A 52,088-nucleotide genomic window follows, 5' to 3' on the forward strand; every position below is an offset into this window, starting at 1 on the left:
TTATTAAGATTCCCGGCCCGCCCCACGGCGTTCATACCGGATGAAACGGACGGATTCAGGCATGCAAAAAATGCAGAACCACTCTAATCCGTCCGTATCCGGATCAAACCCGGATCAGCCCGTGTTCTGCAGGCCGGCGGCGACTCCCGAAACGGTGCACAGGATCAAGTAGATGAACCCGGCCTGCTGGCTTTCGCTCAGCTCTTCCTTGTCCACCTTCTTGCGCAACGTCCGCAGCGCGAGCACCTGCGTGACCGAGAGGGCGTCCACGTACGGCGAACGGATGCGCACGGCGCGGCCAAGCACATGGCGGTGCTGCAGCGGCCATTCGTCGCCGACGATGAGCAGGATCCATTTGCGGGTCAGCTCCATTTCGGTGAGCACCTTGTCACGCAGATCGTCACGGTCGCCCAATGCCAGATACATCCGGGCGATACGCTCATCGGTCTTCGCGATCGACATTTCGATGTTGTCGATGAAGGTGCTGAACAGCGGCCATTCCTCGTATGCCGCACGCAGCGAAGCAAGGTCGCCGAACTGCTCGCAAGCCGTTCCCAGCCCGTACCATGCGGCGAGGTTGATGCGCGCCTGCGCCCAAGAGAACACCCAAGGAATCGTGCGCAGATCGTCCAGCGACTTTGCGCCAAGGCCCCGTTTGGCAGGGCGCGAGCCTATCGGCAACAGACCGACCTCGGTCAGCGGCGTCACGGTGGAGAACCACGGGGCGAAGTCGTCGGCCTTGATCAGGTCGAGGAAGCGCTTGTGCGAGATGTCGCTCAGCGTATCTGCCATATCCGCGTACTTCTCGGTGGTCTCGGTGTTGGTCTTCTCCACGCTCGGCGCGGACTGCAGCATCGTGGCGGCCGCCACGGATTCGACGTGACGCACGGCGAGCACAGGGTTGCCGTAGCGCGCGAAGATGATTTCGCCCTGCTCGGTGAGTTTGAAGCGGCAGTTGACCGAACCGACCGGCTGAGCGAGCACGGCGCGGTTCGCGGGGCCGCCGCCTCGTCCGACAGCGCCCCCGCGGCCATGGAACAGCGTTAGGTCAATGTCGTGGCCCACCGCCCATTTGGCGATCCGATCCTGCGCGGCGTGCAGAGCCAGCGTGGCAGTGGTCGGGCCGGCGTCCTTGGAGGAATCCGAATAGCCGAGCATGACCTCGAGCTTGTTGCCGGTGGCTTTGAGCCGGGCCTGCACCTCGGGGATCTTGATCATTTCCTCGAGCACGTCGACCGAATTCTCAAGATCCTGCAGCTGCTCGAACAGCGGTATGACGTCGATGGTCGGCACATCTTCGGGGTGCGCGAACGCCATGCGGTTGAGTTCGTACACGTCGCGGATGTTCTGCGCCGACTTGGTGAAGGAGATGATGTAGCGCCGGGCGGCCTTCATGCCGTTGCGCTTCTGGATCGAGCCGAGAGCGCGGAACGTGTCGAGCACCTCGTGCGTCATGGGCTTGAGTTCCCCGCGCTCGCCATGCAGGCCGTGTTCGCGGATATCCTCCAGCGCGCGCGAATGCACCAGTGAATGCTGGCGGAATTCCATCTCGACCAAGTGGAAGCCGAAGGTCTCGGCCTTCCAGATCAGGTCCTGAACCGGTCCATAGGCGGCGCGCGGATCGCCGGCTGCGGCGAGCGAACGCTGCACGATCTTGAGATCGGCGATGAAATCATCGCAGCTGTGATACATGAGATCGGCGTCGCGCTCGATTGTGTAGTGCAGCTTATCGGCCATCACGAGCATGGCGGCGCGATGCGGCTCCTGCGTGGAAATCAGTGAGGCCTTGTCGGTCAGCCGTTCGCTCATCTCCTTGAGATGGCTCCACAGCTGAAGCATCTCGGCGCTGGGCGGCGTCGTGCCCGATTCCATCGTCAGATTGCGGCCTACAGTGCGCGTCGCATTCTCAAGGGCGGCCACGGCGTGGTCGGTGAACTTGCGGGCCACCTTGCGGCTGACCTTGGCGGTGACGTTCGGGTTGCCGTCGCGGTCGGAGCCGATCCAGCTGCCAGGGTGGAAGAAGGCGGGGCACACCGGCTCGACGAGCCCGGCCCTGTCGCCCAGCACCCAGTCGTCGAAGCGGCGGTAGACCTTGGGAATCGTGTCGAACAGCGTGTCGTCGAAGATATCGAGGATGGTGTTGGCCTCTTCGACCGGCGTGGGTTTCTTCAATGCGATCGGAGAAGTGCGGAACAGGGCGTCGATCTCGTTGTAGAGCCGGCGGCGGTTCTCCTTCTTATTGGAGCCGCCCAGCGTCGAGTCGTTGCTGAGCAGGGTCGCGATGCGACGGATCTTGCCGGCCACGGCCTTGCGGCGCGCCTCGGTAGGATGCGCGGTGAACACCGGGTGGAACTCCAGCTTGTCGAGCAGCGCCTTGGCCTTCGCCGGGCCCATCTCGCCGATGAGCTGATGGTAAGTGCGGGTCAATTCGTTCACCGGGTCGACCGCTTGATCGTCGCCCACTTTGGCCTCGCGCTGATGCAGCGAGCTGACGCGGTAATTCTCCTCGCACAGGTTCGCCAAGTGGAAGTAGGTGGTGAATGCCCGGGACAGCAGCTGAGCGTCGTGCAAATTCATCGAGTCGATGATCTCGCGGGCCTTATCGAGCCCGTTCTCGCCGGATTGCAGATGCTGCGCGCCATGCTCGCTGTATTGCTCGTCGCTGGCCGCGACCACGTAGCCGCGAACGGTGTCGAACACACTGAGCAGATCGGGATTGAATTCCCCGACCACATCGCGCAGAATCTCCAGACAGAGATCCATGTCGCGTTGCAGAGACGCGGGGAGCTCATGCTCCTCGGGCGGTCGGATGGCCGGTGCAGCGGGCGTTTGCCCGCTGTCCACAGCCGTTGGTTGTGCATTGCCTTGTGTCATTGATGACCTCCTTTGCCGAACTCCGGTTGTTCGATCTGCCGGTCGTTCGCGGCTCCTCCGCGATTGTAGTGACCAGCTGTTGCGAACCCAAAGCCATCATTCGGTGGTATGTGCGGCTCCATTGTAGAACCACCAAACCGACATTCGTGTTACCTTCGCCTGCTCCTGGTCACATAGCGGCCCTTTTCAAGGCAATTGCGTGTCTTGCGCCTTGCTGCGGCAGAGAGCTGCGGCAGGGCCGGACCGGGGCGGGATGGCGGCTGGGCTACGTCACGGGCGTCGGCCGGATGCGGCAAGGCCGCTCATACGTGGCGTGCGCTAATACTTGTAGTGTGACTTCCAACGAACAACGCGAGCAGACGCCGGTTGACAGTGGTGACATGACGGGCAATGGCATGGCTGGCGGCAGTGCGCTTGGCGGCGGCGCGGCCGGGGCGCCCGCTGCCGAAGAACCGGAGGACACGGCCACTGCGGTCCAGCATTTTCATACCCATTCCATTCCGCTTGACATGGAGGATATCGAACGGGATTGGAACACGCCTGTGGCCAAAGCGGGCATCGCAGCCAAATCGAGCGTTATCGTGCGCGTCGGCATGCTGGATCTGGGCGCGGGAACCGGGAGCTTCCGTGTGCGCGAGATGATGCACCGCATTGCCTACCCGCTTGGCGTGCATGTGCGGGCCGACGTGAATCTCACCGACATCGAGGCCTCCTGCACCGACGGCAGGGGCCGCATCACTGAGGTTGTGGATTTGCCCACGACGGGCGTGAACACCGAGCGCATTTGGTTGCTTGAGCATTTCGCCGATTGGTTCAACGTGCATTTAGGCGAGGAATCCATATACCATGCCAAGCCCACGGTGTCCGAGGAGCTCGTCGACCAGCTCGGCAGCCCGGCTTCGCGCAAATCCGCCATGCGCGCGGTCAAAGAGGCGCGCAGGGAGCGCAAGGCGGAACAGACCCAGGAATTGCTTGACGAAGCGGTGTCGGGAGCGCAATCGGCGGCGGCCCAAGGTCTCGCGGATAAGGGGCTTAAGGGGGTTGTCGGTGTCGCGGCCGTAGGAGTTGTTGGGCTTGCGGATGAGGATGAGCATGTTGAAAATGCGCAGAGCGGTAGTGCACGCAGCAGCGACGCGCACAGTACCTTCCATGGCATTCACAGCCATACGGCAGGCAATGCAGACTCAGCTCCTGCGGCTACGGCAGGCGCCACATCATCGCCTCGACGTCGCGTCCACAGGCCGCCGAAAGGGAGATACGCCCAGCATTTCGACCATGTCGGCGCAGATGTTTTTCCTGCTGGAGGATCCGGCATCACTGTGGGGCAGGTCCATGATCGGCTCGACCTGATCGAGCGTCGTCGACCGCTTTATTCCCCGCTGTTTTCGGGATTCGGAGCAGCGGTGGCATGCGCGGGATTCGTGTTCCTGCTCGGCGGCGGCCCCTATGACATGATCGGTGCGTTCGTTGGCGCTGGGATAGGCCAATTTCTGCGCCGACTGTTGTTTGCACGGCGGCTGAATCAATTCTTCGTCACTTTTATCTGCGTGGCTGCTGCGGCGCTTGCATGCGTAGGAACCTTGCGCCTGATCGGCCTGCTCGACCCGGTCGCGTTGCAGCATGACACGGCGTACATCGGGGCAATGTTGTTCGTGATTCCCGGCTTCCCGCTGATCACCGGAGGGTTGGATATCGCGAAGATAGATTTCCCCTCGGGCATCCAACGCGTGGCCTACACGTTGTCGATTATCCTGATGGCCACGCTCGCAGGATGGATGGTGGCTACTATCGTGCATTTGAACCCCCAAGGTTTCGAGCCCTTGGGCTTGAGCCTTTGGTCGGACGACCTGCTGCGGCTTGCTGCCGCTTTTGCAGGAGTGTGGGGGTTCTCGGTGCTGTTCAACTCGCCCCAGCGCATGTGCTTCACCGCTGCGTCCATCGGCGCGATCACTGACACCCTGCGGCTGACGATCACCGATTTCGGTGTACCTCCCGAAGCTGCTGCGTTCATCGGCGCGTTGCTGTCTGGCTTGCTCGCCTCGGCCTGGCGTTCCTCGGTCCGCCGCGGCTTGCTGCCGCCGCATCTGGGCTATCCACGCATCTGCTTGACCGTGCCGTCGATTGTGATCATGGTGCCTGGCCTTTACATGTATCAGGCCATGTTCCATCTCGGCCAGTTCGACACCCAGTCCGCGCTGAACTGGGGATTCCGCGCGTTCATGGTCATTCTGTGCCTGCCTGTCGGTCTGGCCATGGCCCGTGTCCTCACCGACAAAAGCTGGCGCTACGACATTTGACGGCACGACACTTGAGCCGTGCGCTCATCGCCGATATGCGATATGTAATTTCGGTTGCGAACATTCGATGCGTCGCTGCGTTTAATACTTGTGCCTTGGCGGGGTTCCAGAGCGCAGCTTCGCCAATCGGCGTATGCCACAACTAAGCCAGCCGAGCCTTGGTGGCTCGCTGAATCAGCTACAGCCGCGGCAGATATTATGCATATGGCGTGCATAACGTTCAGCGGATCTGATTGGAGCGCGCCCGGCTGGAGCGTCCCAATCAGTATTTCATGCCCATGGCGGCGCGAACCTCGCCGAGGGTCTGCTCGGCGATCGCGTTGGCGCGCCTGTTGCCATCGTGCAGGATGTCGCGGATCGAATCCATGTCTTTGGCCAGTTCGGCGCGGCGCTCGCGGTGGGGTGCGAGGAACTCGTTCACCGAGTCGATGACATACTGTTTGAGTGCTCCGGCGCCCGCATTGCCGATTTCCTCGGCGATGTCCTTCGGATCGCGATGGGTTACCAGCCCTGCGGTGGTCAGCAGGGCAGAGACCTGGGGGCGGGCGATGGGGTCGAAGGTGATGCGGCGTTCGGAGTCGGTCGGGCTCTTTTTGATGAGTTTCGCTGTTTCCTGGGCGGTGGCGCCGAGCATGATCGAGTTGCCGTAGGACTTGCTCATTTTGCGTCCGTCCAACCCTGGAATCTCTGGCGCATCGGACAGGATCGCGGCGGGTTCGGGAAACACGGGATGCTTGGGTGCATAACGCTCGTTGAACCGCCGCGCGATGGTGCGCGTGATCTCCACGTGCGGGAGGTTGTCCTTGCCGATCGGCACGACGTTGGCTTTGCAAAAGAGTATGTCGCACGCCTGATGCACTGGGTACGTCAGCAGCAGCCCGGTCAGCGCGTGCCCGGAGGCTTCCATCTCGGACTTGACGGTTGGATTGCGGTGCAGTTCGGATTCGGTGACCAGCGACAGGAAAGGCAGCATCAGCTGATTTTCAGCAGGAACCGCCGAATGCGTATAAATCATGGTCTTAGCCGGGTCAATGCCCGCTGCGAGATAGTCGAGCACGAGGTTGATGACATTGTCTCCGATGTGCTCGGTCGTGTCGCGATCGGTGATCACCTGGTAGTCGGCGATGATGATATTGGAGTGCACGCCCTTGTCCTGCATGGCGACGCGCTCTTTGATCGAGCCGAAATAATGGCCCAGATGCAGGCGACCTGTCGGGCGATCGCCGGTGAGCATGGTGAAATTACCCGGATTCGCGTCGAGCTCGGTCAAAGTCTGATCAGAAAGTCGTTGAGCCGCCAAGAAGCTCGCGCTCACCTCATTGCCCGCCGCAGTGATCTGCTCGTCGTCGCCCATGCCTTGTCCTTTGCCGTGCTCTTTGCAGAGTGTGTGAAAACTGTTCGAAAATATCGCTTTTATCGTAAAAGTCCGAGCCGACAAGCACGGTTGGGGCAACAGGTGGTACTCTCTTATGTGATGAATAGAACGCTAGAGTAATTTCAGGGGGTCAGATGGGCCGCGGACGTCAGAAAGCCAAGCAACAAAAGATAGCCCGTAAGCTCAAGTACTTGACAACTGATACTGATTACGATGAGCTCGCCAAAGAGCTGCGGGTGCAAGAATCCGGGTCCGATTCGGCTGGTCATTTCGTCAAAGACGGGCCGACGTATGCCGACGACTTGCAGCGGGGCACGGGTGAGGCGCCCGAGGCGAAGGTTGAACCGGGGGCTCCTGCGGACGATGATCTTGACGAGTATGCCAAGTGGGCCGCCGAAGCCGCCGCGAAGGTCACGAGCGGCGAGATGCCGGTGACCCGGGCCAAATCGCCGATCAGGCCGCGGGTGAAGCCGCGTCGCATACCTATGCCAGTGCCGAAGATCTTGGGCAAGAACGGTGCGGCGTCGAAAACTGCCGCTGAAGGCGCCAACTAAGGCGCAAGAGCGGGGCGCGGGCATAGGGCGGCTATCATCCGGTAGGGCATTTCGCAATCGCCCCGATGCGCGGCTTGATCGCCAATCCTTGGCGGCCGGCTCTGGCGGCGACGAAAGGTTCCTGCAGTATGAAGAACGATCTGCTCTATCAGTCCACTGATTACACCTGCGCGCCGACCACGATGGTCAATGCGCTGCGCTATCTCTATGACCGCGATGAAATTCGCCCCGACGTGCTCTGGGAGATTTTCCGCGGCACGCTGGATATGTACGGTTCGGACGGGCGCTTCGGCGGCGAGGGCACTTCGCCCGACGCCATGCTGGGTCTGGCCGCGACGCTGAACATGTATGGCAACTCGGGCCGTTTCCCGATCCACGTTAGACTGCTGCGCGGCGAGGATGCGCTGGCCGGGTCGACCAATGGGATGCTGCGGCGGGAAATGGACGATGCTGCGGCAGACGTTCCGGGTCAGGCATCAACGCAGTCATCAATCTCATTGTCAAGAGCGGGCAATGCCGTGGGCCATGGCGACGCGGCACAGGCCACGCCCCACGCAGTCGGGGTCGCACGCATCTGGTCGAACCGGATGAACGGCCATTATGCGCTCGTCACCGGCTTTGGCGAGCTGCCCGACGGCCGTGCCGCTGTCTGCGTCTTCGACCCGTTCAAGGATTCGGCGGTCGACGGCGATCATGTGCGCCGCATCGATGGCAAACCTGCCCGGGCCAATCGAATCATCGATGCCGAGACCTTCGACAGCGGCGAACGCGTGCCATACGCCTTGGTGAATGATCGATACGGGCGCCGCGTCATCATTATCGCTCGCGGCGAATCCGCGTGACCGCATCGGGCGCCTCATGGCCGTGCGCTGCGCATGTCCCGATGCGCGTGGCGCGTAGGCGTAGGCGCGTACTGATGACCCGTCATAATGAACGCCGATAGCGCAATGTGCGTGAGGGGCTGTTGATGGCGGCCAGGTGACTTTATACTTGCTTGAGCCGGTGCCTCGTCCGAAACATCATTGCCGGGCGCATCGAAAGAGCTTAACCGCCGGATGCCCGATACGGTCATCCGGCAGCGTTGGCAGGTGCAAATACATGCACGCAACAGACAGACAGGGAAGAGAGAACAATGAACACTTTTAGCAAACGCCACACGCTACGTAGCCGCAAACTGGCAGCGTGCGCAGCCTCCGCAATCGTAGCGCTGGGGCTCGTGCTGGCCGGATGCGGCTCGCAGGGTTCCGGCTCGCCGTCGAACGGCGTGGCTGGATCGAACAGCGCGACGGGCAAGCCGTTGGACGCCGCCGCATACGATGCGCTCATCAGCGCAGGCTCCGTGGCCGACAGCGCCACGGTTGACGCCAATACGTGGGCTTCTGCGGTCAAGAAGGCCGGGGTGCTCAAGGTGGGGGGCACCAAGACCTCCGCGCTGTTCTCGTTGCAGAGCACGGATGACAACAAGCTGCGTGGCTTCGACGCCGGCCTGTCGCAGCTGCTGGCACGCTACATCATCGGCGACGCGAAAACCGACGTCAGCGTGGTTGATTCCTCCACGCGCGAGGCCGTGCTGCAGAACGGCACGGTGAACGCCGTGTTCGCCACTTATTCGATCACGGACGAGCGCAAGCAGAAGATCGATTTTGCCGGTCCCTATTATGTTTCGAGGCAGGGCATTCTGGTCAAGTCGACGAATGACGATATCAAGTCCGTCAAGGATCTCGATGGCAAAAAGGTCGGCGTGCAGGCTGGCTCGACTGGTCCGCAGATTGTCAAGGACGCCGCTCCGAACGCCACCGTGCAGGAATTCCAGGACGATTCGCAGCTGGTGCAGGCCATCAAGCAGGGCCGCATCGACGCCTATGTGGTCGACCAGTCGCTTGTGCTGGGCGATGTAGCCAAGGAGCCCAAGGCCCTCAAGGTCGTCGGCGATGGCTTCGGCAGCGAGGATCCATACGGCATCGGCCTGCCGAAGGGCTCCGACGCCACGGCGTTCGTGAACGCTTGGCTCAAGAAGATCGAGGATGACGGCACATGGGCAAAGCTGTGGAAGCTCACCATCGGCGATCGCACAGGTGTCACTGAGGTTCCGACTCCGCCGGCTGTCGGCAAGTAAAGAGGCCGCTGGGCACGAATCTCGGCGGGCGCGCTTGCTGTGCGCAGGGCGCAGCTGGGCAGTCGGCAACGCATCCGCCAGGCACATAGTCGAGCAGGGCCGTCCGGCAGTCGCATGGCTGTCGCATGAGCCCTGCATAGTTATATGGGACATAGGTACTGAGAAAACGCCGGCGTAATGAGTCTCAAGAAGCCATATGGGCGGATGCGCAAATATCAACCGGTTCTCAATCCAAGGTAGTGGCGTATGACATCAACGGATTCGGTATGGGGAAGCCTGACTTATTTGGCCGGGCGTTTCGGCCATGACTATCTGACGAGTTACGGAGTGACGCTGCGCATCGGCATCGTCTCGTTCCTCGGCGGGCTGCTGCTCGCCATCGTGTTGACGATAGCGCGGATCAGCCCGATTCCTCCGTTGCGAACGGCGGTTTCCGGCTACGTCGAGATTTTCCGTAATATTCCGGTATTGTGTCTGCTGCTCTTCATCGTATATGGCCTGCCTGAGGTCGGTTTCACGTTGGATTACGAGCCGTGTGTCATCGCCACGTTGATTCTGGTGTCCTCGGCGTTCGGCTGCGATAACCTGCGGTCGGGCATCAATGCCGTAGACGCGGGGCAGATCGAGGCCGCGCGTTCCCTAGGTTTGTCGTTCGGTGCCATTACGCGTTCCATTGTGCTGCCGCAGGCGCTGAGCACCGTCGTGCAGCCGATGGTCACATTGTTTATTTCTGTGATCATCAGCTCCTCGACCGGCGCGCTCGTACCGATCGCCCACGACGAGCTGACTGGGCTGGTCTCGAAGATCAATACCAAGGAGGCGTTGGGCATCCCGACCTTCCTGGTCGCCGCGCTGTTCTATGTAGCCACGGGGCTGGTCATCGGCGCGATCGGCCGCATCATTGAAAAGAGGGCTGTGGCATGGCGATGACACCCACCGAATCCGCCCTGTTCGAGGCGGCAGGCCCACACGCTCGTCGGCGCATTCTCGCCGGCACTGTCATCACCTCGTTGCTGTTCGCGGCATTCGTCGTCTGGCTGATCATGCGTCTGGATGCCAACGGCCAGTTCGATCCAGTGTATTGGGACTTGTTCGCCAACATCAACATTTGGAAGTTCCTGGGAGCCGGCTTCATCGGCACCGTCCGGGCTTCCCTGAGTTCCGGCGCCATCGCGCTCGTGGGCGGCCTGGTCCTCATGTTCGGGCGCATCTCGGGGGTCGCGCCGGTCCGCTGGCTCGCCACGGCGGTCATCGAATTCGTGCGCGGCACGCCGACGCTGCTGTTCATCTATTTCTTCTTCCTCGTGCCTTCGCAATTCGGCATCCATATGAGCACTTACTGGATGGTGGTCATTCCGGTGGCGTTCTATGCTTCGGCCGTGCTGGCCGAAGTGTATCGCGCGGGTGTGCAGGCCGTGCCGGCCGGGCAGAGCGAGGCCGCGTTTTCGTTGGGTATGGGGCGCTGGCAGACGTATTATTCTGTGATCCTGCCGCAGATGTTCCGCATCATTGTGCCGACGATGGTCACGCAGCTGGTCGTCGTGGTCAAGGACACCACCTTCGGCTACGTCGTCACATATCCCGAGATGATGCAGAACGCGAAAGTCATCGTCGCCAACTCCACGAGCATGCTGCCGGTCTACCTCGTCGTCGCCGTCATCTACATTCTCGTCAACTACGCCATTTCCCGCTTTGCGCGCTGGCTCTCAGGCCGTTCCGCCGCCAAGATCCTCGCGGCCGTCTGACTGCGACACGCCGAGCGCACAATCATGGTGTCGCTACAAACGGCAGAATCGCTTACCCCTCAAAAATCGTAGTGATTCCAGTAGAGTAAGCGCTTGCGTAAATGTGCTGAACCACGTATTCTTTGTGTTGTCAGTAGAACCGGGTCCGAGGCATAGGAGCGTCGGATATGGTTCCCCAAGTGCTCTTCAACAAGGGAGAAGTGATAGCAATGAAGCTGTTCAGTGGGACTCGGAAAATCGCATGCGCGGCCGTTGCGGTATTGACCACGCTCGGGCTTGCCGCATGCGGCTCGGCCGGAAGCTCGGGGAAGGTCACGAAGATCACGTTCTTTGATTCCAAGGTCGAGATCGTTGATTCATTGAAAGCGTTGGCGAAGGAGTATCAGAAAGAAACCGGTGTGACCGTGGAGGTCTGGGGCACGACAGGCGACGACTATATCACGCAGCTCAAAACCAAGCTGGCCAATAAAACCACTGGCCCCAGCATCTACACGACTGGTGGCGGGCAGGAGGGGGACACCCTCAAGTCCTATATGGCTGATCTCTCCGGCGCGCCTTTCGTCAAGAATATCGCTGAAGGCAAGGCTTATGAACTCGATGGAAAGACGCTGGGCATGCCTGCGGCGGTCGAAGGATACGGGCTGATCGTCAACACCAGCCTCGTCGACCCAGCCACAGTGACCACTCAAGATGGCTTTATTTCCATGCTCAAGCAGGCCAAGGCCGATGGTAAGTACACCGGATTCGAGCTGTCGCAGGAATCCTACTTCCTTATCGGCCATATGCTGAATACTGCATTCGCTCTGCAGAGCGACCCCAAGCAGTTCGTGGCCGACGTTGTTTCCGGGAAGGCAAAACTGCAGGATACCAAAGAATTCCAAGACTTGGGACAGATCTACGAGGCGATTCGAGATAATACCAACAACCCGCTGCAGATCAATTACGACAAGCAGATAGGTGATTTGATGACCGGCAAGACCGCCTCCGTCAACCAGGGCATGTGGATCAACACCATGCTGTCATCCTACGAGGATTCGAGCGCGAAGCTGCAGATGCTGCCCTTCCCCTTGGCCGACAACTCCAAGCTGGCTGTTGACGTCCCGCTGTATTACCACGTGAACAGCTCGAAGAGCAGCGCCGAGCAGAAGGCCAGCATTGACTTCCTCAACTGGATGGTGACGAGCAAGACGGGCCAAGACTATATCGTGAACAAGTTCAAGTTCATTCCCGCCATGACGAATATCAAGGTCGATGAGTCCAAGATGGACGTGCTTGCTAAGGCCGTGTACGACGCTTCGCAGTCCGGCGACAACATTCCATGGGCATATCAGTACTGGCCTACCGGCATAGCCGACACGTACTTGGTGGGTACTGCCCAGGAGTTCTTCACGAACAAGTCAATGACGGGCACGCAGTTCATCACCAAGCTCAATGATGATTTCGTAGCCGCAGGAACCAAGAAGTAGCACCCGGCCAGCAGCCGACGCCGCGGCCCAAGTTCAGCGATGGGTCCGGACATATGCCTTGAACCTTGTATGCCCGGGCCCATATTCACCGCCATAGCTGCCTGGCGAATTCGATTATTCAAGTGATCCGACATGCGCCCGGTTCGGTTCAAGACGTTAGCCACGCGCGATGCGTCGTACGACGTCCGCATGCGACGGGAAAGCGAATAAAGGAGTTTTCCATGAAAAAAAGAGATTGGCGCTGGAACCTGCTGTTCGTAGGGCCTACGGTTGCCATTTTCGCCTTGGTGGTGCTCATCCCCTTTGTGACGGGAATCGCGTATTCCTTCGTCTCCTGGGATGGCATCGAAGCCAACGCGAAGACCTTCGTGGGCATAAGGAATTACATCACGGCGATGGGCGACGCGCGGTTCATCCGATCTGCGATCAAAACCTTCCTGTTCACGGCCATGGCTGTCGTCGCGACGAATGCGCTGGGGCTGGTCGTTGCATTCCTGGTGACGTCGAAAATGAAGCTGGCCGGCGCAGTGCGCACCTTCTACTTCATTCCCTACCTCATCGGCGGCCTGATCCTGGGCTATATCTGGAAGTTCATCTTCTCCGACGGCTTCGCCATCATCGGCAATGTCACCGGGTTCAAATCGGTCTTCTTCAATTGGCTTCTTGACCCCAATTTCGCGCTGTTCGCATTGGTGTTCGTCTCGACCTGGCAGACTGCCGGCTACGTGATGATCATTTACATCTCGGGGATCCAGACGATTCCGACCGAACTTATCGAGGCTGCGAAAGTCGACGGCGCGCACGGCTGGGGCCTGTTCTGGCGGATCAAATTGCCGCTGATGATGCCTGCCGTCACCATCTCCCTGTTCATGACGCTGTCGAACTCGTTCAAGATCTTCGACACCAATCTTTCGTTGACTGGCGGCGGCCCCAGCAATGCGACCGAACTGTTCGCCATGAATATCTATAACGAAATCTTCCTGAACGGCAATTACGGTTATGGGCAGGCAAAAGCGGTGATGTTCTTTATTATCGTGGCTATTTTCACGCTCGTCCAAGTGAATGCCACCAAGAAGAGGGAAGTGGGGCTGTGATGTCGAAACGAAGCGCACGGATTTGGCTGTGGGCCGGAAGCCTGCTGGTCTTTCTCGTCTCACTGGTTCATCTTTCGCCGTTCTACCTGCTGCTCACCAATTCCTTCAAGACTCGCGAGGAATTGTACAGCAATGTGCTGTCCCTCCCCAGCAACCTGAGCTTCCAGTATTACAAGGTCGCGATGGAGCGCATGAACATCCTGACGGCAGTGATGAACAGCTTGATCATCACCGTGGTCTCGACGCTGCTGATCGTCATTTTCTCGTCGATGACGGCGTGGGTGCTTGCCCGCAATGATGACAGGCTCTGGGCGAAGATCATCTTTCTGACTTTCGTGGCGACGATGCTCATTCCATTCCAGACCCTCATGATGCCGCTGATGCAGTTCTTCTCGCAGCTGCAGGAGCTGACGGGAATCCCGATCATCGATACTCGGCAGGGCTTGATCTTCATGTATATAGGGTTCGGCACCGCCATGTCCGTTTTCCTCTATCACGGATTCATCAAGTCGATTCCGATCAGCATGGAGGAGGCCGGATACATCGATGGTGCCTCGAAATGGCAGGTGTTCTGGCGCATCATCTTCCCCATGCTCAGGCCGATCACCAACACCGTCGTCATACTGAATGTGATTTGGATATGGAATGACTATCTGCTTCCCTCCTTGGTGCTGTCCAGCGACAACGTCAAGACGATACCGCTTTCCACATTCTCCTTCTTCGGGCAGTTCACGATTCAGTGGAATCTGGCCATGGCTGGACTGGTGATGACGATTATCCCGGTCATCGTCTTCTACGCCGTAGCACAACGCAATATCGTCCGCGGCATCGCCGACGGAGCGGTCAAGTAGGCGTCTGCGTCAAGCGTGGCCTGCCGTCGTTGAGCAACGACGAATAACGACAAGGAAAAGAGAACAATACGGCAATGCAAGCGGTGCTATTCGACCTTGACGGCGTGCTCGTACCCACGACCACACTGCATATGCGGGCTTGGAGCGATCTGTTCGAATCGTTTCTGCCCGATGGCGTCCCCACATATACAGATCAGGACTACTTCGATTATGTGGACGGAAAGCCCCGGTACGACGGTGTGACTTCGGTCTTAGAAAGCCGCGGCATCGCGATTCCGCAAGGCAGCCCCGAGGACGAGCCAAGTGCGCGGACGGTGTGCGGACTGGGCAACCTGAAGAACAGCATATTCGAACAGCTGCTCGTCCAGCAGGGCATACAGCCCTACGACGACACGGTCGACGTGCTTCGGCACTACATGGCTGCTGGTTTGCGGCTTGCCGTCGTCTCCAGTTCGAAAAACGCCAGGGAAGTGTTGCAGCGCGCTGGGATTATCCAGTATTTCGACGAGATCGTGGATGGCAACGTGCGAGTGAGGAACGGCCTGCGCGGCAAGCCTGCCCCTGACACTTTCCTGTATGGTGCCCAGCTGCTGCATGCTGACGTGGACGAGACGGCGGTGTTCGAAGATGCGGTTTCGGGAGTCGCGGCGGCGCGTGCTGGCAATTTTGGCAAAGTCGTCGGCGTTGACCGCGGCGCCGGACGCAAGGCCCTGCTCAAGGCGGGCGCCGATATTGTCATCGAAGATCTTGTCGAGATGATCGACGGGAACATGTCGTCAGTCAGAAATCACCTCAAAAATCGAGCCGACCCGCTTTCCGAAGAGAGCTATCCCATCGATCCCTGGCGTTTCACCGAGTGCAAGGCGCCCAGCGATGCCAGCGGCACTCTGTTTTCGGTCGCGAACGGGACCATCGGCATCAGAGGAGCCGGCGCGAGCGAACGATCCTTGGGCAACGGCACCTTCCTCAGTGGCTTCCATGAAAACCGGCTGATCACCTATCCTGAGGATTCGTATGGCTTGGCCAGAGTCGGCCAGAGCATTCAGGGCGTGCCTGATGCCTCGGATTTCCATATGGTGCTTGACGGCTTGCCTGTTGGCCTTCATCTGACGGCCTCGAAACAGAGCGTCGACTTTCGCGAAGGGGTGTCCAGCGCCACGGCGGAATATAGCTTCGGCGCCGGGCGGACGCTCACTGCAACGGTCAGCCGCATGGCTTGCCTGTTCGAGCCGCACTTGGCATTCATCCGGCTGACCGTTGCCAGCAAGGGGCTAGCGGGCTCTTCGCTCGAGATAGAGGGACGGCTCAATGCGCAACAGGATGCCGCCGTGATCGTCTCGAGCGATCCGAGAAAAAGCCATGTGACGCCGATCGGGATTGAGAAGGTTCTGCACGAGACGAAGGAAGCCAGGCTCCGACGCGCTCGCGCTGCAAACCGGCAAGGTTCGGCTTTGGCGCAGGCCGATATCGTCGACGTGTATCGCTGCCCGAATTCCCGTTTGATGATGGCAGTAGGCGTGCGGCAATTCGTGAACGGGCAGCGCACCAATGCAACGCGTTGGCGGCTTTTGCTCGGGCAGGACACGAGCGCCGAGGTCATCCGGTACGCTGCGTATTACAACTATGACATTGATCCGAGCGGCGTCTCCAACGGTCTTCGGGCCGCGACCACGCGCCCGCAGAACCCCGCTAAGCTTGCTGCCGCATGCCGCAAGACGCTCGAACGCTATGGGGCCGTCGATCCATCATGCGTGTTGAGAAAGCAGCGTGCATGGCTTAGGCGTTTCTGGAAGCATTCGGATGTCCAGATTCGTGCGAAGTCCAGCCGGCGCCTGCAGCAGGCTGTGCGATGGGAGCTGTTCGAGCTGGCCCAGGCGACGGCTTCGGTGCCCAACGGCATCTCCGCCAAAGGCCTGAGCGGCAGCGGGTACGAAGGTCACTACTTCTGGGACACGGAAATCTACATTCTGCCGTTCCTGATCTTCTCCGATCCCCAAAAGGCGAGAAAGGTGCTGGAGTACCGCTACCGCATGCTCCCAGCGGCTAGGCGCAGGTCGGCCGCCCTCAACGTTCAGGGCGCGTTGTTCCCTTGGCGCACGATCAACGGGGAAGAGGCCTCGTCGTATTTCCCGGCAGGGACCGCGCAGTACCACATCGACGCCGATGTCGCCTATGCGGTGGATCAGTATGTATCGGTCACTGGCGACGTCGATTTCCTCTATTCGCAGGGCATCGACATCCTCGTCGAAACCGCGCGGATGTGGGCGAGCATCGGATTCATCGATGTCGACAACCGTTACCATATCCACCGCGTGACTGGGCCCGATGAGTATTCGGCGTTGGTAAACGACAACTTCTATACCAATGCCATGGCCCGGTTCAACCTGCAGTGCGCATCCGAGCATGTCGCGCGGTTGCGGCGCCTCGATCCGACGCTCTTCCAGTCGATTCGTGAGCGGCTGAATATCAACGACGACGAAGTACAGATCTGGAAGGCCTACGCCGATATGATGGCGCTGCCGTACAACGACCGGCTGGGCATAGACGCCCAGGACACTGACTTCCTGCGTCAGGAGCGTTGGGATTTCAAACATTACCGTGCCCGTCCTCTGCTGCTGCACTACCATTCGCTGGACATTTACAAGAAGCAGGTCTTGAAGCAGCCGGATACCGTGCTGGCGCTGCTGCTCCTGGGCGAGGAGTTCTCCGCAAGCCAGAAGGCCGCGGATTACGAGTACTACGATGCGATCACCACCGGCGACTCGACTTTGTCGGCTGCGGTGCAAAGCATCGTCGGGGCAGAAGTCGGGCGCGGGGATCTTGCGCTGCAGTATTTCAACGAATCGTTGTTCGCCGATATCGCCAACGCCCACGACAACACTTCTGATGGCGTGCATCTGGCCTCGGCAGGCGGCGTCTGGCTTTCGCTGGTCGAAGGCTTCGCCGGACTGCGCATTATGAATGGCCAGATCGCCTTCACGCCGCATCTGCCGCAAGGGTGGGAGTCCGTTTCCTTCAACCTAAGGATTCACGGGGATTTGGTCAAGGTGACGGTCTTGCCGGATAAGGTCGCGACGCGCATCTTGAAAACCGCCGGAGCAGGATCGCGCTTCAGCGCAGGGTCGTCTTTCGCCGCTGCACAGCAGAGATCCTCCGCAGCGCAGGCGCGGCAAAGCGGCATGAGGGAACCTGCGCAGATTGCGGTCGCGTCATGAAATGGCGCCAGATCAGTTCAATGTCAATCAGTTCAATATAACGCTGGAGAGAGGGCATGACAGCAGTATCGAGGCTTCCACGGCTTCCGCTGAGCAGTGGTCTGCAAGACGGCAGACAGAGCGGCAAACGGCCCAGCTGGTGGCAGAACAAGATCGTATATGAGATCTATGTGCGCAGCTTCAGAGATTCGAACGACGATGGCATCGGCGATCTGAACGGGGTGCGGCAGGCGCTGCCCTACCTGCACGATCTGGGCGTTGATCTCATCTGGCTCACTCCCATATATCCTTCGCCCAATGTCGACAACGGATACGATGTGAGTGACTACGACGCCATTAACCCGGAATTTGGCACAATGGACGATTTTCTAGGCCTTGTCGAACAGGCGCATTCCCTAGGCATCGGCATCATGCTCGACCAGGTGCTCAACCACTCTTCTAGCAGGCACCCGTGGTTTCAGGATGCGCTCAAACGTGGCAGGGAAAGCCCCTATTACGACTACTATTACTGGGCCGATGCGCGTCAAGGCCTCGTCCGGGGGACGCCGCCGAATAATTGGGGATCGTTCGTCGGCGGGAGCGCGTGGACGTATGTCCCGCAGCTAGGCGCCTCGTATCTGCATCTTTTCGACCGAGAGCAGCCCGATCTCAACTGGACGAATCCGAGGCTCCGCGCAGAGCTGTTCGCCATGCTCCGGCGTTGGCTGGATCGCGGCGTCGACGGATTCCGCTTCGATGTGATCAATCTGATCGACAAAGGCTCGCTCGCCGACGCGCCCATGGTGAACCGCGAAGGCTATGGCGATGTCGAGCGTTGGGTGACCAATGGGTCGAAAGTCCCGGTGTACCTTGACGAGCTGCATGACCAAGTGCTCAAAGGCCATGACACAATAACCGTGGGAGAGACCGGCAATGTGACGCCGGAGCACGCCCTGCTGTATGCGCCGCTTCCCGACGGTCAGGCCGAAGGACCGCGGCTCGATATGGTCTTCCAATTCGAGCTTTCGCGCATCGACCATGATCCTGACCCCAGAAGCCTGTGCGTCCAGCCCTTCGACGTGGCGAAGTTCAAATCCATCATCACCAGGTGGCAGACCGGGCTGCAGTCCAAATCGTGGAACAGCCTGTACTGGTCGAATCACGATCAGCCCCGTGCAGTGTCCCGCTTTGGCGATACCAGTTCCGAGCATTCACGATATTATTCGGCGACGATGCTGGCCACGATCATGTATGGGTTGCAGGGCACGCCGTATGTGTATCAGGGCGAGGAAATCGGCATGACGAACTTTCCTTTTCAATCATTAGACGATTTCAGGGACGAAGATTCGATCGAACGCTACGACTATGTGTCGCGCAGCGGCCGCGGCGTGGATGAAGTGATGCGCTATCTGCGGTGGTTCTCGCGCGATAACGCGCGGACGCCGTTCCAATGGGACAGTGGCAAGAACGCGGGATTCTCGAACGGTGTGCCGTGGATCGCGGTGAATCCGAATTTCGAAAGCATCAACGCCGACAGGGATCGGTCGTCTCCTCGCTCGATTTTCCGCTATTATCAAGGCCTTATCCGATTGCGGCACGCCATTGCGCTGCTGACGACAGGGGTATACCGGGAGATTGCGGTGCGCGATCCGATCATCATGTATGCGCGCGAAAGCGGCGGAGGCAGGCTGCTGGTAGTGGCCAACATGAGTTCACAGACGCAGCCGTGCCCGCTTCCGCGCGGGGATAAAGTGTACGGAAACTACGCTGGCGAAGAGCGCGAGGCTGATGTCCTCAGGCCATACGAGGCGCTTTGGATTTTCCAACGCGCAGGCAGTGACGGGCGGGGCCGGGGCAATCCCTTGGCAGCGGCCGGCAATGTAGACGCCCCGTTGGCTCCGCTATCTCCGCTGGCCCCTCTTGCCCTTCTCGCCCCGTTAACGCCCCCGGGCTCCTCGGAGCGAGCCGGCGAACCTGGGGGACTGACGACGAATCCGCAGCCTGACGATGGTTGTGCACCGCAGCCAAAAACCTTGGCATAATGAGACCATGAATGTGCGCATCCAAGAAGTCGCCGCGGCGGCCAAAGTGTCCCAGGCCACGGTGTCGCGCGCACTTCGTCACCTTCCTGGCGTCGGTGAACGCATGCGTGCGCACGTGCTCAAGGTGGCTGACGAGCTTGGCTACACGCCTTCGCATAGTGCGGCATCGTTGGCAAGCGGGTCGACCCGTTCCTTCGGGCTGGTGCTCCCCGATGTCTCCCGCTGGTTCTTCGCCACGGCGGTCGAAGCCGTGGAGCAGACGCTGCGAGCCGAGAATTACGATGCGCTGATCTATTCGCTGCCTGACTACCGCAGCGAAAGCCGCCCTCAGTTCAATCCCAGCGTGCTCAGAAGCAAAGTCGACGCGGTCGCCGTGCTCTCCCTGTTCTTCGATCGTGAAGAGGCCGAGTTGCTCAAAGGGCTGGAGGTGCCAGCGGCGTTCCTTTCAGTCGTCGAGCCCGGCTTTTCGCATGTCGGCATCAATGATGAGGCGGCCATGGCCGCTGCCTGCGAGCATCTTATCGGGCTGGGCCACACGGTCATCGGTCACCTTTCCGGCATGACGAACGACAAGCAGCCTAATGCGCCCACTCAGCGCAGGCGCAACGGATGGGTGCAGACCTTGCGCAGCCATGGCTTGGAGCACACGATGGATCTGGATTCCCCGGCGCAGATCATGACCGCGCGCAACGGCTACATGGCGGCGAACGCGCTGCTGGACAGACGACCCGATGTCACCGGCATTGCCGCGTCCTCCGACGAGATGGCGATGGGCGCGATGCAAGCGCTTGTGGAGCGTGGACGCACGCCCGGCCGTGAGATCTCCGTCGTTGGCATCGACGGCAATGACATAGGGGAGGCCTTCGGCCTGACGACAGTGACGCAGCCGATCCATGAGCAGGGCGAGTGCATCGTGCACATGCTGCTTGACGCCGTCCATGGGGATGCTGCTGTTCGCACCCGCATTTTCCCCACGACCTTGGTGGTTCGGCGCTCGACGGGCCCGCGGGTATGATGCTGGCTCGTAAGCGATGCCGTTGCAAGGAGCCCGCAACGCCGTATCGGGCTTATTTGTGGCAGGTTTTCGGTGCCGCGGACATGCATCTGTTTTATTTGTAGCATCGTTTTTCCGAGACTGAGCATATCGCCACTGATGAATGGCGGATTCGGGCGGCATTTACTTGGCCTTGCAGTGAAGAACTGCTACAAATAAGGCAGATGGGTATCTGCTTGATGAAAAACCTGCCACAAATAAGCCCGATACGTGCACACCAAAGAATGCACAATAATGAAACATACAAAAATCATGAATCAAAGAGCCGATAAGTTGCGTGGCAACAGTACGAAGAGGGGGTGCGTGCGGCGCCAGCGGTCGCCGTGCTCGCAGCGTCAGCGGCTGACGCACTATACAGCGGCAAGCGGCAGCAGGGCGCTCAAATCGTCGCGTTCCCCGACCGCGCTGATGTGGCCGGCGGCTTTCTCCTCATTCCAAGTCGTGATGCCGCAGGCGAGGCGCAGCCATACCTCGGGGTCGAGCTCGATGACGTCTGGCGGTGTGAGATTGTGGGGATCCGAGGCCGGTCCGTCAAGGATTTTGACAGCGGCCCAAGGGGCCACACGCACCTCGACGCTCGGGCCGGGCGCCTTTCGTTCGAGCAGAAACAGCGAGAATCGCACCGCCATCGCCCACACAGGCCTTGGCAAATCAGGAGAAGTGACAAGCCGCGCTGCCGCATCCGCTGGAGCCCCGGAGCCGGCCGACGAGGCTAGGGACCGTGCCGCCTGTGCCCATTGCCGGAATGCGGCTTCGCCTGCTGCCAGATCCTGTTCGCGTATCGCTGCCATGGTTCCATTGTGCCGCCGAGTTGGACACTGCCCCAACGGGCTACTATGGTCTTTCCGTGCTCGTGCTAAGCTCGGCGCTGGCAACGTATGCAACACGGGTCGTGGCGGCGAATGGGCGATGATGGTATGCCGTCGCTTGGCTCGGGTATAACCGGGAAATAACGATATATGGAGAACCATCTACCAAAGGGAGTCAGGGAATGACCGAACATACCGCACCTGTATCATCGATCACGGCAGGCGAATTCGCCGATGAAATCCGCGAGGAGCTCAAGTATACGCAGGGCGTGACCCCCGAGCAGGCGACGGCGGCCGACGTGTATGTCGCTGCGGCGGGCGCGGTGCGTAGGCATCTCATGGACTCGTGGATGACCACTCAACGCGACATGGTCGCTGGCAGCACAAAGGCCGTGGGCTATTTCAGCGCTGAATTCCTCATGGGCAAACAGCTTCGCAACGCGCTGCTCAACGCCGGGCTCAACGGGCAGTTCGACAGTGCGGTCAAAGAGCTCGGTTTCGATCTTCAGGAAGTCATCGACGCGGAATACGAGCCGGGGCTGGGCAACGGCGGCTTGGGCCGGCTCGCCGCATGCTACATCGATTCGCTCGCCTCGAAGGGCGTGCCTGCCTTCGGATATGGCATCCAGTATCGCTACGGCATTTTCAAGCAGGAGTTCGATGAGCATGGCGCCCAAGTTGAGCGTCCGGACTACTGGCTGGCCAACGAGGAGCCGTGGGGCCATATCGATTACAACCGTTCGCAACGCGTCAACTACGGCGGCAGCGTCGTCGAGGAAGACGGCAAGAAGGTGTGGAGGTCGGCGTGGTCGGTGCGCGCCGTGCCGGTCGACTACATGGTGCCGGGCTACGCGTCGGGTCGTGTGAACACGCTGCGGCTGTGGAGCGCAAGGTCCTATGACGAGTTCGACCTGCTCACGTTCAACAAGTCGGATTATCTGGATGCCGTCAAGCCGAAAGTCGCCGCAGAGAACATCTCGAAGATCCTCTACCCAGAGGATTCCACCCCGCAGGGGAAGACGCTGCGCCTCGAACAGCAGTACTTCTTCACGGCTGCCTCGATTCATGATGCCATCCGCGTCTTCTATCCCGGCCAGGAGCATCCCGATCTCACCACCCTGCCCGAGAAGATCTGTTTCCAGCTCAATGACACGCACCCTGTCATCGGTATCCCCGAGCTCATGCGCGTGCTCATCGACGAATACGGTTATGACTGGGATACCGCATGGTCCATCACTACCAAGTCGTTCAACTACACGTGCCACACGTTGCTGCCCGAAGCGCTCGAGGTCTGGCCGGCGAAGCTGATCGGCGGGTTGCTGCCACGTCATCTCGAGATCATCAACGAGATCAACGAGCATTTCGTCGCTGAGTTAGGGGCGAAAACTGACGACAAGGCCAAGATCGAGCGTATGCGCATTGTCACCGACGGCGAGGATCCGCAGGTGCACATGGCTTACCTCGCCACGTACGGCGGCTCGCACGTCAACGGCGTGGCCGCCCTGCACTCGCAGCTGCTCAAGGATGTCACGCTGCGCGACTTCTCGGACATCTACGGCGCCAAGTTCACCAACGTGACCAACGGCGTGACGCCGAGGCGCTTCATCAAGCTCGCCAATCCGCGCCTGTCCGCGCTGATCACCGAGGGCTTGGGCACCGATCACTGGCTGAGCGATCTGGATATGTTCGAAGGGCTGGTTCCGCTGGCGAAGGACGACGAATTCGTGAAGAAGTTCGCCGCCGTCAAGCAGGCCAACAAGGTCGCGTTCTCCAACTATGCCAAGCGCGAGTACGGTTTCGACATCGACCCGAACACCATGGTCAACTCCATGATCAAGCGTCTGCACGAGTACAAGCGCCAGAGCCTGAAGATTCTGTCCGTCATTTCGCAGTACGCCGATATCAAGAGCGGCAAAGTAAGCGCTGACGACATCCTGCCACGCAGCGTCGTGTTCGGGGCCAAGGCCGCGCCTGGCTACCGCATGGCCAAGCTCACCATCCAGCTCATCAACAATGTGGCGCGTGTGGTGAACAACGATCCGGACGTCAAGGGCAAGCTGGCTGTGTTCTTCCCTTGGAACTACAACATCCGTCTCGCGCAGCACTTGATCCCTGCGACCGACCTCGACGAGCAGATCTCGCAGGCGGGCAAGGAGGCCTCGGGTACCGGCAACATGAAGTTCGCCTTGAACGGCGCGCTGACCGTCGGCACGCTCGATGGCGCGAATGTGGAGATTCGCGAGCGCGTCGGCGCCGAAAACTTCTTCCTCTTCGGCATGACAGTCGACGAGGTCGAGGCGCTCTACGCCAAGGGCTATGAGCCGAAGTCCTATTACGCGGCCGATCCGCGCCTCAAGAACGCCGTGGATCTGGTCGCCGACGGCACCTTCTCGGAGGGCGACAAGAGCGTGTACGAGCCGCTCGTCACCGACTGGCTGAATAAGGACTATTTCATGACCATGGCGGACTTCAGCGCCTACATGGACATCCAGGGCGAGATCGAGACGCTGTACCGCGATCCGCTCGAGTGGAGCCGCAAGGCCCTGCTTAACGTCGCCAACTCGGGCTTCTTCAGCTCCGACCGCGCCATCGACGACTATCTGCGTGACATCTGGCAGACTGGTCCGCTCGCAGAGTGAGCCAAAATCGAGGAGAGGCGGCCCGCGCGGATCGCCTAGACGCGCTGCCCCTGGTGCTCTCGGGCCGTCAGCTGCCGTATTGACTGGCCCTTGCGCAGATATCCGTGGACCACAAGCTGCGTAGGTGAGATGGCGACAGCGCTGCAGGCTGGTTTGCCAGGTTCGGGCGTGCCCAGCTCAAGGGTTCCGGAAAAGGGCTTGCCACTGAGAGTCAGGCGCACCGCGGTCGCGACCGCCTGAATGATGCCTTGCACGGGCTGCACCCAGGTCTGGATTGAAGCGGGCAGATAACCCGTGATAGACCAACCTCCGAAACTCACGACGGAGAGCTGGTCCGGTATGCGTATGCCCGCGTCGGACAGCGCCTTCGTGCAGGTGAATGCCAGAAAATCGTTGAGTATGACGAAGGCGGTAGGCCTGCTCGGCATGGACGACGACGTGAGCAGTGGAATGAGATGCCTGTTGATGGCGGTGGTCGAGGATTCGAGATACCTGCCGAAGTCGATGGGTAGCGCATACACCGACGCCGGGTCGAAGGGGATTCCGGCTCCAGCCAACGCACGTTTAAATCCTTCGATTCTCTGTTGATAGTAAGGCTGTCCGTCCGACCGGCGGTCGGTGAGCACCATGATGTTGCGGTGGCCCGCTTCAAGAAGCGAGTTGGTGATGGCCATGGCGCCCTCGGTGTCGTCGCTCTCGACGGAGGGCCGTTGGGCGGGCGCGTCGTCGGAGAGCACGAACATCATCGGCGTTTGAATCTGGGAGAACCGTGATTCATCCTCGACTCCGCAGGGACCGACGAGAAGGAACATCGCGGGGTGGCGTGCCCGTTCGAGTTCGATGAGTCCGTCGACGAGGTCACGCGAATAGGGAATGGGGTAGGTATCCACGTTCAATCCGCTGACGGCATGGAATTTCGCAAACCATTCGACGGGAATGCCAGAGGAATCGGTGTTCTCCACCCGGTTGATCAGATAGATGTGGGTGGATTGCCCCAATCGCATCGAACGTGCATTGCTGTCGGGCACGTAGCCGTGGGCGGAGGCATAGGCAATGATGGTCGCCTTGAGGCCATCGCTCACGCCTGGTTTGCCGTTTAAGGCCCTGGAGACGCTTGCCGTACTCGCGTGGCAGGCCGCTGCAATGTCCCTGATGGTGATTGTTGTAAGGGTTGCCATCGTGGCTCTCTTCCAGCCTTGAACCCTAATCGATGACGATGTCTTGGCGACGCCGTGATAGGGAAGCGTAATCGTTTACGGCTCAATAGTAAACGATTCTGCCGCCGATGGTTGTACATCGCCTTCGCTGGCGCCATACGTAAACGTTTACGTTGCACTAGTAATCGTTTACTTCGCGGTTTGTCCATCATGCCAGCATAAAATCGAGTAAATTTGAATTCTGATACTTCAGAATGCTTCTGTGATGAATATCTTTAATACATGTAGGAGACGGCCTAATGCCGTGCGAGGAGTGACAAGAACTAATGACGTTGTTCGCCAGAATATGCAATCGAATCATGCTCGCCCTGCGAATGGTCATGGCGGAGCTTGTTGCATTCGTGATTCCCGATGGGCACCGGGCACGCCATTTAGCTCAAGGTAAAGCCTTACTGGGCCGGTCAATGCTGATTCGAGTGTTCGCCGCTTCGCTGGTCTTGGCCATGGTGGTGCCGATGACTACGAATCATGATGCGTTGGCGGCGGACTCAGCTGATTCCTCTGGTACCTCGTTGGTCTCGGAGAGTTTCGGCGGCACGCAAGTCGCAAGTTCAAGGTTCATCCCGTTGGGAGATGCATGCCTCACCAATGCCTCCAGGAACCCGATCGTAGATCCAGCGAATGGCACACAAATCAAAGGATGTTCGAAGACGAATAAGACGCCTGGAATTACTCCTGATCCCACTTCGGGAGGGTGGTTGCAGCTCACCGACACCACCGGCAACACGTCGGGTGGTGTGGTCTACAATCAGGCGATTCCGGCGCAATACGGAGTAGACATAACATTCGATCAGGCTCAGTATGGAGGTAGCGGTGCCGATGGTATTGGATTCTTCCTTACTGATGGTTCATATAATCTGACGAAGACCGGCGCGACCGGTGGCTCAATGGGATATGCACCGAAGATCGGTACGGGTTCCACGGATGCCCTAGGCGCTGTTGGAGGGTTCATCGGTCTTGCTCTGGATCGTTACGGGAATTTTCAGAGGGCCGCTGAGGGCCGTGGGCAGGGGTGTGCTGCGGCGGGAGAGAACCCGGGCATTGCCGGTAATATTGTTCCTAATAGTGTTACATTGCGCGGACCAGGCGGTAAATTACTGGCTGACGGCACTCGAGACAAGGACTGGAGTTCCGGTTATTGCCTGTTGGACACCAAGAAACTGACAGACGTCAATCCGGGTGCGACATTGGCATCGGGAACTTCAAATCCGGTGAGCGTACATATCACCGTCACTGCGCCGGATGCCAATAACAGTGCGGTGGTAACTGTTCAGTTGAAGATGAGTGGTGAGAGTGATTACACCACGTATCTGACCACCACGGTTCCCAATGTTCCGTCAAGTTATAAGCTCGGTTTCTCTGGGGCAACGGGAGGTCTCAACGATGTCCATCTGATTCGTAACCTCGATATCAAGACAATACGCACGTTGCCCACTCTTTCGCTCGTAAAGCAGGTGGATTCCTCAAGCCCGAATGCGAAGTCAGTGTATGATTCGGGCGACACGGTGCCTTATTCCTTTGTTGTGACGAATGGAAGCATCGAGACGTTGAACAGCATCGCGGTGCACGATGACAAGGTATCAGACATTTCCTGTGTTGCAACCACGCTTGCTCCAAATGCGTCGACGACGTGTACCGGTTCGCATGTTCTCACTGCTGCAGAGGCGGCAAACGGCTCATTCCGCAACGAGGCCACGGCTACCGGCACCGATGTCGATGGCGCTACGATCACCAGTAACCCCTCGGAGGTCGTCGTACCTACCACCGTTAACAACAGCTTTCTGCAATGCACGGCTGGGGCAGTGTATTCGCTTAATGGTGACGGCAACGTGTACAAGGTCACGAGCAGCGGATATGGCAGTTCACTGTTTGACTTCGGCAGTGGAACGTGGAATGCGTTGGGTATTTCGGAGGGGGGGCAGTACGCGTATGCCGCTCAGCGCAACACAAATAATAATGCCACGATAGCGCGGCGCGATCTTTCCAACGGCGTCACAACGACTCTGGCAACTGTCGGTCTAGGATTTGGCAGTAGCTACCTTGTCGCTGGAGCGGTCGACTTGCAGACGGGACGCTACGTTTTCGGCGGCCCGGGGTCGAGCGGTCGCATGCAACTGCTCGCCTTCGATCCTTCGAACAATTCCACAAAAGCCATAGGCTACATCGCTATCTCCGGGCAAACCAACGGTGATCTTGCTTTCGATGCGCTTGGCAACTTGTACCTCGTGACCAGCAGTAGCGGCACTAATCACATGTATCGGGTTGATGCCTCGACGATGGGTGCCGCCTACGCTGGTGCTGCAAATGCCAATCGGCAACTGGCTACAGTCGAGGTTGCCCAGCCAACGACGAATTGGCCTACTAATACAGGTGCTGATGCCCTTGCCGTTAACGGTATTGCATTCCAGACAGACGGCAAGGTGTTCCTAGGCAATAACGCATCAATCTATGTTTCTGACCTCACTTCCTGGTCACGGGACACGCAGTGGTCTGTTGCTTCGGGAAGCAGCGATCTCGCCAGTTGTGCGTCGCCACCTACTATCAAGCTACAGAAGGACGTGAAGTCGAGGTACAACGATAGCGACCAGTTCTCGCTGAGTCTCACGCGAACTGATGTGAGCTCAAATACTGCCCTTGGCAGCGCGACAACTTCAGGTACTGATACCGGCATACAGAACACTGCAGGAGAATTTGTCGATCCCAAACTCACAGCAAGCGGACAGATGTTGAGCTTTGCCGAGACAGGTGCGGGCGGGGCCAATCTTACAAACTACGACACAAGCTGGAGCTGCAAAGATGATTCCGGGCAAACAGTGATCAATGCATCGGGAGACGGTGGTTCGGGTTCGCTCGCTGTCCCGAAACCAGCCAGCTGGGCCACCGGACTCGACTTGGTATGCACCATCACCAACACGGCAAAACCGCACCCTGCAACGGTGACGATAGAAAAAAGCATCCAAGACGTCAACGGCAACCAGATCGCTACTACCGATTTTGATGGCAATCAGGTGAAGCAGGGTTGGCCCATGGCTGTTGCGCTATCTGATAACGCGCCGGCCGGGGTGCAGATCAGCGGTGATACCGTGCAAAACACCGATCAGAATGGCAAGGTCTCTGGTTGGACCGTTACTTTCCCCAGTGGGGTGGCGCAGACGTCCGTGGACGTCACAGAGACCCAAGGCTCTTTGCAGGGATATGCTTTCGACAACCTCCAGTGCCAGGTGAACTCCGACAGTTTCGAATCAGTTTCGGCAACGCAAGGGACCGGGGCTAATACAAACAAGGTCACCGGGGCGGTTGATGTTGCCCCTGGCGATGCTGTGATCTGCATATTTACCAATAGGCAGCAGCCTGGTTCGGTCACTTGGTCCAAAGTCGCTGATGACTCCTCCCGGACGAAACTGGCTGGCTCTCAATGGCAATTGACGTACCCCGATGGCTCCGCAAAGACGATCAAAGATTATTCGGAGTCAGGCAGCAACAACATTGCTACGGCGGGTGACACCTACGGTTTCAAGGTCTCTGATTTGCCTTGGGGCACATATATTCTTGTCGAGACCAAGGCGCCCACCGGGTATGTTTTGCCTGACGAGAATCTTCCCGCGAATCAACACACCTTCACTGTTTCCGGCGCGAGCGGATTGGAGGAAAACTTCTCTGATCCGTTCATTAATAGGCAGCAAACAGTTCCAGATCTTCCTCTTACTGGTGGAACGAGTTCCGACTCGTTCCTCATAGGAGGCATCGCAGTACTAGCCCTCTCTGGCGTTGCCGGTTTTATAGCCGTGAAACGCAGGAAGGGGAAAGCCAAGGGATAGCGAGTGGCGCGGTGACTGGCGGTGCCAAGAGGAGCCCGCCGAATAGGTGATACAGTTTTACGGTTTAATTTTTACGTCGTTGATTCGGCGTGACAAGAAAGGTACAGAAATGAAGGAAACCAAGAAAAGGGGAGCCCTGAGAGCGGTGACTGCCATCTGCACGGCAGCGGCTGCTCTGTGCGTAGGCTCCTAGCGGCAGCCACGGCGAGTGCTGCCACAGCCCCGGTGTTCGGCAACATCACGGACACTCAGGGTTCGATCATCATCCACAAGCATGAGCACCAAACAACCACAAATGAGACCGCGAAGCCTGATGGATCATCCGATATTAGCACCGATACGATCGACGGCGTGACCTTCACCGTATACAAGGTGAACGATTTGGATCTCCTCAATACTGCGACGGATTGGAACGGCCTGGACGCCGTGAAGGTTCCCGCGGTCGTCACACCGAACACCACGATTTCCATCAACGGCACGGATCACACGCTCACCAAGGTCGCGGATGTAACCACCCAGAGCGGCGGCATCGCGAAGGCAGAGGGCTTGGACGTGGCAGCGTATGTTGTCGTGGAAACAAAACGTCCCTCCAATGTTGTTGATTCTGCTCAGCCGTTCTTGGTGACGATTCCGTTCCCGGACAATGCAAATACCAAGGGTTGGCTGTATGACGTCAACGTCTACCCGAAGAACGGTGTTGCGGGTATTACCAAGTCCGTGGACTCTCAAACTGATCTCGGTTTGGGCGCCACGGCGACCTATCCCGTGACGGGTGACGTTCCGGTTCTGGCTGATGGCTCGTATCTGAAGTACTACATCATCAAAGATAATTTCGATTCTCGCCTGACCAACCACAAGGTTGCATCTGTGCAAGTTGATGGTGTTGATGTGAATCCCGATTACTACGTCAAGTCACCGACACCTGGTACCGACGAAACTACGGTTGGCTTCACCAAGGCCGGTCTAGCTTGGCTCCAGACGCAGCAGGGCAAAAAGGTCGTCGTCACCTACACTGCCACCGTGAACGCGGTCGGCGACGGCACGATCAAGAACACTGCCACGCTCTATACCGACACTGATACGACCAGCGACCCGACGAATCCGAACACCCCGGAGCCTCCGACCACTCCTGGAGATATCCCCCCGGATCCTTCGAACCCAAATCCTCCGACTCCGCCGACCACACCTGATGTCGAGCAGAAGTGGGGCGATCTGATTATCAAGAAGGTTGACGACGGCAACGGCAGCGCCCCACTTACGGGAGCTGAGTTCAAGGTATACGAGTCTGCTGATCCCTATGCTGCTTCCTGCACCAGCAAGGCAACCACCGGCGACCCGATCAAGGTCCAGGGCGGAACCGGCGCCGATGGTGCCACGTTCACCACCGGAACCGACGGCAAGGTCACGATTCCCGGCCTGTTCGTTTCGGATTCAGTGAACGCCACAATTAACGCCGAACAGCGTTGCTATGTGGTCGTCGAGACCAAGGCGCCAACCGGTTATGTGTTGCCTTCCGGTGATGCGGCGAAGACGGCCGTGGCTGTGAAGTATGGACAGACTGCGACTTCGACTGTTGATACAACAGTCTCCAATACCAAGCAGGCCATCCCCGGTCTGCCGCTGACCGGCTCGCAAGCGATGATTGTGGTTGTCGCCGCGGGCGTGCTGCTCGTGGGCGGTTCCATCTCCTTGGTCATTGCCAACCGCAGGCGCAGGGCCTGAGCAAACTTCATCCATTCGTATGGCTTGGGCTGCCGGGGCTTATACCCGGCGGTCAAGGCCGTATGAATGCTTGATATAACGAGTGCGTCGTGGCTTCCTAAGGCTGCGGCGCACTCGTCATATAAGGGTGGCGCACAGTTTCCCGTCTCCGGGCATCTGGCCCAAGACGGCTTGAAGGATCTTTCCTGATGCCTGTGCAAAGCTTGAGCCTGAGATTTCGCACGCGGGATCACGAAATACGCCATATCGACCTTATTTATGGCACGTTTTCATGATTGCAGAGGTATATCTCGCTTATTTGTAGCATTGTTTCAACGTAAGCGCGGGCGTATGGGCTTAAAACCGCTATGCAGCAACGGCAATAGTCGTGGTGATGTGCGAAAGGTGCTACAAATAAGCCCGATAGACATCCGCAGCACCTGAAGTCTGCTACAAATAAGCATGATGCACGAACAACAGCACGGTTCCACATGGCAAAACGTGAAACTTCGGTCCAACTTGTTGCAGGCATCGCCAGCCTGATGTGGTTTGCCGCGGTTCGGGTCTCGTGCTAAGTATTCCGGCCATGCTTCCATGCATGGCGAGTGTCTCTCTTCGCATATGTCCGTATACGTCAGTCAATGATGGCAATAGCAATGATATAGCTGCTTGCAGCTCTGGCAACTCCAGGAAAGGATGTGCGCATGGTGCTTCGACGTCTCTTTGCCGCCGACAAGGCGGCGTCCCAGCGCCGCGACACGCGCAATGAAGCCAGTGGCAACGGCCAAGCTGTCAGCGGCGCTGATCCCAATGCCCGCAATGATCGGGGCGGCAGCGGGAACACCCGCAGCACAGACGCCCGCCGCGGCGGCATGATCACCATCCTCTCAGGGGCCCTCGCCTTTCTCGGCGTGTGTGCGCTCCTCTACCCAATGGCCGCCTCTTGGGTGAGCCAATATAACCAGTCCAAGGTCATCATCAGCAATCTACAGGGCGAGAATGCCGCAACTAAGGCCCAGGACAGCAGGGAAATCGCCCTCGCGCGTGCATACAACTCGAAGCTGAGCACCGGAGCCGCCACCTATAAGGCCGAGGACAACGCCCCGACCAGCAGTGCCGACAAATCCCTGCACAGCCTGTATGAATCCGCATTGAGCAGCGACAGCGGTGTCATGGCAAGAATACAGATACCCGCGATCGACCTCGACCTGCCCGTCTACCACGGCACTGACGACGCCACGCTGCTCAAGGGCATCGGTCATCTCGAGGGTACATCGATGCCCGTCGGCGGCGAGGGCACGCACGCGGTGCTCACCGGTCACAGAGGACTGGCCAACGCCACCATGTTCACATACCTCAATAAGGTCAAGGACGGCGACGAATTCACCATCAGCACATTCGGCGACGTGCTCACGTACCGGGTCATCCGCACCCAGGTTGTCGACCCGGATCAAACCAAATCGTTGCGGCCCGTGGCCGGCCAAGACCTCGTCACGCTCGTGACCTGCACGCCGCTGGGGATCAACACGCAGCGCATCTTCGTGACCGGGCAGCGCGTGTACCCGACCCCTGTCGCCGCCGTGAACGACGCCAGCAAACGACCGACCATCCCGAGGTTCCCGTGGTGGATGGTGATGCTGTTCGCCGCCATTGTGCTCGATGCCGCGTATCTTCGGATCAGCCTGTCTCCGTGGCGGCAGATACGGCACGCCGCGTGGCGGCCGAAGGGGTGAACCGCGGCGAGGCACAGCGTTGCGACGCATGTCGCGGGTGGTGCCTCTGCGCAATAGGCAAAAGAGACCTAAGGGCATTTCGGCACCTGCCTGGTCTCAAACCATGTGCTGACGCGCATGTAAAAACTGGGGATATGACAGTCTCACATGGCAGTGAACATACCTGAGAACCCGCGCAGACTCTTGTAAAAAACCCGTCTCGGACCTACGCTGGCAAACAATGTAAATATTTCGTGATGCTCTTGCCGGCTCATTATGGCCTGACAACGAGTTTTGCGGTTTCTGGTTGAAGGGTGAAGGAATCCCATGAGAACACGACGGTTTCATACCGGCAAGTTAGTAGTGTCTCTGCGAACTATAGAGAGGGCGACAGTGGCATTGGTCGCCACTGTGGCGATGGTTTTGGTGGGCATGCTGGTACGGCCTGGCGAGGCGCTCGCCGCTGAGGGCGGAGCTGCCGCGGAAGGCACTTATTCCATTGTCCTGTTGAATTCGAATGGGGATCCCATCACGGCAGGCGACAAGCTTGCCCAAGGCTCCCAAGTCACATTCAATCTGCATTATCCCGGTGCCGATGGGTCCACCATGGCGGATCTCGCAGGCAAAACCGTGACGCTGAAGGTCATTGACGGCGTTACGGTTCCCAACGGGAATCTTGATATCAGCGGGAATGCCGCTCTCGCGAGTGCGGTTGGCGACAAGGATGCCGGAACGGTCACGTTCACGTTCAAAAGCGACATGACCGGCGTCGACGGCGGAAGCTACGACCTGCATGCGATTGTGAACAACGTCGACGATACCAGTTATCAGGACGTGACATGGAGCGTGAATAACGGCACGCCCAGCACAGTCAACATCATCGTCGAGAATCCGTCGTCACCGGTCAATCCCGTTAACGACAATACAAACAAGAACCTTGCAGGCGGCAATCTCAGCCAGTATCTTGACATTACAAGGAATGCGAACGGGGACCCGACCGGCATTGCGTTCAAAGAGGTGAACGGCAAGTCGATCACCGATGAGACGATCACGTACCAGCTGTCTGTAGATTCGAAAAATGCGCGCAACGGGTTGACGATCACCGATACCGCTCCCTCGGGGTTGCAGGTCGATAAAGGCTCATTCCAACCCACGCTAACGCTGTACGACGAGAACGGCGTCACCAAGGGAACCGAAGATTTCACTACCCAGCCGTCTTTCCAGGGGCAGGATTTCACCTATGACAATGTCGATCTGCCGGCGAATTCCCGACTTCGCATCACGTACACGGAGAAGCTGACATCAAAAGGCGCACAAGATCTGCTCGACAAACTGAATGCCGATTTCGACAAGCTTGATCTTAACAATCAAGGCGGCATCCTTATCTCGGAAATCCTGACGAACAATGTTGTCTACGCATCGGGAGGCCAGAGCACGAACAAGAAGGCCGATATCAAGGCGGAGATCAAAGTCCCGGGCGGCTTCGATGGGAACGGTCCGGATGGAGGCCCGCTGTTTTCGAAGGAATCGAGCTTGGGGGGTAACTCGGTTAAGAATCAATATGGTGGTGGCTCATATGTCGTCAAATACGATGAAAACGGTAAAGTGATACCTCAGGATGTCACCTATACTCTGAACGCCGATCTCAGCTACTTTGATGGAACGAGCGCTTACCGCACGCTGGCTAAGGACGAGAACGGCGAAGTTCAAAATGTCATCGTCCAAGATGCGCTGCTGCCGCAGAACCAGAGTTCCGGTGCTGCTCATTGGCTCACTGATGATGCTAACTTCATTGCGGCGTCAAATACGAAGACGAATGCCGACGTTCCTCTTACGAAGGTCAACGATAACAATACTTTGCAGGCGACTCCGTTCTCGTATTACGTGAGCGGACTTAACGTATACGTGAATCTTGGAACAGATCCTAACCCATACAAGATCGAGCTGAAAGCCCAAATCACCGATCCATCGAAATTGCTACAACAGTACAACGACAGTCACACTGATCGGACTGTCGGGCAACTCAACAACGACCTTTACGTGCTTACCCACACCGAGGGCAATCCGAACGTCAACAACACGCCGAGCTTCCACACTTGGGTTGTCGACCACGTCTTCGATCCGACAGCCCCGGGTTCCGATCCAGTCAAAGACGGCAAGGTGTTCAACAAAACCGCGGACAATGCCTCGATCCATGTCGAGCCGGGCCAGTCGGCCACCGTCCCCTTCACCTTCACTCTCAACGCTGACACGACATACGACCGCATTGACGTGACCAAGACGACAATCACCGATCCCTTGGATCCCAATATTTTCGATCTGAGTGCTAAGGCTGTCGCGGCTCTGCAGAATAACCTCGTGATCACATACGGTGGCACGCAGCAGGACAGCTCCGCCTTCAAGGTCAATGTCGACGCAACGGGCAAGCTGACGCTGGTCGCTTCCGACCAGTTCAAGAGTGAGCATGAAGCTGATTCAAAGCAGCAGCTCAAAATCACGCTTCCGTTGGAGTTGAAGCCGATCACGGGCAAGCAAACGCTGCAGATCACCAACACGGCGACGGCCGATGGTGCCGACGAGGCGCCTTCCTATACGTCTTCCGCCGATGCCGAGGCAACCACGTTTGGCAACGAGTACGAAGTGCGCAAAACGGTCAGCTACGGCAACGCCAGCGACTTCTCCTCCACACTTCGGATCGATCCGAACACGCTTACAGAGGCAGCCCCCAACAACTTCTTCTATTACAAGGTCGAAGTGATTCCACACGGCGGGTACAATTCCTGGATTGTGCCGTTGAGGGACGTACTTCCCGCTGGCCTTACGTTCGATGGTGTGCAGAATGCCAACGGGGGAACGGGAACCGCAGATGACCCTTGGCTGCTCGACAATAATCTCGAAGCCGTTTGGGATGATTCATCCAACGGCATCAAGCTGCAATCCCAAAACTATAACGGGTCGACTGGGGCCAGAATATCGGGACCTGTCTCGCTCATCTTCAGAACGAAGCTGACGGATTGGACTGCCGATAAGCCGATCATCAACACGATTGGCAGTGCAGGCGCCACTGTTGTGCCAAGCGAGGGCTATCCGATCCTTATCTCCAAGGCAAACACGCAGAACCCTCTTGCCGCCGTTGCCGGCGGGAAGTTCCAGGTGTCTGCCCAGAAGATCGATGCTGAGACCGGCGATTCTGTCGACGATCCCATTTCATTCACTGACGCCACGATCAGCAATGGTGTGCTGGTGCAAGGCGATCAAGGCGATGGGAAGGCCATCATCATTCCGGACAGCGGCACCTACAAGGTGACGGTGACTGAGACTACGGCTCCTGAGGGTTACGCCAAGCTCGCGGACCCGGTCGAGTTCACGGTGACTTTGGGCGGGGACGGTTCCCAGTCGCCTTCCAAGCTGACAATGAGTGACGATCAGCTTTATGCCATCGGCGATTATGTGTGGATCGACACTGATCGCGATGGGCTCCAAGGCAAGGACGAGCAGCCGCTGGCCGGAGTGAAGGTCACGCTGACCGATGCCGATGGCAAACCGGTCAAGGATGTGTTCGGCAATACCGTCGAACCAACCGAAACCAATGCCCAAGGCCTCTACAAGTTCGACAACCTGCCTGCAGGCGAGTACAAGGTCACCTTCGAACTGACCGGCGACACGGCACGCGACTACAGGTTCACGACGAGCAGTCCGAGCACCGAATCCGATGAGACGGATTCCGATGCGCTGGCTGCCGATGCGGAGGCTGCGACCGCGAGCACGGACGTGATCACCTTGGGCGACTCTTCGGTCACCAAAGATTATTCCGGCCAGGCATTCGATGCCACGCAGGGCATCGACCCGACTTGGGATGCGGGCGTGGTGCTCAAGAAGGTTTCGGTTGGCGACCGCGTCTGGTGGGATGACAATGCCGACGGCATCCAGAACACGGACGAGAACGGCGACTACACGGAGCCGGGCATCGCCGGCGTGACGGTGATGCTGACTGGTCCTGATGGCAAGCCCGTCACGGATGTCTACGGCAATCCGGTCAAGCCGGTGAAAACCGACGAGAACGGCAAATATGAGTTCCCGGATCTGCCTGCGCTTCCCCGGGGCGAGCATTACACCGTGACCGTTGATGCCGATGCCGATGGCTCTCCGGTCAAGGATGTTCCCCCGACCAAGGAAGGCGGGAACAAGGGCGCTGGAGACAACGACTCCTCGACCGGTTCTGCCGAATCCGCCGATCTGACGAAGGATGGCGACAAGGATCTGACCCTTGACTTCGGCTTCGTGCCCTCGGTCTCCGTCGGCGACTACGTCTGGGTCGATTCGGACCGCGATGGCCGCCAGGATGCGGGCGAGCCGGGTATTCCGGATGTCGTGCTGACGCTGGTTGGTCCTGACGGCACGCCGGTCACCGATATTCATGGCAATCCGGTCGGTCCGGTGAAGACGGATAAGGACGGCAAATATTCCTTCGATGATCTGCCGGTGCTCTCCGGCGACCAGACCTATACGGTCACGATCGACCAGAAGGCATCTGCTGATGCCCTCAAGCCTTATGTGCCGACACTCGCCGGCCAAGGTGACCGTGGGAGCGACTCCTCCACATGGGAAGTCTCGACTCGGCAGGGCGATTTGCGCGAGAACGGACAGCGCGATCCGACGCTTGACTTCGGCTTCGTGACGAAGACCTACGCCATCGGCGACATCGTCTGGATCGACGCGAACAAGAACGGCGTGCAGGACCCGAACGAGAAGCCGCTGGCCGGCATTACGGTCGAACTGGTGCAGGATGGCAAGGTCATCGCCACTGCCACCACCGACAAGGATGGACGCTACGTCTTCGATGATCTGCCAGCCGGAAGCTATCAGGTCCACTTCGTGCTGAACGACGAGCAGAAGAAGATCTACGGATTCACCAAGCAGGATCAGGGAGATGACACTGCCGATTCGGACGCCAACGTGAACGACGGGCTGACTGTTTCGATCACGCTCGACGATACGGACACGGCGTTGACCAGCGACTATGCGTACCGCGCTATCGGAGCCACCCAGGGCATCGACCCGACGTGGGATGCCGGTGTGGTACTGCTTCCAAAGGCCACGGCTCCGGTCGTTCCGCCTGTCGCTCCGGGCACTCCTGCCACTCCTGCCGAGTCTGCAAACGGCCTCTCAAAGACCGGCAGCGCGGTGCGGGATGTCGCAGTGGCCGCGCTGGTGCTGATGGTTTTGGGCAGTGCCGCTGGCGTCAGCGTGGTGCTGCGCAAGAAGCAGCGTCGCATCGACTGATAGCCGACAGATAACCGGTCGGACACTAGTGCGATTGAGTGGCCTTTCCGCTCGATCGCACTAATGCTCCGTGGCCGCATGGTTTCGAGCGAGGGACACGTCCTGCCTCTCAGCGGTATTTCGCATGTCTCAGCGACTTCCATCGAATGTCGTTGAGGTTGTTCATTCGAGCCAGTATGCGCAAGTCGCCGGCTACGGATTTCAGTGGCGGAACATGGCCATTCGAAATCCGTAGCCGGCGACTTGCGCATATCAAGTCCGGCGTGTGCGTTGGTGCCGGGCGTGGGGTCTTCTGTATACTTATGCCGCTATCCCCGCTTCGCTCGCCGTGCGCCTGAGGAAGGCCACAGCGTCGCGGTATTCTTCGATGGTATCGAGATGCTCGGTGTATAGGGTGGTGTCGCCGGGGAGTGCGGCGGCGAGACGCAGCACGAGGGCGAAGTCGACGCTTCCGGTGCCCGGCTGCGTCTCGCCGATAGTGACCGGCAGCGCGCCGTCCAGGCGGATATCTTTGGCGTGGACGCTCACGATGTGTGGCCCGAGCTGGGTGAAGCATTCCTGGATGAATTGGCGCAGATGCCGCCATCGCGGCACGCCATTGACCATATTCGTATAGTCAAGATGGACGCGCAGCTGCGGACGATTGATGTCGGCAAGCAGCCGCAGATAGCTTTCCGGCGAATCAGGAAGCATCCAAGGCATGCATTCGATGGCGTAATAGGTGCGTGTCGGGTGCACGGCATCGATGATCTCGCGCGTGGTGTCGACGAGACGCTCATAGCTTTCTTCGGAATAATTCTCCGGACTGTACTGGTCCCAGCCGCCCGGCCCGGCATTGCCGGAGATGTTGAGACAGCAGCCGGCTCCGATCGCTTCCGCCAATGCCAGCTGCGCCTCGGCGTATGAGATCGAAGCGTTGCGTTCCTGCGGCTCCGGCGACATGACATTGCGCCAGACGCCGACCTCTCCTATCGACAGTCCATAGCGCTGTGCTTCACGCAGATATTCGTCGCGCACGCCGCTCGATGCCGTGGCATCCACCGGGCACACCGCTGTAGTGCAGCCCCAGTCGTGCAGCAGTCTGGCCCACTCGTGGGGATTCTCGTGGGGGAGGGTCGTCCCAACTCCTATGCGCATTGCCCAGCCTCCTTTGGTGCGGACTGGCGAGCGGCAGCCTCGGGTGCGCGCTCGATAGCCGCCGGTTGAATGTTGATGTCACGCACGGCGGCGATATCAACCTTAGGATTGCGATGGTAATCGTAGACGCCGTTGTGTTCCTGCTCGACGTCGTAGAGCTGCGTGAAGCAGAAACCGAACATCTTCGGGTTGCGCAGCAGGACGTCGGTCAGCCCGCGATATCGGTCCAGGAATTCCTGTTCGTTATTCGCCTGTTCGCCGTAGCCCCAGGCGCCCTCGTCGGTCTGATCTTGCGCAGGATCCCATTTGATGCCGCCGTATTCGCTGATGAAGAAAGGCATCACGCCATCGCAATGCTGACGGTCGGGGTAGAGCTCCGGAGTCTTGGCTTTGCCCCGACCCCAGTCGTCGTAGCGGGCGGCGAACTTATCGACGCTCTGCTCGTAGTCATGCAGATCGTAGATGTCGGTCTCCACGTGGTAATGCCCACTTGTGTCGATGCAGGGACGCTCGGGGTCGTACGCCTTGGTGATGCGATAGGTCATGCGCAGTATTTCATCGATTTGCCTGCGTCCGCCAAAATCCCAGGTTTCATTGAAGGGGCACCAGCCGATGATCGCGGGGTGGTTCACGTCGCGCTGCATGACTTCCATCCATTCGGGGATGAAAATCTCGTAGCTGCTGAGCTGGCTGATGTCAAAGCCCCAGCTGGCCATTTCGCCCCATGCGAGGTAGCCGTGCAGATCGCAATAATACAGGAACAGCGGTTCGAAGGCCTTCTCGTGCAGCCGAGCGCCATTAAAACCAGCCGCCTGCGACAGCAGAATGTCGTTCTCGAGATCCTGCGCGGTGGGCGCAGTGTAGATGCCGTCGGGGTAGAAGCCTTGGTCGAGCACGAGACGCTGAAACACGGATGCGCCGTTGATGAGGAAGCGGTAGCCGTCGAGCCGGATTTCGCGCAGCCCGACGTAACTGCCCACGCAATCGTTTCCGTAGGTGAGCTTCAGATCATAGAGGTTGCCCTCGCCGGGCTGCCACAAGTGAGTCTCGGTCAACGGCAGCGTAAGCTGCGTCAGGCCCCCATTGGATTCCACCTGCGCTTCGCCGCATGGTGAACCGTCAAAGAACGCTTCGACGTGCAAGGTGCCGCTTCCGTGCAGATCGGCTTCGACGGCGACGGTCGCATTGTGGATGTTGGTGTGGTATCTGACCGATTCGATATGGGTCTCGGGCACGAATTCGGCCCAGACCGTCTGCCAGATCCCGGTCGTGCGCGTGTAGAGGCACGAGTAGGACTCGGTGTGGTCGCACTGCTTGCCGGTGGGCTGGCGCAATCCTCGCGTGTCGTCGAGCGCGCACACCACGAGCTCGTTGCCGCCTTCATGTGCGAGCGCGGTGATGTCGACTGCGAAGGACGCGTAGCCGCCGCGATGGGAGCCCGCCTCGACGCCGTTGACATATACATGGGCCTCGTAATCGACCGCGCCGAAGTGAAGGACGACCTTGCCGTGCAGCTCTTCCGCATTGAGATCAAGAGTCTTCCTGTACCAGCAGCAGGGAATGAAATCGGTGAAGCCGATGCCGCTCAGCTCGCTTTCCGGGCAGAACGGCACGGTGATGGTCGTGCTGAACTTGTGGTTTTCAAACCATTTCCTGTCGATGCCGCTAGCGGAAAAGTCGAAGTCGAAGTCCCACGGGCCGTTGAGATTGCGCCACGTGGAACGTTTGAATTGCGGGTCGGGATGCTCGGGACGAGGAATGGTGGCTTGGCCCGGGGCTTCGGACCGCGGTTCGGCGCTGGGTTCGGCTGTAATGCTGGTCATATGCGTGTCTCCTCTATCGTCGCTGATGCGAGTGCGCCCGCCGGATCGATCCGCCAAGGCTCTATTTCCTTTATACTTAAGGTATTGCAACACAACAATAGAATAACTGGCTGAATGCAAGCATAAAAGTAAGGAATCGACGCATATGGAGCATATTGTCAGTTTCGTGCCGGGGCAGCTGCCGAACGAACGGCATCTGACGATACACATGACCGGCATTACCTTCCCCGACCGCACATACCACATCGTCAGAGATCATGCTGACCTGTACTGCGTCGAATATGTGATCGCCGGCCGCGGCGAGGTTATGTGCGCCGGACAGCGCTTCAGCCCAGGCGCGGGCGACGTGTACCTGTTGCCGCCCGGGGTGCGTCACGAATATCGCGCGGTGGCTGCGGATCCGTACAAGAAGATATGGATGAATGTCAGCGGAACGCTATGCGATGCCTTGTATCGCGAATACGGCCTCGAAGGGACGATGCTGTTTCACGGGGCGCCGGTCCATCCGCTGTTTCAGCGGTTTCTCGATGCGTGCGAAACCGGCAAGGACGATCCGGCCGGGCTGTCTGTGCGTGCCGCGCTGCTGATCCATGAGATCTTCGCCGGACTGTCAGCGCTCTGCACCATTCAGCCGCAGGCGTCCGACCCATATGCCGCGCGGATACGGGAATATCTGGACCGGCATGTCGAAGACAACATCAGGCTCGGTCAGGCCGCTCGGGAATTGGGGCTGTCTGTCTCGCAGCTGACCAGATCCTTTGCCCGCGCGTACGCCATGCCGCCGTACCAGTACTATCTGGGCCAGCGCATCGAACTCGCGCAATCCTTGCTGCGCAACACCGGCATGCGAGTGCGCGACATCGCCGCCCGGCTCCACTGCTCCGACGAGCACTACTTCTCCGCTCAGTTCAAGCAGTACGCCGGCGTCTCCCCGCGCGCCTACCGCAACGGACGGTAATGTGCCCGGCTCCCCATCGAGTCAACTTGGGCAACGTGCGGCGCGGGCTTCCGGGGGGCGAAGTCGTTCTTTCCGCCACAACGCCCCCGGTGCGGACCAATGTGTACGCAGTGGCTGAATCTTTTGGGGTATTGTCTTGCATGGTTCGCGTCAGTTGTTCAAAGGCGACCGCTCGCCATACTATAAGCTCATCCGTTGAAGATGACGAAGACACACAGGGCGGCGTGATGAAGACGAACAAGGAATTGTCGTGGTAATACAGATTAATACAGAAGATATCATCGGCCGGATTCGGCCTGAGCTTCATGGGCAGTTCATCGAATTCCTCGGAAGCTGCATTGACGGCGGCATATGGGTCGGCGAGGACTCCCCTATTCCAAACATGCGCGGCATCCGGCTTGATGTGCTCGACGCGTTGAAACGGCTTCAGCCACCATTGCTTCGATGGCCCGGAGGCTGCTATGCCGATAGGTATCATTGGAGGGATGGCATTGGCCCCAGGGATCAGCGCCCCATCACGTTCAATGAGAATTTCGGCACGTATGAGCTCGACCGGCATCAATTTGGGACCGATGAGTTTCTGAGTTTATGCGAGCAAGTAGGTGCACAGCCTTGGATCAGTGCCAATATGCTGACTGGGACGCCGCGCGAGATGGCCGAATAGATGGAATACTGCAACAGACAAGAGCCGACGACGCTTGCGCAGGAACGGGCCAAGAACGGACACCCTGAACCGTATCGGGTCCGGTATTGGGGAGTCGGGAACGAAGTCTGGGGCGGCGGCGGCACTCTGACCCCGGAGGCGTATGCGGATAAATACCGAAGGTTTTCCTCAGCTATGCCTTCCTTCACCCATATGATAGGCGAACAGTCCGCCATGTACGCAATCGCGTCTGGCCCTGATGGCAACAAACCCATTGAGAGAGTCAACTGGACAAAAGATCTGTTCAATGAACTGGCCCGCTACCGCCAGCCGAAGATCGACGGCTATGATGTTCACTTCTACAACTGGAACATCGCCCACGAAGACGACACTTCCACCAGTTATCCGAAAGAAGGGTGGGACAGGCTCGTCAAGGGCTGCTTGGATTTGGAGGACGAAATTTTCAGGCAGGATCGGATGATCAGGAATGGATTGGCGGCGATGCCATTGCCCGAGCTCGCCACTGATCCGAGACTGCAGCATATTGACCTCATCGTGGGCGAATGGGGCAATTGGCACCGAGACGCGACCGTGGCCCGTCCGGCTCTGTATCAGCATGCGACAATCAGGGATGCGATCACTACCGCTCTGACTTTGGATGTGCTGCAACGCAATTGCGATACAGTGTCTATGGCATGCAATGCGCAGACGATCAACGTTTTGAATGCGCTTATTCTGACGGATGGCGAGAAGATGGCTCTCACGCCCAACTATTACGTATTCGAAATGTATAAGGCCCATCGCGGGGCGATGGCTATCCGACTTCCCAGACAGGATGAGGAATCCAAGGCGTACCAGTTCGCATCAATCAAGGGAAGTGAGATAACCGTGGACTTGATTAATGCTCGCACGGATAAGGAGATCGACGTGGATCTCGCCTTCGACAGGCCTGTCGAGATGCAATCGATGATTTCGCTGGCGTCCGATGACTTGCACGCTTGCAACGTTCCGGGTGAGGAGCCTCGGCTAATACCCACCCATGAAGCGTTCGCCTCGGCCCGGGGAACGAAGCTGGCAGCTGTTTTGAAGCCCGCATCGGTGAATACCTTGCGGCTCAAAATCGCCGCGTAGAATCGGCCGGTCGTACTCACTTTTCGGGCAAACGCCAAGGGAATGAAGGAGCTGCGCACTGATGTCGATGCCTGCCAGCAGTGATTGGGGCCATACGTGGTACCGTCCGCCGAATGCGCCGTCGGTGTGCGATGTGCATATTACGCGGATAGCGCCGGAGGATGCCGGGTTCTGTGCGCAATGGGCTGATGCGCGCGACAATGAGCCGGCTGATTCTGCCAAAGGTCCGCGGCGATACCGAGTCCGGTGGCGTCCGCTCGAGGGCGGCGGCGACGCTGGCGAACTGCTCGTCGCAGGGGATCGCTGCCGCGTGGATGGTTTGCGCAACGGCGTGGATTACTCGGTGACCGTAGGCTGCGTCGACTCTGACGCGTCTTCCGATGGCGCGCCAGGCAGTGAGCCGGGCGATGCGCCGGGCGATTCCGCGACCAGCGGTGCTCGGTTGGTGCGTTGCGGGCGGATGGTGGGCAGCGTCGTGAACTACCTGCATCCCAGAGACAATGCTTTCCGTTTCTCGGGCCGGTATCTGGCCAGTCCCTCGATTGTGAGGCTGCCTTCGGGGGCGCTGCTGGTCTCGATGGACGTCTTCATGTGGCGCGGGACGCAGAATCTCACGCTGCTGTTCGAATCGCGAGACGAGGGACGTACATGGGACTTCGTCGCCGAGCTGATGCCGTGCCTGTGGGGCAGGCTGTTCGTGCACGGCGGCACGCTCTACATGCTGGGGATGAGCTGCGAATATGGTGATCTGCTCGTCGGCCGGTCCGCGGACGAAGGCCGCACCTGGGGCGCGCCGACCGTGCTGTTCAGAGGATCGGGCAACGCGGATGTGGGCGGTTTCCATAAGGCGCCGATGCCGGTTGTCGAGGTGGGCGGCCGGCTGGTGACCGGTGTGGATTACGGGTCGTGGGAGACCGGCTTCGCCAATGCGCTGCTGGTCGGCGACGTCTCAGGCGACTTGCTCGATCCTTCTTCTTGGCGGCTTTCCGAGCTATGCATGGCCGATCAGCGGCCGCAGGGGCTTCGCCATGTGGCCGCGCTCGAAGGCAATGCGGTCGTCGCGCCGGACGGCGTCGTGCGCAATATACTGCGCTTGCAGATGGACGGCTCGACGCCTCGGTTCGGCAAGGCGCTGATGCTCAAGGCCACCGGGCCGAACTGCGCGGGATTGCGCTTCGAAGGACTGAGCGATTTCAACGGCGGCAGCAATTCGAAGTTCGAAATAGCCTACGACGAGCCGAGCCAGACTTATTTGGCGCTGGCCAACGAGATCGCGGATCCCGCCCTGCCGGCCGCGCGCAATATCCTCTCGCTCATGGCTTCCCGGGATCTGCGCGCGTTCCGGGTAGTGACCAGGGTGGTGGATCTGGGCGATTGCGATCCAGCGTGGGTCGCGGCGCAGTACCCCAGCTTCATCATGGATGGCGATGACCTGCTGGTGGTCAGCCGCACCGCGATGAACGGGGCGGACTCCTACCACAACAGCAACGCCATCACATTCCACCGGGTCAAGAACTTCAGGGCGCTGCTATGAGAGTCTGTCATCGTGGGAGCATGGTAGAGGTACGAGCGGATCGCGGCAAGGCCGAGCCCTGCAGACATATCAGCGTCAGCATCATACGAGGATCTGCTCGGAGGCCCGGGAGCGGCGCTTTTGCCCCTTGCCCTGCCACGACGGTAAGAGCCTCCCCGGGTTACTGGCGCTATGTCAGCGTGTCGATGAACTTCGCTCGAGTGCATACAAAACAAAACCGATTAAGTTAGCTTAATCGAAGTTCATTTGGATAATCGTCCGATAGACCGTTGAGGAACGGTGAATGATTCCTGAGTCCATTCCGGGCCCCTCCGGCCGCCATGGGTGAGCCGCGGGTCGCGGGCGGATGCATGGGCCGCGTAACGCATCGTGTTCCGTGGAGATTATGCAAAACCGAATTTTTGTTGGAATATCAACGGTTCTAGGTTGCGCTGCACACGTGCGGCCCCTCGGGTGAGAGTGTTGGCAGAAGGGACGAGAAGCTGTGGGGGACAAGGAAAGTGAAGGGCGGCAAAACCTGCGTATAACAAACGTCGTGCAGATGATCGGCCTTGATGCCAGTGGGCGTGTCCGTGAATATCGCCGTCGAATGGACAATATATGAACAACATGCCGTTTCAATTCGATGCATGCAACTTAACCGGTTGACAAACTCCCGTGGTGCATGTTATCGTGCAAGTAATCGCGTTGAGAACCGGCGAAGATTGACGGTTCGAGACGGGGGAGAGCCAACGAAGCCGCCAGGAAGGCGGAGTCCGCGGCCAGAAAGAGGATCAAGGAAGTCCTCTTTCCCATCATTGTCAGCGAATGACGTGAGGAGAAAAGAACATGATGTCGTTGAAAAAAATCGCCGCGGCTGCGGTTGCTGGTGCGTGCGTCGTCGGGCTGGCGGCGTGCGGAGGCAGCGGTTCGTCCGGCGCAGCCACAGATCTCAGCTATCCCAGCATCGAGCTGGGCGAAACCGGGAAAGACCTGAAGGCATCTATCAAGGTCTTCTCGAACCGAACCGATATGGCCCAAGCTTCCTACCCAGGAACGTCGTGGAAGCAGTATGTGGCCGAATTTAATAAGATGTACCCGAATATCAAAGTCGAAATCCAAACTGACGCCGATTATGCGAAGGATGCGCTCACGCGCCTCCAGGGCAACGACTGGGGTGACATCATGCTTATCCCGGCTGTGGATCGATCCGACCTGAGCACGTACTTCCTGCCCTACGGCAGCACTTCAGATATGGACAAGGAGATCAAGTACGTTCATGCTCAGGAATATGACGGCAACGTATATGGCGTTCCGAGCACTGGAGCCGCTGTCGGCATCGTATACAACAAGGCCGTTTTCACCAAAGCGGGTATAACCGAGCTGCCCAAGACCCCTGAGGAGTTCATCAACGCGCTGAAGGCAATCAAGTCGAAGACCGATGCCACTCCGCTGTACACCAACTATGCAGCGGGCTGGACGATGGGCGCCTGGGATCAATACATCGGCGGCACCGCGACCGGCGATGATAAATATATGGCTCAGGAGCTTCTGCACACCAAGGACCCCTTTGCGGATCCAGGCGATGGCACTCATGCGTATAACGTCTACAAGATTCTGTACGACGCTGTTGCGGGCAAGCTGACCGAAGACGATTACTCCACAACCGACTGGGAAGGCAGCAAGACGCAGATGAACGGCGGCAAGATCGGCACTATGGTGCTTGGATCTTGGGCCGTCTCGCAGATGAAGGCCGCTGGCGACCATCCTGACGATGTCGCATATATGCCCTTCCCGATTTCGGTGGACGGCAAGCAGTATACGTCTTCCGCGGCAGACTACTCCTATGGCATCAACAAGAAGGTTTCTAAGGACAATCAGGAAGCTTCCATGATCTTTGTCAAGTGGCTGACCGAGAAGTCTAACTTCGCGTATAACGAGGGCGGCGTTTCCGTGGCAAAATCTGATACTCGCCTGCCCGAGCTGTACGGGGACTTCAAGGATGTGAAGTTCATCGAGGATGAGCCGGCAGTCAAAGGCGAAGAGGATCTCTTCAACGATCTGAATAGCGATTCCGAACTCGCCATCAACACGGGCGGCGATTCGCGGGTCCAGTCGATCGTCGAGGCGGCGGCCACCGGCAGCAAGTCCTATGACGACATTATGAAGAGCTGGAACGAGAAGTGGAATTCCGCTCTTGAGACAGAGGGCGTGGACGTTAAGTACACAACCGTCGCCAAGTAATTTGTCACACTAGCGACAAGCCATAGAAAACATCCTCATTGCGGATGCCGGCGACACGGCTCCTCAAGCCATGCCCGCCGGCATCCGCAACGAGTGTCCTATTCGGCTCATCTGACATGAGCAAAGTACATATCTTGCTGCGCTGCCGACAATGACACAGCACACAACAGAATGCAGAACCTACAACACCCGTAAAGGGAGAGACAATGACTGCTGCCACAAGCGATTCAGCCGTATCCAGGTACGGTACCGGCGATATACCGGTCAACAAGCTGCCGAGGAACTGGCGCAAGGCCGGTATCGTCACGGCATTCAGTGCGATTCCCGTTACGCTGCTTGTCGTATTCACTTACCTGCCCTTTGCCAGCATGGTGGGTTATAGCTTCTTCAAGATGAAGTACATCGGCGCGCGTAAATGGGTGGGCCTGCAGAATTACGTCGACGTGTTCAGCCGACCGGATACCCTCTCCTCGCTCAAGCTCAGCCTGTATTACATGGTCGGTGCGATATTGCAAGTGCTGCTTGCACTGTATCTTTCCTCAGTGCTGGCATTCAAAGTGCGCGGCGGCAATGCGTTCAAAGCCGTCTATTTCTTCCCATACCTGATCAACGGCATCGCAGTCGGCTTTATCTTCAAGTTCTTCTACACCCGCGGGTTCGTCTTTGACACCGTGCTGCAGTGGTGCGGCTTCAACCTGGATCAGCTGCCCTACTGGCTCAGGGACCAAGCGGTGAACAATTGGTCCCTGGTCGGCGCTTCGGTATGGCGTAACCTCGGGCAAGCGGTCATATTGTTTATTGGCTCGATCATGTCGATCGATTCCTCGCTTTACGAAGCGGCTGAAATTGATGGCGCGAATAAGTTCCAACAGTTCCGACATATCATTCTTCCAGGCATTCGCACGATTCTGGTGCTGAATGTCATCCTGTCGATCACTGGTTCGCTCACCGCCTTCGAAGGCCCCTTCGTGATAACCACCGGCGCGAACGGCACTGCGACGATCTTCGTGCTTATGGATCGTCTGGCGCATGTCAATCAAAAGGTCGGATTGGCCTCGGCCATGGCCATCGTGCTGCTCGTCATCATTCTGATCGTCGCGCTGTTGCAGCAGCTGTTCTTCAGATACGTGTTCAGGGGCGCCGACGATGGCACGGAGGCCGCGAGGAAGCAGGCGCGCAAAATCGAGCGGCAGCGTCGCAAGGCGACAAGGAAGGCCGCGCCGATCTTCCGCAATGGGCCGTCGCATAATCCGGCGAGCAGCGCGGTCGATAATCCTTTGAACAATTTGTCAAGCAAAAGCGAAAAGACGGTGGCATGATGACTGATACATTGGCACAGGTCAAGGCGCGCGCAGCCAAGCGAACGGCATCCCCTTGGTATACGGCGAAGAACGGCATTTTTGTAGCGCTTAAATACGTCACTCTTGTCTTCATAGCGTTTTGGATGCTGCTGCCGCTGGTTACTTGTTTTGTGACGGCGGCGAAAACGAGTGAAGAATACCAGTCTACCAACGTCATGCAGATGCCGAGGAACTGGTTCAACTTCGAGAACTATATCGAGGCCTTTACCACCAGCAACATGGCGGTCGCCTTCCGTAACTCGGTGTTCATACTGGTGATTGTGCTCGTCGTCACCACGCTGATTGGCACGCAACTGGCCTATGTGCTCAGCCGTTTCACGTTCCCGGGCAATGCTTTCGTCCGCAGCATGTTCACGGTTGCAGCGCTCCTGCCGGGGGTGGCGATGCAGGTTGCATTGTACAAGATCATGGTGAATCTGAACGCCGTGAACACGATGTGGGGCTACATCATCATGATGTGCGGCACCGACGTCATTTCGATTTACGTGTTCATCCAGTATTTCGAAAACATCCCGACCTCGCTGGACGAGTCGGCTATCGTCGACGGCGCCTCCTATTTCACCGTGTACTCGCGCATTCTGCTGCCGCTGCTCAAGCCTGCCATCGTCACCTGCATGATTCTGAAAGGCGTCGGCGTCTACAACGAATACTATGCGTCGAATCTTTATCTGCAGGATTCGAGCCTGAAAACCATCGCTATCGCGCTGTACTCCTTCACCGGCCCGATGGGCAGCAAATACAACCTGATCTGCGCAGGCGTCATCATCACGCTGCTGCCGATGCTGATCCTCTTCCTCGTCTTCCAAAAACAGATTTATAACGGCATCGCCGCAGGATCCGTCAAGGAGTGACCTGATCGGCGCGCCCCTTTAAATCAGACCTATCCACACTGTCAAGCTTTCTGCAGCCATCGCGGCAGAAGTCGAATGCCACGCTATCGGCAACAATTCATATGAGGAGCATTTCATGACTCACGTTCCCGCCACCTTCACTCCCATCACAGACGGCTGGTCCGTCAAGGCGCTGAATCCGCAAGTCGCACCTGTCGAATTGCAAGATCGGCTCGCCGCAGGAATTCCGGCTACTGTTCCGGGCGAGGCCACGCTCGATCTGGTCGGCGCAGGGCTGATTCCGGACCCTTTCGATGGCGATCAGGAGAGCCATCAGCAGTGGATCGGCGATGTCGACTGGCAGTTCAGCTGTGACTTCGAATGGCATGCGAACGGCCAGGCTCGTCACGACCTCGTGGCTTATGGGCTCGACACGGTCGCGGCGCTGTCGATCAACGGGCGCCTGATCGGGAACGCGAAGAACTACTACCGGTCCTATCGCTGGGACGTGCGGCCGATGCTCCATGACGGCCGCAACACATTGACGGTAACGTTTGCCTCGTCGGTGCGTGAATCAGACCGGCGCGAACAGGAGATCGGATACTATCCCCATACCGAGCATCACGCCTTCAACCAGCTGCGCAAACCCTCATACCAATTCGGTTGGGACTGGGGGATCGACGCGGCGAACGCTGGAATCTGGCGGCCAATCGGCATCGACTCGTGGTCCGGCGCGCGCATAGCCTCTGTCCGGCCGTTGGTCGATGTGCTCCCTGATGGCACTGGAGTGCTTGCTGCAACGGTTGAGATTGAGCGTGCCGGCGAAGGGCGCGTCATGACCGGTCCTGATGCACATGCGTGCGCGCAGCCTGTTCCGGTTCGCGTAAGCGTTTCAGGCAAGGGCGTGTCGAACGCGAATGGCGCGGGTGGATCCGGCAGCTCGATTGTGATTGACGGCGAAGTGGCGCAGGGCAGGAATTCCACGGTCCTGACGGCGAAGATCCCGCAGGCCAAGTTGTGGTGGCCGCGCGGGTATGGCGAGCAGCCCCTGTATGACGTGGACGTGTCGCTCGGAGACGAAGCAGATCATGACCCCGTCGCCGCGTGGCACGGCGCGGTCGGTTTCCGCACCGTGCGCGTCGACACGCGCGCGGACGACATCGGGCGCCCGTTCCAGATTTATGTGAACGATGTAGCCGTGCACGCGCATGGCTACAACTGGGTGCCGGCGGATGCATTGCTGTCTCGCGCAGGCAAGGAATGCTACAGTCGCATACTCGCGGATCTCGTGGAATCGAACGCGAATATGGTGCGTGTCTGGGGCGGTGGCATCTACGAATCCGACGAATTCTACGAACTCGCCGATCGGCTGGGCGTCATGGTCTGGCAGGATTTCACGCTCGCCTGCGGCGCCTATCCGGAAGATGCCGAGACCAAAGCGGAAATCGAAGCCGAAGCGCGCGAGCATATCGCCCGGCTCTCCTCGCACCCGAGCCTGGTGGTGTGGAACGGGTCGAACGAAAACTATGTCGCCTACTCGGAATGGGCCGGATTCAAACAGGCTCTGCGCGACGACGACCGACCGGCGAATGTGTATGGGTACGGCGAAAAACCGTGGGGCGACTACTATTATTCCGAATTGTTCCCCCGGCTGCTCGCCGAGCTGGATCCTACGCGCGTCTATCTGCCGAGCTCGCCGATGAGCTTCACGAAATTCGTGGATGCGAATAAAGACGTCGACGGCACCATGCATATCTGGGACGTGTGGAACCGTGTTGACTACCGCAAATTCGCCGATTACACGCCTCGCTTCGCCGATGAATTCGGCTATCAGGCACCGCCTGCCTGGAGCACGCTTACGAGCGTAGTGCACGACGAGCCCATCGAGCCCTTTGGCAAGCAGATGCTCATGCATCAGAAGGCCGCAGGAGGCAATTACAAACTTGCTCGGGGCATGCGATCGCACCTGACGCCAGGTCGTATCGACGATGTGAGCTACAACCCGGACGGCACGCGAAGCTGGCTGATACCCACCGATTCCTGGCCGAATACAGAGGACTGGCATTGGGCCTGCCAATTGCAGCAAGCGCAGGCTGTGCGCTTCGGCGTCGAGCATATGCGCTCGTTGGAACCGGTCAACGCCGGCGTGCTCATCTGGCAGCTCAACGACGACTGGCCTGTCGTCTCTTGGGCGGCAGTGGATTACGACGGCCGCCGCAAACCGTTGTGGTATGCCTCGCGTGACTTCTTCGCCCCCCGATTCGCCACGATCCAGCCGCGCATTTCCGAAAAAGCCTGGCATGATCTGAGCTGGGAGGGCATGCGGCCGGCATGCGACAGGTTGGCGCTGGTCATTGCCAACGACACCAACGAATCCTGGCACGGCAACTGGAGCGTCGAACGCAGAACGCTTGCTAACGAAGTGCTCGCCTCTTGCGAATTCCATGTCGACCTTCCGGGGCCGGGCCACGTCACTCTCGCATTGCCGGAGGATGTCGCGGCGCTGCAATGCCCAACCGACGAAATCATCGTCGCCACGCCGCATGACAGCGCGTTCCCCCGTGCGATCTACAACGGCGCCGAAGTCGTGGAGCAGCGGCTGGACGG

30 protein-coding genes are annotated in these 52,088 nt (G+C 58.8%); 24 read left to right on the top strand and 6 right to left on the bottom strand.

Translation table 11 applies throughout. The annotated features are described in order from the left end of the window. Nucleotides 1-114 precede the first annotated feature (114 nt). On the bottom strand, nt 115-2,874 hold the full coding sequence (locus tag LKG04_RS04595; RefSeq protein WP_291762035.1) for a phosphoenolpyruvate carboxylase: 2,760 nt from the start codon (nt 2,872-2,874) through the stop codon (nt 115-117). 509 nt (nt 2,875-3,383) lie between these two features. On the opposite strand from LKG04_RS04595, the gene LKG04_RS04600 reads away from it, so the two are divergent. Next, the gene (locus tag LKG04_RS04600; RefSeq protein WP_291762050.1) at nt 3,384-5,171 is read left to right on the top strand and encodes a threonine/serine ThrE exporter family protein; all 1,788 of its coding nucleotides are present in this window, start codon (nt 3,384-3,386) and stop codon (nt 5,169-5,171) included. Nucleotides 5,172-5,433: 262 nt separating this feature from the next. On the opposite strand, the gene trpS is transcribed toward LKG04_RS04600, so the two are convergent. Then, complete coding sequence (gene trpS / locus LKG04_RS04605) at nt 5,434-6,525, bottom strand: tryptophan--tRNA ligase (RefSeq protein ID WP_291762037.1); 1,092 nt, start codon at nt 6,523-6,525, stop codon at nt 5,434-5,436. Nucleotides 6,526-6,680: 155 nt separating this feature from the next. On the opposite strand from trpS, the gene LKG04_RS04610 reads away from it, so the two are divergent. The 11 genes from LKG04_RS04610 to LKG04_RS04660 all read left to right on the top strand — a co-directional run bounded on the left by LKG04_RS04610 (nt 6,681) and on the right by LKG04_RS04660 (nt 20,623). Further along, complete coding sequence (locus LKG04_RS04610; RefSeq protein WP_291762039.1) at nt 6,681-7,100, top strand: DUF3073 domain-containing protein; 420 nt, start codon at nt 6,681-6,683, stop codon at nt 7,098-7,100. A 128-nt stretch (nt 7,101-7,228) separates the two neighbouring features. Further along, nucleotides 7,229-7,942, top strand: coding sequence for a hypothetical protein (locus LKG04_RS04615; RefSeq protein ID WP_291762041.1), 714 nt, complete (start codon nt 7,229-7,231; stop codon nt 7,940-7,942). A gap of 290 nt (nt 7,943-8,232) precedes the next feature. Further along, nucleotides 8,233-9,216 (top strand): glutamate ABC transporter substrate-binding protein, encoded by a 984-nt coding sequence (locus LKG04_RS04620; protein ID WP_291762043.1) that lies wholly within the window; start codon nt 8,233-8,235, stop codon nt 9,214-9,216. 246 nt (nt 9,217-9,462) lie between these two features. Next, on the top strand, nt 9,463-10,146 hold the full coding sequence (locus LKG04_RS04625) for an amino acid ABC transporter permease (protein ID WP_291762045.1): 684 nt from the start codon (nt 9,463-9,465) through the stop codon (nt 10,144-10,146). Then, on the top strand, nt 10,137-10,961 hold the full coding sequence (locus LKG04_RS04630) for an amino acid ABC transporter permease (RefSeq protein ID WP_291762047.1): 825 nt from the start codon (nt 10,137-10,139) through the stop codon (nt 10,959-10,961). Before LKG04_RS04625 ends, LKG04_RS04630 begins: the two co-directional genes overlap by 10 nt. Before the next feature lie 167 nt (nt 10,962-11,128). Then, nucleotides 11,129-12,427, top strand: a complete 1,299-nt coding sequence (locus LKG04_RS04635; RefSeq protein WP_291763338.1) for an ABC transporter substrate-binding protein — start codon at nt 11,129-11,131, stop codon at nt 12,425-12,427. Between the two features lie 221 nt (nt 12,428-12,648). After that, the gene (locus LKG04_RS04640; protein WP_291763340.1) at nt 12,649-13,521 is read left to right on the top strand and encodes a carbohydrate ABC transporter permease; all 873 of its coding nucleotides are present in this window, start codon (nt 12,649-12,651) and stop codon (nt 13,519-13,521) included. Then, entirely contained in the window at nt 13,521-14,372 is an 852-nt protein-coding gene (locus LKG04_RS04645; protein ID WP_291763342.1) for a carbohydrate ABC transporter permease, read from the top strand. The genes LKG04_RS04640 and LKG04_RS04645 overlap by 1 nt, the downstream gene beginning before the upstream one ends. Nucleotides 14,373-14,446: 74 nt before the next feature. Then, a complete protein-coding gene (locus LKG04_RS04650; protein WP_291763345.1) occupies nt 14,447-17,587 on the top strand; it encodes a beta-phosphoglucomutase family hydrolase in 3,141 nt (1,046 codons plus the stop codon). 56 nt (nt 17,588-17,643) lie between these two features. Continuing rightward, nucleotides 17,644-19,608 carry an alpha-glucosidase gene (locus LKG04_RS04655; protein WP_291761051.1) on the top strand — a complete coding sequence of 655 codons (1,965 nt, stop codon included), beginning with the start codon at nt 17,644-17,646 and terminating at the stop codon, nt 19,606-19,608. 7 nt (nt 19,609-19,615) lie between these two features. Next, nucleotides 19,616-20,623, top strand: coding sequence for a LacI family DNA-binding transcriptional regulator (locus LKG04_RS04660; RefSeq protein ID WP_291761049.1), 1,008 nt, complete (start codon nt 19,616-19,618; stop codon nt 20,621-20,623). Nucleotides 20,624-21,012: 389 nt separating this feature from the next. On the opposite strand, the gene LKG04_RS04665 is transcribed toward LKG04_RS04660, so the two are convergent. Then, nucleotides 21,013-21,453, bottom strand: coding sequence for a sterol carrier family protein (locus LKG04_RS04665; protein WP_291761046.1), 441 nt, complete (start codon nt 21,451-21,453; stop codon nt 21,013-21,015). A gap of 200 nt (nt 21,454-21,653) precedes the next feature. On the opposite strand from LKG04_RS04665, the gene LKG04_RS04670 reads away from it, so the two are divergent. Continuing rightward, nucleotides 21,654-24,110, top strand: coding sequence for a glycogen/starch/alpha-glucan phosphorylase (locus LKG04_RS04670; RefSeq protein WP_291761044.1), 2,457 nt, complete (start codon nt 21,654-21,656; stop codon nt 24,108-24,110). Nucleotides 24,111-24,145: 35 nt separating this feature from the next. Here LKG04_RS04670 and LKG04_RS04675 read toward each other — a convergent pair whose 3' ends face one another. Continuing rightward, nucleotides 24,146-25,288 carry a LacI family DNA-binding transcriptional regulator gene (locus LKG04_RS04675; RefSeq protein WP_291761042.1) on the bottom strand — a complete coding sequence of 381 codons (1,143 nt, stop codon included), beginning with the start codon at nt 25,286-25,288 and terminating at the stop codon, nt 24,146-24,148. 494 nt (nt 25,289-25,782) lie between these two features. On the opposite strand from LKG04_RS04675, the gene LKG04_RS04680 reads away from it, so the two are divergent. The 4 genes from LKG04_RS04680 (at nt 25,783) to LKG04_RS04695 (ending at nt 37,841) form a co-directional block, all read left to right on the top strand. Further along, nucleotides 25,783-29,145: a DUF7507 domain-containing protein gene (locus tag LKG04_RS04680; RefSeq protein ID WP_291761040.1), complete on the top strand. Its 3,363-nt coding sequence runs from the start codon at nt 25,783-25,785 to the stop codon at nt 29,143-29,145. Nucleotides 29,146-29,322: 177 nt separating this feature from the next. Next, nucleotides 29,323-30,867 (top strand): SpaH/EbpB family LPXTG-anchored major pilin, encoded by a 1,545-nt coding sequence (locus LKG04_RS04685; protein WP_291761038.1) that lies wholly within the window; start codon nt 29,323-29,325, stop codon nt 30,865-30,867. A gap of 683 nt (nt 30,868-31,550) precedes the next feature. Next, nucleotides 31,551-32,579, top strand: a complete 1,029-nt coding sequence (locus tag LKG04_RS04690) for a class C sortase (RefSeq protein ID WP_291761035.1) — start codon at nt 31,551-31,553, stop codon at nt 32,577-32,579. Between the two features lie 372 nt (nt 32,580-32,951). After that, nucleotides 32,952-37,841 (top strand): SdrD B-like domain-containing protein, encoded by a 4,890-nt coding sequence (locus tag LKG04_RS04695; protein ID WP_291763348.1) that lies wholly within the window; start codon nt 32,952-32,954, stop codon nt 37,839-37,841. Nucleotides 37,842-38,141: 300 nt separating this feature from the next. Here the strand turns inward: LKG04_RS04695 and LKG04_RS04700 are convergent, their stop codons facing one another. Together LKG04_RS04700 and LKG04_RS04705 are read right to left on the bottom strand one after the other, a co-directional pair. Then, complete coding sequence (locus LKG04_RS04700) at nt 38,142-38,978, bottom strand: sugar phosphate isomerase/epimerase family protein (RefSeq protein WP_291761031.1); 837 nt, start codon at nt 38,976-38,978, stop codon at nt 38,142-38,144. Continuing rightward, entirely contained in the window at nt 38,969-40,801 is a 1,833-nt protein-coding gene (locus tag LKG04_RS04705; RefSeq protein WP_291761029.1) for a glycoside hydrolase family 2 protein, read from the bottom strand. The genes LKG04_RS04700 and LKG04_RS04705 overlap by 10 nt, the downstream gene beginning before the upstream one ends. A gap of 145 nt (nt 40,802-40,946) precedes the next feature. Between LKG04_RS04705 and LKG04_RS04710 the strand changes: the two genes are divergently transcribed. The 7 genes from LKG04_RS04710 to LKG04_RS04740 form a co-directional block, all read left to right on the top strand. Beyond that, entirely contained in the window at nt 40,947-41,759 is an 813-nt protein-coding gene (locus LKG04_RS04710) for an AraC family transcriptional regulator (RefSeq protein WP_291761027.1), read from the top strand. Nucleotides 41,760-42,423: 664 nt separating this feature from the next. Next, nucleotides 42,424-43,533, top strand: a complete 1,110-nt coding sequence (locus tag LKG04_RS04715) for an alpha-L-arabinofuranosidase C-terminal domain-containing protein (RefSeq protein WP_291761025.1) — start codon at nt 42,424-42,426, stop codon at nt 43,531-43,533. A 61-nt stretch (nt 43,534-43,594) separates the two neighbouring features. Next, nucleotides 43,595-45,067 carry a hypothetical protein gene (locus tag LKG04_RS04720; protein ID WP_291761022.1) on the top strand — a complete coding sequence of 491 codons (1,473 nt, stop codon included), beginning with the start codon at nt 43,595-43,597 and terminating at the stop codon, nt 45,065-45,067. Nucleotides 45,068-45,895: 828 nt separating this feature from the next. Next, nucleotides 45,896-47,290 carry an ABC transporter substrate-binding protein gene (locus tag LKG04_RS04725; RefSeq protein WP_291761020.1) on the top strand — a complete coding sequence of 465 codons (1,395 nt, stop codon included), beginning with the start codon at nt 45,896-45,898 and terminating at the stop codon, nt 47,288-47,290. Between the two features lie 206 nt (nt 47,291-47,496). Continuing rightward, nucleotides 47,497-48,609 (top strand): carbohydrate ABC transporter permease, encoded by a 1,113-nt coding sequence (locus tag LKG04_RS04730; protein ID WP_291761018.1) that lies wholly within the window; start codon nt 47,497-47,499, stop codon nt 48,607-48,609. Next, on the top strand, nt 48,606-49,502 hold the full coding sequence (locus LKG04_RS04735; protein WP_291761016.1) for a carbohydrate ABC transporter permease: 897 nt from the start codon (nt 48,606-48,608) through the stop codon (nt 49,500-49,502). Before LKG04_RS04730 ends, LKG04_RS04735 begins: the two co-directional genes overlap by 4 nt. A 115-nt stretch (nt 49,503-49,617) precedes the next feature. Next, nucleotides 49,618-52,088, top strand: a 2,471-nt coding sequence (locus LKG04_RS04740) for a glycoside hydrolase family 2 protein (protein ID WP_291763351.1), incomplete at its 3' end; no start/stop codon positions are given.

It is taken from the genome of Bifidobacterium sp. (genome assembly GCF_022640935.1).
Classification (GTDB): Bacteria; Actinomycetota; Actinomycetes; order Actinomycetales; family Bifidobacteriaceae; genus Bifidobacterium.

Coding starts and splice junctions, on each gene's coding strand:
- LKG04_RS04705 (WP_291761029.1), bottom strand. CDS start 40,801: ATGACCAGCATTACAGCCGAACCCAGCGCCGAACCGCGGTCCGAAGCC.
- LKG04_RS04700 (WP_291761031.1), bottom strand. CDS start 38,978: ATGCGCATAGGAGTTGGGACGACCCTCCCCCACGAGAATCCCCACGAG.
- LKG04_RS04665 (WP_291761046.1), bottom strand. CDS start 21,453: ATGGCAGCGATACGCGAACAGGATCTGGCAGCAGGCGAAGCCGCATTC.
- LKG04_RS04690 (WP_291761035.1), top strand. CDS start 31,551: ATGGTGCTTCGACGTCTCTTTGCCGCCGACAAGGCGGCGTCCCAGCGC.
- trpS (WP_291762037.1), bottom strand. CDS start 6,525: ATGGGCGACGACGAGCAGATCACTGCGGCGGGCAATGAGGTGAGCGCG.
- LKG04_RS04645 (WP_291763342.1), top strand. CDS start 13,521: ATGTCGAAACGAAGCGCACGGATTTGGCTGTGGGCCGGAAGCCTGCTG.
- LKG04_RS04675 (WP_291761042.1), bottom strand. CDS start 25,288: ATGGCAACCCTTACAACAATCACCATCAGGGACATTGCAGCGGCCTGC.
- LKG04_RS04625 (WP_291762045.1), top strand. CDS start 9,463: ATGACATCAACGGATTCGGTATGGGGAAGCCTGACTTATTTGGCCGGG.
- LKG04_RS04730 (WP_291761018.1), top strand. CDS start 47,497: ATGACTGCTGCCACAAGCGATTCAGCCGTATCCAGGTACGGTACCGGC.
- LKG04_RS04620 (WP_291762043.1), top strand. CDS start 8,233: ATGAACACTTTTAGCAAACGCCACACGCTACGTAGCCGCAAACTGGCA.
- LKG04_RS04600 (WP_291762050.1), top strand. CDS start 3,384: ATGGAGGATATCGAACGGGATTGGAACACGCCTGTGGCCAAAGCGGGC.
- LKG04_RS04680 (WP_291761040.1), top strand. CDS start 25,783: ATGACTACGAATCATGATGCGTTGGCGGCGGACTCAGCTGATTCCTCT.
- LKG04_RS04650 (WP_291763345.1), top strand. CDS start 14,447: ATGCAAGCGGTGCTATTCGACCTTGACGGCGTGCTCGTACCCACGACC.
- LKG04_RS04615 (WP_291762041.1), top strand. CDS start 7,229: ATGAAGAACGATCTGCTCTATCAGTCCACTGATTACACCTGCGCGCCG.
- LKG04_RS04610 (WP_291762039.1), top strand. CDS start 6,681: ATGGGCCGCGGACGTCAGAAAGCCAAGCAACAAAAGATAGCCCGTAAG.
- LKG04_RS04660 (WP_291761049.1), top strand. CDS start 19,616: ATGAATGTGCGCATCCAAGAAGTCGCCGCGGCGGCCAAAGTGTCCCAG.
- LKG04_RS04670 (WP_291761044.1), top strand. CDS start 21,654: ATGACCGAACATACCGCACCTGTATCATCGATCACGGCAGGCGAATTC.
- LKG04_RS04630 (WP_291762047.1), top strand. CDS start 10,137: ATGGCGATGACACCCACCGAATCCGCCCTGTTCGAGGCGGCAGGCCCA.
- LKG04_RS04725 (WP_291761020.1), top strand. CDS start 45,896: ATGATGTCGTTGAAAAAAATCGCCGCGGCTGCGGTTGCTGGTGCGTGC.
- LKG04_RS04710 (WP_291761027.1), top strand. CDS start 40,947: ATGGAGCATATTGTCAGTTTCGTGCCGGGGCAGCTGCCGAACGAACGG.
- LKG04_RS04595 (WP_291762035.1), bottom strand. CDS start 2,874: ATGACACAAGGCAATGCACAACCAACGGCTGTGGACAGCGGGCAAACG.
- LKG04_RS04640 (WP_291763340.1), top strand. CDS start 12,649: ATGAAAAAAAGAGATTGGCGCTGGAACCTGCTGTTCGTAGGGCCTACG.
- LKG04_RS04715 (WP_291761025.1), top strand. CDS start 42,424: ATGGAATACTGCAACAGACAAGAGCCGACGACGCTTGCGCAGGAACGG.
- LKG04_RS04655 (WP_291761051.1), top strand. CDS start 17,644: ATGACAGCAGTATCGAGGCTTCCACGGCTTCCGCTGAGCAGTGGTCTG.
- LKG04_RS04735 (WP_291761016.1), top strand. CDS start 48,606: ATGATGACTGATACATTGGCACAGGTCAAGGCGCGCGCAGCCAAGCGA.
- LKG04_RS04720 (WP_291761022.1), top strand. CDS start 43,595: ATGTCGATGCCTGCCAGCAGTGATTGGGGCCATACGTGGTACCGTCCG.
- LKG04_RS04635 (WP_291763338.1), top strand. CDS start 11,129: ATGGTTCCCCAAGTGCTCTTCAACAAGGGAGAAGTGATAGCAATGAAG.